At 49.6% G+C, this 57,671-nt stretch carries 57 protein-coding genes (2 of these 57 running past the window's edge); 31 read left to right on the top strand and 26 right to left on the bottom strand.

The window, feature by feature from the left end; all coding sequences use genetic code 11:
* Together D9742_RS08615 and D9742_RS08610 are read right to left on the bottom strand one after the other, a co-directional pair.
* Positions 1-320, bottom strand: partial view of a DUF488 domain-containing protein gene (locus D9742_RS08615; RefSeq protein ID WP_130236628.1) — the 5' portion only. 28 nt of this gene lie to the left of the window's left edge; only the first 320 of its 348 coding nucleotides appear in the window; the start codon lies at positions 318-320; its stop codon lies off the left edge, out of view.
* An 81-nt stretch (positions 321-401) separates the two neighbouring features.
* Positions 402-848, bottom strand: coding sequence for a DUF441 domain-containing protein (locus tag D9742_RS08610; protein WP_130208396.1), 447 nt, complete (start codon positions 846-848; stop codon positions 402-404).
* A 168-nt stretch (positions 849-1,016) separates the two neighbouring features.
* Here D9742_RS08610 and yoaI point away from each other — a divergent pair, with 168 nt between their 5' ends.
* The gene (gene yoaI, locus D9742_RS08605; RefSeq protein WP_130236627.1) at positions 1,017-1,121 is read left to right on the top strand and encodes a small membrane protein YoaI; all 105 of its coding nucleotides are present in this window, start codon (positions 1,017-1,019) and stop codon (positions 1,119-1,121) included.
* Here yoaI and yeaK read toward each other — a convergent pair whose 3' ends face one another.
* The 5 genes from yeaK to yeaG form a co-directional block, all read right to left on the bottom strand.
* A complete protein-coding gene (yeaK, locus tag D9742_RS08600; protein WP_130236626.1) occupies positions 1,122-1,625 on the bottom strand; it encodes a mischarged aminoacyl-tRNA deacylase in 504 nt (167 codons plus the stop codon).
* 42 nt (positions 1,626-1,667) lie between these two features.
* Entirely contained in the window at positions 1,668-3,158 is a 1,491-nt protein-coding gene (dgcJ, locus tag D9742_RS08595; protein WP_130236625.1) for a diguanylate cyclase DgcJ, read from the bottom strand.
* Between the two features lie 180 nt (positions 3,159-3,338).
* The gene (locus tag D9742_RS08590) at positions 3,339-4,814 is read right to left on the bottom strand and encodes a GGDEF domain-containing protein (protein ID WP_165382775.1); all 1,476 of its coding nucleotides are present in this window, start codon (positions 4,812-4,814) and stop codon (positions 3,339-3,341) included.
* 146 nt (positions 4,815-4,960) lie between these two features.
* Positions 4,961-6,244, bottom strand: a complete 1,284-nt coding sequence (locus D9742_RS08585; protein WP_064529212.1) for a YeaH/YhbH family protein — start codon at positions 6,242-6,244, stop codon at positions 4,961-4,963.
* Positions 6,245-6,355: 111 nt separating this feature from the next.
* A complete protein-coding gene (gene yeaG / locus D9742_RS08580) occupies positions 6,356-8,290 on the bottom strand; it encodes a protein kinase YeaG (protein WP_064529211.1) in 1,935 nt (644 codons plus the stop codon).
* Positions 8,291-8,725: 435 nt separating this feature from the next.
* On the opposite strand from yeaG, the gene mipA reads away from it, so the two are divergent.
* Together mipA and yeaE are read left to right on the top strand one after the other, a co-directional pair.
* A complete protein-coding gene (mipA, locus tag D9742_RS08575) occupies positions 8,726-9,472 on the top strand; it encodes a scaffolding protein MipA (protein WP_130236624.1) in 747 nt (248 codons plus the stop codon).
* An 89-nt stretch (positions 9,473-9,561) separates the two neighbouring features.
* Positions 9,562-10,416: a methylglyoxal reductase YeaE gene (gene yeaE, locus D9742_RS08570; protein WP_130236623.1), complete on the top strand. Its 855-nt coding sequence runs from the start codon at positions 9,562-9,564 to the stop codon at positions 10,414-10,416.
* A gap of 48 nt (positions 10,417-10,464) precedes the next feature.
* Here yeaE and D9742_RS08565 read toward each other — a convergent pair whose 3' ends face one another.
* A complete protein-coding gene (locus D9742_RS08565; protein ID WP_130236622.1) occupies positions 10,465-11,349 on the bottom strand; it encodes a D-hexose-6-phosphate mutarotase in 885 nt (294 codons plus the stop codon).
* A gap of 83 nt (positions 11,350-11,432) precedes the next feature.
* Positions 11,433-12,428 carry a glyceraldehyde-3-phosphate dehydrogenase gene (gene gapA, locus D9742_RS08560; protein WP_000153502.1) on the bottom strand — a complete coding sequence of 332 codons (996 nt, stop codon included), beginning with the start codon at positions 12,426-12,428 and terminating at the stop codon, positions 11,433-11,435.
* A 341-nt stretch (positions 12,429-12,769) separates the two neighbouring features.
* On the opposite strand from gapA, the gene msrB reads away from it, so the two are divergent.
* From msrB to D9742_RS08510, 10 genes are all read left to right on the top strand, one after another.
* The gene (gene msrB, locus D9742_RS08555; protein WP_130236621.1) at positions 12,770-13,183 is read left to right on the top strand and encodes a peptide-methionine (R)-S-oxide reductase MsrB; all 414 of its coding nucleotides are present in this window, start codon (positions 12,770-12,772) and stop codon (positions 13,181-13,183) included.
* A 41-nt stretch (positions 13,184-13,224) separates the two neighbouring features.
* The gene (locus D9742_RS08550) at positions 13,225-13,497 is read left to right on the top strand and encodes a YeaC family protein (RefSeq protein ID WP_130236620.1); all 273 of its coding nucleotides are present in this window, start codon (positions 13,225-13,227) and stop codon (positions 13,495-13,497) included.
* A 357-nt stretch (positions 13,498-13,854) separates the two neighbouring features.
* Positions 13,855-14,931, top strand: coding sequence for a zinc-binding dehydrogenase (locus tag D9742_RS08545; RefSeq protein ID WP_130236619.1), 1,077 nt, complete (start codon positions 13,855-13,857; stop codon positions 14,929-14,931).
* A gap of 26 nt (positions 14,932-14,957) precedes the next feature.
* Positions 14,958-16,337 (top strand): MFS transporter, encoded by a 1,380-nt coding sequence (locus tag D9742_RS08540; RefSeq protein WP_130236618.1) that lies wholly within the window; start codon positions 14,958-14,960, stop codon positions 16,335-16,337.
* Between the two features lie 15 nt (positions 16,338-16,352).
* Entirely contained in the window at positions 16,353-17,396 is a 1,044-nt protein-coding gene (locus D9742_RS08535) for an NAD(P)-dependent alcohol dehydrogenase (protein WP_130236617.1), read from the top strand.
* 20 nt (positions 17,397-17,416) lie between these two features.
* Positions 17,417-18,253: a ketose-bisphosphate aldolase gene (locus tag D9742_RS08530; RefSeq protein ID WP_130236616.1), complete on the top strand. Its 837-nt coding sequence runs from the start codon at positions 17,417-17,419 to the stop codon at positions 18,251-18,253.
* Between the two features lie 4 nt (positions 18,254-18,257).
* Entirely contained in the window at positions 18,258-19,205 is a 948-nt protein-coding gene (locus D9742_RS08525) for a sugar kinase (protein ID WP_130236615.1), read from the top strand.
* A 9-nt stretch (positions 19,206-19,214) separates the two neighbouring features.
* On the top strand, positions 19,215-20,195 hold the full coding sequence (gene ydjG / locus D9742_RS08520; RefSeq protein WP_130236614.1) for an NADH-dependent methylglyoxal reductase: 981 nt from the start codon (positions 19,215-19,217) through the stop codon (positions 20,193-20,195).
* A gap of 135 nt (positions 20,196-20,330) precedes the next feature.
* Positions 20,331-21,089 (top strand): DeoR/GlpR family DNA-binding transcription regulator, encoded by a 759-nt coding sequence (locus D9742_RS08515; RefSeq protein WP_130208366.1) that lies wholly within the window; start codon positions 20,331-20,333, stop codon positions 21,087-21,089.
* Positions 21,090-21,207: 118 nt separating this feature from the next.
* Entirely contained in the window at positions 21,208-22,566 is a 1,359-nt protein-coding gene (locus D9742_RS08510; RefSeq protein WP_130236613.1) for an MFS transporter, read from the top strand.
* Between the two features lie 102 nt (positions 22,567-22,668).
* Here the strand turns inward: D9742_RS08510 and pncA are convergent, their stop codons facing one another.
* The 4 genes from pncA to sppA form a co-directional block, all read right to left on the bottom strand.
* A complete protein-coding gene (gene pncA, locus D9742_RS08505; protein ID WP_130236612.1) occupies positions 22,669-23,310 on the bottom strand; it encodes a bifunctional nicotinamidase/pyrazinamidase in 642 nt (213 codons plus the stop codon).
* 10 nt (positions 23,311-23,320) lie between these two features.
* Positions 23,321-24,337 carry an asparaginase gene (gene ansA, locus D9742_RS08500; protein WP_130236611.1) on the bottom strand — a complete coding sequence of 339 codons (1,017 nt, stop codon included), beginning with the start codon at positions 24,335-24,337 and terminating at the stop codon, positions 23,321-23,323.
* Positions 24,338-24,468: 131 nt separating this feature from the next.
* Entirely contained in the window at positions 24,469-25,179 is a 711-nt protein-coding gene (locus tag D9742_RS08495) for an SIMPL domain-containing protein (protein WP_130236610.1), read from the bottom strand.
* Between the two features lie 115 nt (positions 25,180-25,294).
* Positions 25,295-27,151, bottom strand: coding sequence for a signal peptide peptidase SppA (gene sppA / locus D9742_RS08490; protein ID WP_130236609.1), 1,857 nt, complete (start codon positions 27,149-27,151; stop codon positions 25,295-25,297).
* Between the two features lie 161 nt (positions 27,152-27,312).
* On the opposite strand from sppA, the gene D9742_RS08485 reads away from it, so the two are divergent.
* The 3 genes from D9742_RS08485 to topB all read left to right on the top strand — a co-directional run bounded on the left by D9742_RS08485 (position 27,313) and on the right by topB (position 30,990).
* The gene (locus D9742_RS08485) at positions 27,313-27,864 is read left to right on the top strand and encodes an NAD(P)H nitroreductase (protein ID WP_130236608.1); all 552 of its coding nucleotides are present in this window, start codon (positions 27,313-27,315) and stop codon (positions 27,862-27,864) included.
* Positions 27,865-27,980: 116 nt separating this feature from the next.
* Positions 27,981-29,024: a selenide, water dikinase SelD gene (gene selD, locus D9742_RS08480; protein ID WP_130236607.1), complete on the top strand. Its 1,044-nt coding sequence runs from the start codon at positions 27,981-27,983 to the stop codon at positions 29,022-29,024.
* 4 nt (positions 29,025-29,028) lie between these two features.
* On the top strand, positions 29,029-30,990 hold the full coding sequence (gene topB / locus D9742_RS08475; RefSeq protein ID WP_130236606.1) for a DNA topoisomerase III: 1,962 nt from the start codon (positions 29,029-29,031) through the stop codon (positions 30,988-30,990).
* 95 nt (positions 30,991-31,085) lie between these two features.
* On the opposite strand, the gene gdhA is transcribed toward topB, so the two are convergent.
* Entirely contained in the window at positions 31,086-32,429 is a 1,344-nt protein-coding gene (gene gdhA, locus D9742_RS08470) for an NADP-specific glutamate dehydrogenase (RefSeq protein WP_130236605.1), read from the bottom strand.
* 317 nt (positions 32,430-32,746) lie between these two features.
* On the opposite strand from gdhA, the gene D9742_RS08465 reads away from it, so the two are divergent.
* A complete protein-coding gene (locus D9742_RS08465) occupies positions 32,747-33,019 on the top strand; it encodes a YnjH family protein (RefSeq protein WP_130236604.1) in 273 nt (90 codons plus the stop codon).
* Here D9742_RS08465 and D9742_RS08460 read toward each other — a convergent pair.
* A complete protein-coding gene (locus tag D9742_RS08460) occupies positions 32,979-33,392 on the bottom strand; it encodes a pyrimidine (deoxy)nucleoside triphosphate diphosphatase (RefSeq protein WP_130236603.1) in 414 nt (137 codons plus the stop codon). The genes D9742_RS08465 and D9742_RS08460 overlap by 41 nt on opposite strands.
* Before the next feature lie 87 nt (positions 33,393-33,479).
* Between D9742_RS08460 and D9742_RS08455 the strand changes: the two genes are divergently transcribed.
* A complete protein-coding gene (locus D9742_RS08455; protein WP_130236602.1) occupies positions 33,480-34,100 on the top strand; it encodes a CDP-alcohol phosphatidyltransferase family protein in 621 nt (206 codons plus the stop codon).
* An 8-nt stretch (positions 34,101-34,108) separates the two neighbouring features.
* Here D9742_RS08455 and ynjE read toward each other — a convergent pair whose 3' ends face one another.
* From ynjE to xthA, 9 genes are all read right to left on the bottom strand, one after another.
* The gene (gene ynjE, locus D9742_RS08450) at positions 34,109-35,416 is read right to left on the bottom strand and encodes a thiosulfate sulfurtransferase YnjE (protein WP_130236601.1); all 1,308 of its coding nucleotides are present in this window, start codon (positions 35,414-35,416) and stop codon (positions 34,109-34,111) included.
* A 66-nt stretch (positions 35,417-35,482) separates the two neighbouring features.
* Complete coding sequence (locus tag D9742_RS08445; protein WP_130236600.1) at positions 35,483-36,136, bottom strand: ATP-binding cassette domain-containing protein; 654 nt, start codon at positions 36,134-36,136, stop codon at positions 35,483-35,485.
* Positions 36,136-37,671, bottom strand: coding sequence for an ABC transporter permease (locus D9742_RS08440; protein WP_130236599.1), 1,536 nt, complete (start codon positions 37,669-37,671; stop codon positions 36,136-36,138). The genes D9742_RS08445 and D9742_RS08440 overlap by 1 nt, the downstream gene beginning before the upstream one ends.
* Positions 37,644-38,810, bottom strand: coding sequence for an ABC transporter substrate-binding protein (locus D9742_RS08435; RefSeq protein WP_130236984.1), 1,167 nt, complete (start codon positions 38,808-38,810; stop codon positions 37,644-37,646). The genes D9742_RS08440 and D9742_RS08435 overlap by 28 nt, the downstream gene beginning before the upstream one ends.
* Before the next feature lie 9 nt (positions 38,811-38,819).
* Complete coding sequence (locus D9742_RS08430; RefSeq protein ID WP_032280997.1) at positions 38,820-39,368, bottom strand: carboxymuconolactone decarboxylase family protein; 549 nt, start codon at positions 39,366-39,368, stop codon at positions 38,820-38,822.
* Complete coding sequence (locus D9742_RS08425) at positions 39,368-40,075, bottom strand: TVP38/TMEM64 family protein (RefSeq protein ID WP_130236598.1); 708 nt, start codon at positions 40,073-40,075, stop codon at positions 39,368-39,370. Before D9742_RS08425 ends, D9742_RS08430 begins: the two co-directional genes overlap by 1 nt.
* 15 nt (positions 40,076-40,090) lie before the next feature.
* A complete protein-coding gene (gene ydjY, locus D9742_RS08420) occupies positions 40,091-40,768 on the bottom strand; it encodes a lipoprotein YdjY (protein WP_130236597.1) in 678 nt (225 codons plus the stop codon).
* A 4-nt stretch (positions 40,769-40,772) separates the two neighbouring features.
* Positions 40,773-41,483: a TVP38/TMEM64 family protein gene (locus D9742_RS08415; protein WP_130236596.1), complete on the bottom strand. Its 711-nt coding sequence runs from the start codon at positions 41,481-41,483 to the stop codon at positions 40,773-40,775.
* Between the two features lie 167 nt (positions 41,484-41,650).
* Complete coding sequence (gene xthA, locus D9742_RS08410; protein ID WP_130218853.1) at positions 41,651-42,457, bottom strand: exodeoxyribonuclease III; 807 nt, start codon at positions 42,455-42,457, stop codon at positions 41,651-41,653.
* A 445-nt stretch (positions 42,458-42,902) separates the two neighbouring features.
* Between xthA and astC the strand changes: the two genes are divergently transcribed.
* The 7 genes from astC to ves all read left to right on the top strand — a co-directional run bounded on the left by astC (position 42,903) and on the right by ves (position 50,511).
* A complete protein-coding gene (astC, locus tag D9742_RS08405; RefSeq protein WP_130236595.1) occupies positions 42,903-44,123 on the top strand; it encodes a succinylornithine/acetylornithine transaminase in 1,221 nt (406 codons plus the stop codon).
* Positions 44,120-45,154, top strand: a complete 1,035-nt coding sequence (gene astA / locus D9742_RS08400) for an arginine N-succinyltransferase (protein WP_130236594.1) — start codon at positions 44,120-44,122, stop codon at positions 45,152-45,154. The genes astC and astA overlap by 4 nt, the downstream gene beginning before the upstream one ends.
* Positions 45,151-46,626, top strand: coding sequence for a succinylglutamate-semialdehyde dehydrogenase (gene astD, locus D9742_RS08395; RefSeq protein WP_130236593.1), 1,476 nt, complete (start codon positions 45,151-45,153; stop codon positions 46,624-46,626). Before astA ends, astD begins: the two co-directional genes overlap by 4 nt.
* Positions 46,626-47,969, top strand: a complete 1,344-nt coding sequence (gene astB, locus D9742_RS08390; RefSeq protein ID WP_130236983.1) for an N-succinylarginine dihydrolase — start codon at positions 46,626-46,628, stop codon at positions 47,967-47,969. The genes astD and astB overlap by 1 nt, the downstream gene beginning before the upstream one ends.
* Positions 47,962-48,930, top strand: coding sequence for a succinylglutamate desuccinylase (astE, locus tag D9742_RS08385; RefSeq protein WP_130236592.1), 969 nt, complete (start codon positions 47,962-47,964; stop codon positions 48,928-48,930). Before astB ends, astE begins: the two co-directional genes overlap by 8 nt.
* Before the next feature lie 328 nt (positions 48,931-49,258).
* Positions 49,259-49,744, top strand: a complete 486-nt coding sequence (spy, locus tag D9742_RS08380) for an ATP-independent periplasmic protein-refolding chaperone Spy (RefSeq protein WP_064529172.1) — start codon at positions 49,259-49,261, stop codon at positions 49,742-49,744.
* 191 nt (positions 49,745-49,935) lie between these two features.
* Positions 49,936-50,511, top strand: coding sequence for an environmental stress-induced protein Ves (gene ves, locus D9742_RS08375; RefSeq protein ID WP_130218867.1), 576 nt, complete (start codon positions 49,936-49,938; stop codon positions 50,509-50,511).
* Here ves and cho read toward each other — a convergent pair.
* Both cho and nadE read right to left on the bottom strand, forming a co-directional pair.
* A complete protein-coding gene (gene cho, locus D9742_RS08370; protein ID WP_130236591.1) occupies positions 50,471-51,358 on the bottom strand; it encodes an excinuclease Cho in 888 nt (295 codons plus the stop codon). The two genes, ves and cho, sit on opposite strands and share 41 nt — an antisense overlap.
* Positions 51,359-51,592: 234 nt before the next feature.
* On the bottom strand, positions 51,593-52,420 hold the full coding sequence (gene nadE / locus D9742_RS08365) for an ammonia-dependent NAD(+) synthetase (RefSeq protein WP_064529168.1): 828 nt from the start codon (positions 52,418-52,420) through the stop codon (positions 51,593-51,595).
* Between the two features lie 200 nt (positions 52,421-52,620).
* Between nadE and osmE the strand changes: the two genes are divergently transcribed.
* The 6 genes from osmE to celF form a co-directional block, all read left to right on the top strand.
* Positions 52,621-52,959 (top strand): osmotically-inducible lipoprotein OsmE, encoded by a 339-nt coding sequence (osmE, locus tag D9742_RS08360; protein ID WP_064529167.1) that lies wholly within the window; start codon positions 52,621-52,623, stop codon positions 52,957-52,959.
* A 298-nt stretch (positions 52,960-53,257) separates the two neighbouring features.
* Positions 53,258-53,578 carry a PTS N,N'-diacetylchitobiose transporter subunit IIB gene (gene chbB, locus D9742_RS08350; protein ID WP_000412160.1) on the top strand — a complete coding sequence of 107 codons (321 nt, stop codon included), beginning with the start codon at positions 53,258-53,260 and terminating at the stop codon, positions 53,576-53,578.
* Positions 53,579-53,659: 81 nt separating this feature from the next.
* Positions 53,660-55,018 (top strand): PTS N,N'-diacetylchitobiose transporter subunit IIC, encoded by a 1,359-nt coding sequence (chbC, locus tag D9742_RS08345; RefSeq protein ID WP_130236590.1) that lies wholly within the window; start codon positions 53,660-53,662, stop codon positions 55,016-55,018.
* Positions 55,019-55,068: 50 nt separating this feature from the next.
* A complete protein-coding gene (gene chbA / locus D9742_RS08340; RefSeq protein ID WP_114006669.1) occupies positions 55,069-55,419 on the top strand; it encodes a PTS N,N'-diacetylchitobiose transporter subunit IIA in 351 nt (116 codons plus the stop codon).
* Positions 55,420-55,426: 7 nt separating this feature from the next.
* Positions 55,427-56,269, top strand: a complete 843-nt coding sequence (gene chbR / locus D9742_RS08335; RefSeq protein ID WP_205712870.1) for a transcriptional regulator ChbR — start codon at positions 55,427-55,429, stop codon at positions 56,267-56,269.
* Between the two features lie 119 nt (positions 56,270-56,388).
* Positions 56,389-57,671, top strand: the 5' portion of a protein-coding gene (gene celF / locus D9742_RS08330; RefSeq protein ID WP_114006667.1) for a 6-phospho-beta-glucosidase. Its footprint extends 70 nt past the window's final position; 1,283 of the gene's 1,353 nt are visible here — the first part of the coding sequence; it begins with the start codon at positions 56,389-56,391; its stop codon lies beyond the right edge, outside the window.

Here is a 57,671-nt window from a genome sequence, read left to right as displayed (position 1 = left end):
ACCAGAGCATGGTTTTGCGTGGTATTTTTGGCCGAATAGAGTAGGGTTAGTGTCTGCTGGCGGGCAATATCCGCCAGTCGTTTCCCTTCTTTCTCATGTTGCGCCAGTTCTGCAAGATATTGCTTGCGAAAGGTTTCAAAATCGATCACTTCGCCGTGAAAGGATTTGCGTAGTTCCGTTGAAGGCGTGATGGTTTTGTTCCATTCATCAAGAGCTAAATCTGTTTTCTTGATACCACGCGGCCAGAGACGATCGACCAGTATGCGATAACCATCGCTTTGTTCAGCCGGATCATAGACGCGCTTACACTGAATATTCATCGTGTTTGTTCTCCCTTTCACGCAACATTGTCAGGCCACTATAGCACTTTGTTTTTATGGTTATGGCGGCTGCGGCAAAAACTACTGCTTACCAATAATCAGCGAAACCAGGCCAGCCGCAATAAGCGGGCCGACGGGCACACCGCGAAAAAGCGCTACGCCTAAAACCGTACCCATCAGCAAACCGGCTACCAGTTGTGGCTGACTACCCATTAACGTGACGCCGCGTCCGCCAAGCCAGGAAACAATCACGCCTACGGCAATCGCGACTAATGATTTCCAGTTCAGAAACGAGTGAACAAGTGTTGATGGTGGCAGCGTCCCGCTGGCGATTGGCGCCATAACACCGATGGTGAGAATAATTATCCCGATACTCAACCCTTGTTTTTCAATCCAGGGGAAAAAGGTGCTCAAGGGTGTGACGCGGACAATGATCAACACCAGAATTGAAACGGCGACAGTGGTGTTGTGGCTGACAAAGCCCAGCGCAGCTAATCCGAGGAGGATTAACAAAGTGACATCAAACATTGTGGTTTCCTTGCCAAAAAATAATTACCCCCGTACTTTACGCTTGCTGAGGGCAGGAATCAGACATTAATTACACTTTTTGTATAAAAAATAGGGAGAATTGTCATCAAACTGCCATTTGCGTACGCTAACAATAACGTGAAAACAGTCATCTCCAGGGGTAAAACCATGAACGATCAAATGTTCATTGAGACACTGATTATCACGTCATCGTTTTTTGCCATTGCGGTTGTACTGGTACTGTCAGTTTTACTACTTGAACGGACAGCCTAGTTATGCAGTACGGCGGAAATGGATCAGCTCTGGTTGCGCAATGCGTAAATAATCTGCGGTGTTAAGAATAACTGATTTATCCAGCATGCCCGCGTTGAAGGCAATTTCATCGAATCGTTCGAAGAGTAGTGGGTCGGCGACCAGTTTGAGCTTGGGGTGGAAGCTGAAAGGTGGGATGGCGCCAAAAACGCAGCCCGTGAGTTCATCGACCTCCGCCGGGCTGGCAAGCGAGGCGCGTAACCCGCCAATGTGGCTGGCGAGTTGGCTCAGATCGGCCTGTTGATCAGCAGGAAGTATCGCTAATACATGTTGATTAACGCCATTACCTTTGACTTTACACACCAGCGCCTTGGCGCCCTGACCCAAAGCGGTGCCGCGAATTTCTGACACCGCTTCACATTTGCCCACCGCTTCGTGGGTGACGATGCGGAAGTTAGCACCTTCTTGTGATAATAAAGCGATTAAGCGCTGATGCGTCACGCTTCCTTTAGCCATTTCAGTCATTTCACGCTCCTGGGATTATAACTAAACAACCACAGAAGATTATCATGAACTGCTGTTTTTGTTCTGTTTATTGATATACAGACGCTCATCGGAAGCTTTATAAGCATCATGTATCGTATCGTTTTCTTTCATCGCGTAAATGCCGGAAGAGAAGCCGATCTCTTTCTGCGGCGCGATATGTTGCAGGCGTTTTTCGATACGTTCAGGCAATTGCGCAGCAATTTGTGGCGTCGAATCGACCAGGATGATGCAAAATTCATCACCGCCGAGACGGATAGCATAATCGCTTTTACGAATCGACTGTTTAATCGCCTGTGCCAATAAAGTAATCGCTAAATCACCTTCCTGATGGCCCTGGGTGTCGTTAATTTGCTTTAACTTGTCCATGTCAATAGCAATAAACATGACTGCAGAACCTGCCTGAACCAGGCGCTGCAAGCGTTGCTGCAACTCAGGAGTCAATATCTTGCGGTTATACAACCCGGTCATCGCATCGCTAATATTTTCGCGAGTCACGTTTTGGTACAAGCGGAAGTGCATGCGCACCATATTCAGTAATATCAATGCCGTCAGCAGCCAGAAGACAACGCTTTTCCATGAAGATGTAATAAAGTAAAGAATATCAATGGATAATGTGACGCGAATTCCGCCAGGTAAGTCATGGACGTAACTGACATACTGAAACAGATTGTCTTCACTCTGGTTGATAATAATGTCCCGACCCGAATCTAGATCGGTAAGCGTAACATTGAGAAAACGCCAGAGGAGAGGGCGGTCATGAGTGTAAAAGATATTCCGCAGGTTGTTTTTATTGATATCCAGCAGCACTATCCCTTTAAGTTGACCAGAGAGATAAACCGGCGTCAGCAGGCTCATTACATTCTGTTTAGTACGCTGATCCTGGTAAATGCTCGATAATACGGTGCGACCGGTAAACACTTTTTCAATGTCTTTACGGTCAATGCCAATGCTTCCTGATTGCAAAAACGACCAGTTATTCATGGCGAAGTATTCAACATTGACCGGTTCATAAAAATAGACATAGCGGTCATTGAGATCGAGATAATAGTGAAATTTCTCTTCGGCCATCCCAAGACCGGAACCATATTCATCTTGATGGCGATTGCCCTCCACCGCTTGATCAAATGCGGGTAATAGCGCGGCCGCTTCCACAATAGTGTCACAGTCATCGGATGCGCTCTGTAATGTCCCGCGTAAGCCTGGATAAGTATGGGCTGTCAGGTTTAATCCATGTGTATTATTGGCTGACTCAAAAGCCTCGCAGATGGCTTGTCGCTCTTCTGGCGACACATCTGGCTGTTTTGCAGCAAGTGCGCGCATGACATGTGCGGCAATACTCTGATTTTGATACTTATCGTAGAGAAAGGAGGAATCCGCTTTCTGGACGATAAAGCGCAAATAGGCGCTCATCGCTCTGTCGCTGGCGACAAGTTCAAAAATAAGGAAGGAAGATGTCAGCACGATGACACTTGCGGCGATAAAATGCCGGAGCATTCTATGGTGCAATTTCATGATAAATGGCACTCCTTCGGTTAGTGAAATGAGAAAACCAGTTAAAGTTCGATTGCGGCCTGGCACAGGGGCGCTAATTATACTCATCTCTGTGCCGTTGGGGAGGAGAAATTTAGTGGTATCAGATATTAATTGTATGCAAAAGCCACGCAAAAAGCATGGCTGTGAATATTTTTGCACTTAAAGACGATGAATAATCACTTTGTTGCCCCCCTCGTTTTTCGCTTCACGTAATGCTTTATCTGCTTCTGTCATGACAAGCGAAAGATTGTGCGTATCTCCGGTGGAAAAAACACTGCCGATACTGATAGTCATTGGTTCAGGAACATCATACCTGTTACTAAAGCCGGTCAGGAGTTCGACATTTTTACGTATACGTTCAGCAATGATTTTTGCCTGGGCAGCATTGAGTTCGGTAAATAGCAGTCCAAATACTTCCCCCTCAAGACGGGCTAAAATGTCATCGGGGCGGATACTTTGCTGGATAATATCGACAATTGAAACCAGCACTTTATCGCCCACATGATGCCCCCATTGGTCATTGATGCGTTTGAACTGGTTAATATCTACCAGCATGATACAAAAATCCTTCACAACAGGTTGCGACAATAATGACTCTACGCTGTTGAAAAAGTAACGGCGATTATAAATATTGGTCAACACATCATGAACCGCCAGTTTGCTGGAGAGTTGCAGTTCCTGAAAAATGTTATAAATCAGAAAAGCCACAACAAACAGTTTGCTGGAAACTTCAATGCCACGACTGATGTACCAGATGGTGTAATTGTATTCATCCAGAGTCAGCAGAAGTAAGTTACAGCAGAGCGATGCCAGGCATAATAATGCCATTGACGGCCAAAGTTCGCTTGCTAAGCGTGTGCGCATGATAATAAAGAACAGTAAACATGCCCACAGACAAACCAAAATTTTTGTGTAGTTAATTCCCCAGCTCGCAGAATGGCGATCCGGACAGTAATCTACGACATATAAGGAATAGTCAGGATTATAACTGCTCAGGTTGTGTGCCAGTAAGGGAAACAACATGAAAGGTATGAGCGCCAACAACAGGATGCAGGTTTTTTTCTTGTTATTCGTAAGAATACTGTTTCGGCCATAACAAAAGAGAGCTAACGCTGTTAAGCAAATGAAACTTAGCTGGCGAAACAGATATAATATGGAAACATCATTTGATTTAGTCTGAATCAGTGCGCTGTCACTGATAGGTTTATGAATAATAACAATGGTTTCAATTAAATAGAAAATACCACTTAAAAATGCAAGGCTTAAAATGAGTGTTGGAAATATTTCACGGTTAGTGAAATATTTCATTAGCATGAAAAGAAAAATGACGGTGTTAAGGAAAAACAAAGCCACAACAACCATCAAGTAATTCATCTGAGGGATGAGTTTTACATTGGTGTTTTCGTTATATAAGGTGGTGATACAAAATAAAATCAGTGTCAGCAGCAAACTGAAAATAAAAAAGCTTTGTGCTTTTAGTTTTTGTGTACACATAGAAATCATAAAAAAGAGAGCAATGTGAGTGCTGGATTTTATTGATGCTCGAGATATATGGTTTTGACCAGGATCAATTTTCACCGTTAATAAAAAATAATTAAAGAATAACCCCGGAAAAATACGTGTTAACCGAATCATTTTACCGAATGATTGTTTTCTGGAACTAAATTGTGTAAAGGTGGCGCTGCCATATTTAAAGCAATTGTAAGCTAACGTATGTAATAAATTGAATAATTTACAGTAAGCTAAAAATCAGCCAGGGTATAATGACCTGGCTGATAGTACTAGTCTTTAGCAGTTGCGTTTTGCTTATGAAACAGTTCACGAAATACCGGATAAATATCATCCTGATCGCGGATATGCTGCATCGCAAAGTTTTCGAAAGTAGATTGCAGATGCTCATATTCTCGCCACAATGTCTGATGAGCTCGACGGGTAATTTCGATATAGCTGTAATAACGAACAACCGGCAGTAATTTCTTCGCCAGAATCTCATGGCAAAGCGGAGAATCATCAGCCCAGTTGTCGCCGTCCGATGCTTGCGCAGCATAGATATTCCACTGCGCCGGGTTATAACGCTCTTTTACCACATCATCCATCAGTTTCAGCGCGCTGGAAACAATGGTGCCGCCCGTTTCCTGTGAGTAGAAAAACTCATGTTCATCAACTTCTTTTGCCTGGGTATGATGGCGAATGTAAACGACTTCCACGTTCTTGTATGTTCTGCTCAGGAACAGATACAGAAGTATGTAAAAACGTTTGGCCATATCTTTGGTGGATTGATCCATCGAGCCAGAAACGTCCATCAGGCAGAACATTACTGCCTGGCTGGAGGGGTCGGGTCGTTTCTCGTAATTTTTGTAGCGTAAATCGAAAGTGTCGATGAAAGGAACACGTTCAATTTTAGCTCGCAGTTCGGCAATTTCTTTGCGCAAGCGTTCCTCTTCCAGCAGTTGCGCAGGTTCAGTGTTGCTGATTATCGCTAAATCTTCTTCCAGAGCGTGCAGCTCCCGCCGCTTGCCCGCGGTCATCGCGGTACGTCGCGCCAGTGAATTTTGCAATGAACGTACCACGCTAATGTTGGCCGGAACGCCATTAGCGGTATAACCCGCACGATGCGTTTTAAATTCGGTCAACTGGCGTTGCTGGTTTTGTTTCAGATTTGGTAAGGCCAAATCTTCAAACAGCAGATCGAGATACTCATCTTTCGAAATCTGAAAGACGAATTCATCCTGACCTTCACCGTCCTGGCTGGCCTGGCCCTGACCGCTACCAGAACCGCCGCCGCCCCCTTGAGGCCGCTCAATACGGTCGTTCTGTACAAAATGGTCGTTGCCCGGATGAACGCGATGGCGCAAGCCGCCACGCCCCTGATGAAACATTGGTTCGCTGATATCTTCCGTTGGAATGGAAACGGACTCGCCGCTGTCGACATCGGTCACCGAACGCTTATTAATGGCCTCGGAGATCGACTGTTTAATTTGCGCTTTATAACGGCGTAAAAAACGCTGGCGATTCACCATGCTTTTATTTTTGCCGTTCAGACGCCGGTCAATAAACCAGGTCATATGCCCCCCGTACTGCATTTGCCAACTGTATGCTACGCCTGTGTTGCAGCCTGTCTGGCCCACGGTTCGCTGTCGTTGTAGGCCCGGTGCATGCGCACCGGGCCGTTGTTGTTAAGACGATTTACGTACGCGCAAATACCATTCGCACAGTAAACGCACCTGTTTACGGGTGTAGCCTTTTTCCATCATACGGTCGACAAAATCGTCGTGTTTCTTCTGCTCGTCGGTTGAGGTTTTGGCGTTGAACGAAATGACCGGCAACAACTCTTCGGTATTGGAGAACATTTTCTTCTCAATGACCGTGCGCAGTTTTTCGTAACTGGTCCAGTTCGGATTGCGTCCGCTATTATTCGCTCTGGCACGCAGTACAAAGTTGACGATCTCGTTACGGAAATCTTTAGGATTACTGATCCCCGCCGGTTTTTCGATTTTCTCCAGCTCGGCGTTCAACGACTCGCGATCAAACAGCTGACCAGTATCCGGGTCGCGATACTCCTGGTCCTGAATCCAGAAATCTGCATAAGTGACATAACGGTCGAAAATGTTCTGCCCATATTCAGAATAGGATTCAAGGTAGGCTGTCTGGATCTCTTTGCCGATAAACTCGGCATATTTCGGGATCAGATAACCTTTCAGGAACTCCAGGTAGCGTTCGGCCTGCTCTTGCGGGAATTGCTCGCGTTCAATTTGCTGTTCAAGAACGTAGAACAGATGAACCGGGTTAGCCGCCACTTCCACGTGATCGAAGTTGAACACGCGCGAGAGGATCTTAAACGCGAAACGCGTAGACAGACCGTTCATCCCTTCATCGACGCCCGCGTAATCACGATATTCCTGATATGACTTGGCTTTCGGATCGGTATCTTTCAGGCTTTCGCCATCATAAACGCGCATCTTCGAATAAATGCTGGAGTTTTCTGGCTCTTTCAGGCGCGAAAGAATTGAAAAACGTGACAATGTTTCCAGCGTGCCAGGTGCGCATGGCGCGTGAGTCAATTCACTATGATTAAGTAATTTCTCGTAGATTTTGATCTCTTCGGAAATACGTAAGCAATATGGCACCTTCACGATATAGACACGGTCCAGGAAGGCTTCGTTGTTTTTATTGTTACGGAAAGTCACCCATTCAGATTCGTTTGAGTGCGCGAGAATAATCCCGTTGAACGGCAGGGCTGAGATACCTTCCGTCCCGTTGTAGTTGCCTTCCTGGGTTGCGGTCAACAGCGGATGCAGCACTTTAATCGGTGCTTTGAACATCTCCACAAATTCCATGATCCCCTGATTGGCACGGCACAGCGCACCGGAATAGCCGTAGGCATCCGGATCGTTCTGGGCGTGGTGTTCGAGTTTACGAATATCCACTTTCCCCACCAGCGCGGAAATATCCTGGTTGTTCTCATCGCCCGGTTCCGTTTTGGCAATGGCAATCTGTTGCAGAATAGACGGCCACACTTTGACCACGCGGAATTTAGTGATGTCGCCCCCAAATTCATGCAGGCGTTTTGCCGCCCACGGCGACATAATAGTGCCAAGGTAGCGACGTGGAATGCCGTACTCTTTTTCAAGGATCTGCGCATCTTCTTGTGGATTGAACAGACAGAACGGATGATCGTTAACCGGGCTTCGCTCACCGTTGGCGCTCAATACATAAATAGGCACGCGTTGCATTAATGATTTCAGTCGTTCAGCAAGTGACGACTTACCCCCACCCACAGGACCCAGCAGATACAGGATTTGTTTCTTCTCTTCCAGCCCCTGAGCCGCGTGTTTCAGATAAGAGACAATCTGTTCAATCGCGTCTTCCATGCCGTAAAATTCTTCAAATGCCGGATAACGTGCGATGACCCGGTTAGAAAAGAGTCGAGAAAGTCTGGGCTCCTGGGCTGTATCGACCATGACAGGCTCACCAATAGCCATCAATAGCCGCTCTGCCGCGTTGGCATAAGCACTGCGATCTTGCCGACAAATGGTAAGAAACTCCTGCAGTGTGAACTCTTCGTCCTTGGCAGCTTCATATCGCTGGCGATAGTGATCGAATATATTCATGGTATGCCGTCCTTTCGTTTTTTAGCACAGGTTAAGAGCCGTTCATATGAATAGTAGAGGCTCCCGGAAGAGGTAAACTGAACGACGTCTCTTGCTAAAACACAGCAACTCTCATGCCATCCTGCCGACTGTGAGAACAACGTGCCCGGTGATACACCTTCAAAATTAAGCGTAGATGGCAATTGGAAAACTTGCCTGCACGGCTTTCTGAATTTCAATGGCATATCAACAACTCATCCATAAAAATTGCATAACTAATGTAAAGAATAATGCCGCCATTAACGCAGAATTCATTCAGCTGTAAGCGCCGCGTCATCAGCGTCAGGAAAATTAAACAGTTACCTTTTGAAATGAAAACGCAAAAAGTTTGGGTTTCGTTGTATTGACGGGTAAACTTTGTCGCCCGCTAAACATTTGTTTAAGGAATGATTAATTGTGACCAAACTCAAACTTCTGGCACTTGGAGTGCTTATCGCAACGTCTGCAGGCGTAGCACACGCTGAAGGTAATTTTTCCCTGGGCGCAGGCGTAGGTGTCGTTGAACACCCTTATAAAGATTACGATACCGATGTTTACCCAGTACCGGTAATCAACTATGAAGGCGATAACTTCTGGTTCCGTGGCTTAGGCGGTGGTTACTACCTGTGGAATGACGCGACGGATAAACTTTCGGTTACCGCTTACTGGTCGCCGCTCTACTTCAAAGCCAAAGACAGTGGCGATCACCAAATGCGTCACCTGGATGACCGTAAGAGCACTATGATGGCTGGTCTGTCTTACGCTCACTTTACCCAGTATGGTTACCTGCGTACCACTCTGGCTGGTGACACCCTGGATAACAGCAACGGCATTGTCTGGGATACTGCCTGGTTATATCGTTACACTAATGGTGGTCTGACTCTGACTCCAGGTATTGGTGTACAGTGGAGCAGCGAAAACCAGAACGAGTACTACTATGGCGTATCGCGTAAAGAGTCCGCTCGCAGCGGTCTGCGTGGCTATAACCCGAATGACAGCTGGAGCCCGTATCTGGAGCTGAGCGCCAGCTACAACTTCCTCGGCGACTGGAACGTTTACGGCACCGCGCGCTATACCCGCCTGTCTGACGAAGTTACCGACAGCCCGATGGTTGATAAATCCTGGACTGGTCTGATTTCTGCCGGGATCACCTACAAATTCTGATAATGCACCTTTCCAGGACATTTTGTGCATAAAAACAGGGCGTAATGCCCTGTTTTGCATTACGGTGGTGCAAAAACTGGGAGGAAGCGATGCAACAGAAAACGATTCAATTTAGTGGTGATGTCTCACTGCCAGCCGTAGGGCAGGGAACATGGTATATGGGCGAAGAGGTCAGCCAGCGTAAAACCGAAGTTGATGCACTGCGTGCGGGCATTGATCTTGGTTTAACTCTCATTGATACCGCCGAAATGTATGCCGATGGCGGTGCCGAAAAGGTGGTTGGTGAAGCATTATCCGGCCTGCGTGATAAGGTTTTCCTCGTTTCCAAAGTCTATCCGTGGAATGCCGGCGGGCAAAAAGCCATTAACGCTTGCGAAGCCAGTTTACGTCGTCTCAATACCGATTATCTCGATCTCTACTTATTGCACTGGTCTGGCAGTTTCGCTTTTGAAGAGACTGTTGCGGCAATGGAAAAACTGATCGCCCAGGGCAAAATTCGTCGCTGGGGCGTTTCTAATCTTGATTATGCCGACATGCAGGAACTCTGGCAGGTGCCAGGGGGAAATCAGTGCGCTACCAATCAGGTGCTTTATCATCTCGGTTCGCGCGGTATTGAATATGATCTGCTACCCTGGTGTCAGCAACAACATATGCCAGTGATGGCATACAGTCCGTTGGCGCAGGCCGGGCGCTTACGTAATGGCTTGCTAAAAAACGCAGTGGTCAACGAAATTGCTCATGCTCACAATGTCACTGCGGCGCAAGTTCTGCTGGCGTGGGTGATCAGCCATCAGGGCGTGATGGCTATTCCGAAAGCGGCAACTGTCGCACATGTCCAACAAAATGCGGCAGTGTTGGAATTGACGCTTTCAGGGGAAGAGTTGACGATGCTGGACAAAGCGTACCCCGCACCAAAAGGAAAAACTGCGCTGGATATGGTGTGATTTGCTGCAAGGCCGGATGCATGCATCCGGCACAGTAACTAACGCAAATTAACGTTTGGCAACGCGAATGGATTGCGCCAGATGCGAAGGTTTCTCTTTGGTGACTTTTTGAGTTTCTGAGGCGTAAGCTGTTTCTACACAAACAAATGTTTTGTAGCCATCATCCGGCATATCGCCCATGCTGACTGAAAGCGCCGGTCCAGGGTTCCAGCCAACGACGTTCAGATGATGCTGGTGGCCTACGGTGATAATACGATTTAACGCCGCGTCATTAATAACACTGCAATCCTGGGCATTCAGATACACGCGGTCGGTACGATCCGGGAAAGTCTGGACCCCGTCAGTTAGTGCACCTTCTTTTGCATCATTCACTTTATCAATGTAGCGATCGCCCAGACCACTGACGCTCACCCCGGCAATATCGCCAACATTAAAGTAGGTATGCAGGGCAGAGGTGGTTTCAAATTCGCCATGTGATTCAAGATCGATTTCACAGGTTTTACCAACGCGGAAATGCGCTAATAGCGTAAAGTCGTGTGGCCAGTATTTTTTCGTCTCTTCGCTTTGTGTCAGTTCGAAAGTCAGCGCCACGCCATTGGCATCTTCACTATGTGATTTCAGCGTCCACGGCAGATTACGGGCAAAACCGTGAGCAGGTAGACCTTGTTGTGCTGCCGGACCAAACCACGGCCAGCAAACCGGCACGCCGCCGCGAATGGCGACACCATTTTTAAACGGGGTATTGTTGCTCAACCACAGAACTTCTTCCTCACCCGCAGGTTTCCACGAGAGAAGATGAGCGCCCTGTAATGCAAAAGAGGCTTTTACCTGGGGATGATCGACCACAATAAGGTCCAGTTCATCCAGTTTACGACGGGAGAGGACAGGGGTAATTTGTTCGATGACCGGAAGGGCAAAAATTTTCTTAATCATGACGCAGTCCTTTAACTTCATTTCATCAGGTAAAAAAAAGAGCGACCGAAGTCGCTCTTTATAGATCACAGTGTCATCTCAACTTATTTGGAGATGTGAGCGATCAGGTCCAGAACTTTGTTGGAGTAACCGGTTTCGTTGTCGTACCAGGATACCAGTTTCACGAAGTTGTCGTTCAGAGCGATACCAGCTTTAGCATCGAATACGGAAGTGCAAACTTCGCCGTTGAAATCGGTAGATACTACGTCATCTTCGGTGTAGCCCAGAACGCCTTTCATTTCGCCTTCAGCAGCAGCTTTAACGGCAGCTTTGATCTGCTCGTAAGTTGCAGCTTTTTCCAGACGAACGGTCAGGTCAACTACGGATACGTTCGGGGTCGGAACGCGGAACGCCATACCAGTCAGTTTGCCATTCAGTTCTGGCAGTACTTTACCTACAGCTTTAGCAGCACCGGTAGAGGACGGGATGATGTTCTGAGAAGCGCCACGGCCGCCGCGCCAGTCTTTGTGAGACGGGCCGTCAACGGTTTTCTGAGTAGCGGTGGTAGCGTGAACGGTGGTCATCAGACCTTCGATGATGCCGAAGTTATCGTTGATAACTTTAGCCAGCGGAGCCAGGCAGTTGGTGGTGCAGGAAGCGTTGGAAACGATGTCCTGGCCAGCATATTTGTCGAAGTTAGCGCCTTTAACGAACATCGGAGTGTTGTCTTTAGACGGACCAGTCATAACCACTTTTTTCGCACCAGCGGTGATGTGTTTACGAGCAGTTTCGTCAGTCAGGAACAGACCTGTTGCTTCAGCGACAACGTCAACACCAACTTCGTCCCATTTCAGGTTAGCCGGATCACGTTCAGCGGTAACACGGATTTTTTTACCGTTAACGATCAGATGACCGTCTTTCACTTCAACGGTGCCGTCGAAACGACCGTGAGTGGAGTCATATTTCAGCATGTATGCCATGTAATCAGCGTCTAACAGGTCGTTGATTGCAACGATCTCGATGTCAGAACGTTTCTGAGCAGCACGGAAAACAATGCGACCGATACGGCCAAAACCGTTGATACCTACTTTGATAGTCATATATTCCACCAGCTATTTGTTAGTGAATAAAAGGTTGCCTGTAAAATTACAAAAACCTTACGCAGCGTCAAGCGGAATCGTGTCAATCATTGCGACAAATCAATCCTCTGCCTAAGCATTACGCGACTGACTTGCCTCACTCTTCCTTTGTGCCTGAAACCACATGAGGGCGGCGCCGAGAATTTTAAAGGGCAATTATGATAAAAATGTGATTTTCATCACGATTTAGGCGCTGCCATTTCGCTGAGATCAAGTTTAGGACAAATTTTTGCCAGTTGGTGTTAATGTTTTGTTAGAATTGGTCGCGTAATGTGAGCGTTATTAAAGTGAGATGTGAGCAAATGGCTAACAAACCTTCGGCAGACGAACTGAAAAACAAATTGTCCGAGATGCAGTTTTACGTGACACAGAATCACGGGACGGAGCCGCCATTTACTGGCCGTTTACTGCACAATAAGCGTGACGGCGTTTACCATTGTTTGATCTGCGATGCCCCTCTGTTTCACTCCCAGTCTAAATATGATTCAGGTTGTGGCTGGCCGAGCTTCTACGAACCAGTGAGTGAAGAATCAATTCGTTATATCAAAGACTTGTCACATGGAATGCAGCGTATCGAGATTCGTTGCGGTAACTGTGATGCCCATCTGGGACATGTCTTTCCTGATGGCCCGCAGCCAACAGGCGAACGTTACTGTGTTAACTCAGCCTCTCTACGTTTCACTGATGGTGAAAATGGCGAAGAAACCAACGGCTGAAAAAACGATTCAGCAACTTATTCCACAGGAGCGGAAAAATCATGAATCTTGACGAAATGATCAACAGCATGACGCCTGAGGTTTATCAGCGTTTATCGACCGCTGTTGAACTGGGAAAATGGCCAGATGGCGTTGCGCTGACCGAACAACAAAAAGAGAACTGCCTGCAACTGGTCATGCTTTGGCAAGCCCGAAACAATACCGACGCGCAGCATATGACCATCGACACCAACGGTCTGATGGTGATGAAGAGCAAGCAGCAGCTGAAAGAAGATTTTGGTATTACGGCGAAGCCAATTGCTATGTTCAAGTGATGGAGTTATCCCCTTTACAGGTAATTAATAAAGGGGATTGTCTGAAATTAAGTGTCCCCCTCGTCGATTTCGTTTGTAGCTTTAAACCTTTGCGGATCTTCACGTCTGTATTAACACCCTACATTTTTCATTCCTGATTCCGTTCTTTTATTAAGCAGGGATCACTGCTTAATTTTCCTCTTTTGCGTTCCGCCTTCCATCAATCTGTAACCCATTCTCAGGTTTTCTGCGTATTTGTGATCTAAGTTGTAAAACGCAGATCATTATCTGTGTTTTAAAGATTTAATGTTGACCTCAAAAATTATGTGGGTAAGTATGATGGTCATCTAAGCAAAACAAAACACAGAGGATGACGCAATGAAAGCACTGGCTCGGTTTGGCAAGGCCTTTGGTGGCTATAAGATGGTTGATGTCCCACGGCCCGTTTGTGGCCCGGAAGATGTGGTGATTGAAATTAAAGCCGCAGCTATCTGTGGCGCAGACATGAAGCACTACAACGTCGATAGCGGTTCAGATGAATTTAACTCGATTCGTGGCCATGAGTTTGCAGGCCGAATTGCGCAGGTTGGTGAAAAAGTCAAAGACTGGAAAGTGGGGCAGCGCGTCGTATCTGATAATAGTGGTCATGTTTGCGGCGTTTGTCCTGCCTGTGAACAAGGTGATTTTCTGTGTTGTACAGAAAAAGTGAATCTTGGTCTGGATAACAATACCTGGGGCGGTGGCTTTTCCAAATATTGTCTGGTGCCTGGCGAAATCCTCAAAATTCATCGTCATGCGCTGTGGGAAATCCCTGATGGTGTTGATTATGAAGATGCTGCCGTACTGGATCCTATCTGTAATGCCTACAAATCCATCGCTCAGCAATCAAAATTCCTGCCAGGTCAGGATGTGGTCGTCATCGGCACCGGTCCTCTTGGGCTGTTCTCTGTGCAGATGGCACGGATCATGGGGGCGGTAAATATCGTTGTCGTTGGCCTGCAAGAAGATGTGGCAGTTCGCTTCCCTGTGGCAAAAGAGTTAGGTGCGACGGCGGTGGTAAATGGTTCTACTGAGGATGTCGTTGCGCGTTGCCAGCAAATTTGTGGCAAAGACAATCTTGGGCTGGTGATTGAATGCTCCGGAGCCAATATTGCGCTGAAACAAGCCATCGAAATGCTGCGCCCGAATGGGGAAGTGGTGCGTGTTGGCATGGGCTTCAAACCTCTCGATTTCTCCATTAATGACATTACGGCCTGGAACAAAAGCATCATTGGGCATATGGCCTATGACTCCACTTCCTGGCGCAATGCCATCCGCCTGTTGGCCAGTGGTGCTATCAACGTCAAACCGATGATTACGCATCGTATCGGCCTGTCCCAATGGCGCGAAGGATTTGATGCGATGGTCGATAAAACCGCAATCAAAGTGATTATGACTTACGACTTTGATGAATAACTACTCTCCTGAAGGAACGTTATCGCATGGAACAGATAACAAAACCGCATTGCGGCGCCCGGCTGGATCGTTTGCCGAATTGTCGCTGGCATTCATCAATGTTTGCCGTCGTCGCTTTTGGCTTGCTTGTCTGCTGGAGTAATGCTGTAGGCGGCTTGATTCTCGCGCAGTTAAAAGCGTTGGGCTGGACAGATAACTCCACCACCGCCACATTCTCGGCAATTACGACCGCCGGAATGTTTCTCGGTGCGCTGGTAGGCGGCATTATCGGAGACAAAACCGGACGCAGAAACGCATTTATCCTCTATGAGGCCATTCATATTGTCTCTATGGTCATTGGCGCTTTCTCGCCGAACATGGATTTCCTGATTGCCTGCCGTTTTGTGATGGGCGTCGGGCTGGGAGCTTTACTGGTTACACTCTTTGCTGGTTTCACCGAATACATGCCGGGTAGAAATCGGGGAACGTGGTCCAGTCGGGTTTCTTTTATTGGCAACTGGTCATATCCGCTCTGTTCATTGATTGCGATGGGACTTACACCGCTAATTAGTGCCGAGTGGAACTGGCGGGTACAACTGTTCATCCCCGCAATATTGTCGCTTATCGCTACGGCGCTGGCCTGGCGCTACTTTCCTGAATCACCGCGCTGGCTGGAATCGCGCGGACGGTATCAGGAAGCAGAACAAGTCATGCGGAACATTGAAGAAGGTGTCATTCGCCAGACGGGGAAACCCTTACCGCCAGTGGTTATTGCTGATGACGGTAAAGCGCCACAAGCGGTGCCTTATTCTGCTCTACTGACGGGCGTATTACTCAAACGCGTTATTTTAGGTTCCTGTGTCCTTATTGCCATGAACGTTGTGCAGTACACGTTAATCAACTGGTTGCCAACGATTTTCATGACCCAGGGAATTAATTTAAAAGACTCCATTGTCTTAAATACGATGAGTATGTTTGGCGCGCCGTTTGGCATTTTTATCGCCATGTTGGTGATGGATAAAATTCCGCGTAAAGCAATGGGTGTTGGGCTATTAATTCTGATTGCAGTGCTCGGATATATCTATTCACTGCAAACCAGTATGTTGCTCATAACATTGATTGGTTTCTTCCTGATTACTTTCGTCTATATGTACGTTTGCTATGCCTCGGCAGTGTACGTCCCTGAGATCTGGCCGACAGAGGCCAAATTACGTGGCTCCGGTCTGGCGAATGCGGTAGGGCGAATCAGTGGTATTGCCGCACCTTATGCCGTTGCAGTGTTACTCAGCAGCTATGGTGTTACAGGGGTATTTGTCCTGCTTGGTGCTGTTTCAATTATTGTTGCCATTGCTATTGCCACCATTGGAATAGAAACCAAGGGTGTCTCGGTTGAAAGTCTAAGTATTGAAGCTGTGACTAATAAATAATTTTTAGGGGAAGAAATGAAAAATTCAAAAGCAATATTACAAGTACCTGGCACCATGAAAATTATTGCTGCAGATATACCCGTACCCAAAGAAGATGAAGTGCTAATTAAAGTGGAGTATGTCGGTATTTGCGGTTCGGATGTGCATGGATTTGAATCAGGACCGTTTATTCCGCCAAAAGACCCAAATCAGGAAATTGGCCTGGGTCATGAATGTGCGGGGACGGTAGTTGCAGTGGGAAGCCGCGTGCGCAAATTTAAACCAGGGGATCGGGTAAATATCGAGCCTGGCGTTCCTTGTGGTCACTGTCGTTACTGCCTGGAAGGTAAATACAACATTTGTCCGGATGTCGATTTTATGGCGACGCAACCGAATTACCGTGGTGCATTAACGCACTATCTGTGTCATCCGGAGAGCTTTACTTACAAACTGCCCGACAACATGGACACGATGGAAGGGGCGCTGGTAGAACCTGCCGCAGTCGGGATGCATGCCGCGATACTGGCAGAGGTTAAACCAGGTAAGAAGATAATTATTCTGGGAGCGGGTTGTATTGGTTTGATGACGTTGCAAGCTTGCAAATGCATGGGAGCAACGGAAATTGCCGTCGTTGATGTGCTGGAAAAACGTCTGACAATGGCGGAACAACTCGGCGCGACAGTGGTTATTAACGGCGCAAAAGAAGACACTATTGCACGCTGCCAGCAATTTACCGAAGACATGGGCGCAGATATTGTTTTCGAAACAGCCGGTTCTGCGGTAACGGTAAAGCAGGCCCCTTATCTGGTGATGCGCGGTGGAAAAATTATGATTGTCGGCACTGTACCCGGCGATTCGGCAATCAATTTCCTCAAAATCAATCGTGAAGTCACCATCCAGACGGTATTCCGCTATGCCAATCGTTATCCGGTCACGATTGAAGCTATTTCATCAGGACGATTCGATGTGAAATCGATGGTAACGCATATTTACGATTACCAGGATGTGCAACAGGCATTTGAAGAGTCGGTTAACAACAAACGCGACATTATTAAAGGCGTTATTAAACTTAGCGATTAATTAATTCGGGAGAACGGAACATGCTAGCAGATATCAGATTTTGGGAAAATGATGCCACCAATAAACATTATGCTATTGCCCATTTTAATGTATGGAATGCCGAAATGTTAATGGGGGTTATCGATGCAGCAGAAGAAGCAAAATCACCGGTTATTATTTCTTTTGGTACGGGATTTGTCGGGAATACCTCATTCGAAGATTTCTCGCATATGATGGTATCAATGGCACAAAAAGCAACGGTGCCGGTAATTACCCACTGGGATCATGGAAGGAGTATGGAAATTATCCATAACGCCTGGACTCATGGAATGAACTCCTTAATGCGCGATGCATCTGCGTTTGATTTCGAAGAAAATATCCGTCTGACCAAAGAGGCCGTTGATTTCTTCCATCCGCTGGGTATTCCGGTAGAGGCGGAGTTAGGCCATGTGGGTAATGAAACGGTTTATGAAGAAGCACTGGCTGGCTATCACTATACTGACCCTGACCAGGCGGCGGAATTTGTTGAGCGCACTGGCTGTGACTCACTGGCAGTGGCTATCGGGAATCAGCATGGCGTTTATACCTCCGAGCCGCAATTGAACTTTGACGTTGTAAAACGTGTACGCGAAGCCGTTTCTGTTCCCCTGGTATTGCATGGAGCATCAGGGATCAGTGATGCTGATATTAAAACTGCGATTTCATTGGGTATAGCGAAAATCAATATTCATACTGAACTGTGCCAGGCCGCAATGGTAGCAGTGAAAGAAAATCAGGATCAGCCTTTCTTGCACCTCGAGCGAGAAGTCCGTAAAGCAGTTAAAGAAAGAGCATTAGAAAAAATCAAATTATTTGGTTCAGACGGCAAGGCGGAATGATGCAATGGACAATCTTGAAGTTATATGTATAGGTGGCGCTATCGTTGATATTCCATTACAGCCGGTCAGTAAAAAAATTTTTGACGTAGATTCTTATCCGCTTGAAAGAATAGCAATGACCACGGGAGGAGACGCAATCAATGAAGCAACGATTATTTCTCGCCTGGGGCATCGCACGGCATTAATGAGCCGCGTCGGCGAAGATGTCGCAGGGCAATTTATCCTGGAGCACTGTCGCAAAGAGAAAATTGATATTCAGAGTCTGAAGCAAGATGTGAATATTGATACATCTATTAATGTAGGTCTGGTTACAGCGGACGGCGAGCGAACATTTGTCACTAATCGCAACGGCAGTTTGTGGAAATTGAATATTAATGATGTCGACTTTGCGCGATTCTCTCAGGCAAAGTTATTATCGCTAGCCAGTATATTCAATAGCCCACTGTTAGATGGCAAAGCCTTAAAAGAAATTTTTACGCAAGCGAAAGCCCGGCAGATGATCATTTGTGCCGATATGATCAAGCCACGCCTGAATGAAACACTGGATGATATTCGCGAAGCTTTGGGTTTTGTCGATTATCTGTTTCCTAATTTTTCCGAGGCAAAATTACTCACCGGAAAAGAGACGTTGGACGAAATTGCTGACTGCTTTCTTGCGTGCGGCGTAAAAACGGTGGTGATTAAGACGGGTAAAGACGGCTGCTTTATCAAGCGTGGTGACATGACGATGAAGGTACCAGCGGTAGCGGGAATTACGGCCATCGACACCATTGGCGCGGGCGATAACTTTGCTTCAGGTTTTATTGCAGCACTGCTGGAAGGTAAAGAACTGCGTGAATGTGCGCGCTTTGCCAATGCAACGGCGGCTATATCGGTATTGAGTGTTGGTGCTACCACCGGCGTGAAAAACAGAAAGCTGGTCGAACAATTGCTGGAAGAATACGAAGGGTAATGAAGGCAAATGAGAATGATACCTTTAGGCACAACGGATATAACGGTTTCACGGATGGGGTTGGGGACATGGGCTATTGGCGGTGGTCCTGCATGGAATGGCGATCTCGATCGGCAAATTTGTATTGATACGATTATTGAAGCCCATCGTTGCGGCATTAACCTGATTGATACTGCGCCAGGATATAACTTTGGCAATAGTGAAGTTATTGTCGGTCAGGCGTTAAAACAATTGCCCCGCGAACAAATTGTTGTCGAAACGAAATGCGGTATTGTCTGGGAACGAGAAGGCAGTTTATTCAACAAAGTCGGCGATCGGCAGTTGTACAAAAACCTCTCTCCTGAATCTATCCGCGAAGAAGTCGATGCCAGCCTGCAACGTCTCGGCATTGACTACATCGATATCTATATGACGCACTGGCAGTCGGTGCCGCCTTATTTTACGCCGATTGCGGAAACTGTAGCAGTACTTAATGAACTGAAGGCTGAGGGGAAGATTCGTTCGATTGGTGCTGCAAATGTTGAAGCTGACCATATACGCGAATATCTGCAATATGGTGAGCTGGATATTATTCAGGCGAAATACAGCATTCTCGACCGGGCAATGGAAAACGAACTGCTGCCGCTATGTCGTGATAATGGCATTGTGGTTCAGGTCTATTCACCGTTAGAACAGGGGCTGCTGACAGGCACCATCACTCGTGATTATATTCCAGGCGGCGCGCGGGCAAATAAAGTTTGGTTCCAGCGTGAAAACATGCTCAAAGTGATTGATATGCTTGAACAGTGGCGGCCACTTTGTGCGCGTTATCAGTGCACAATTCCCACTCTGGCGCTGGCGTGGATATTAAAACAGAGTGATTTAATCTCCATTCTTAGTGGAGCAACTGCGCCGGAGCAGGTACGTGAAAATGTGGCTGCGCTGGCAATCAACTTATCAGATGCCGACACATTATTGATGAGGGAAATGGCAGAAGCCCTGGAGCGTTAAAGTAAAATACGGTTCACCTCTGTTTCTGTGTAATCGATGATTTAAATCTGTGATTCAGACAGGTTATTTTGAAAGTAAACATCGCTTATGCGATAATCGCGCTAACGTGATGTAAAAAGAGACAGGGGTGTAATCGTGGCGGCAAAAGACAGGATTCAGGCAATTAAACAGATGGTTGCCAACGATAAAAAAGTAACGGTTTCGAATTTGAGCTCGATTTTTCAGGTAACCGAAGAAACCATTCGCCGCGATCTCGAGAAGCTGGAAGATGAAGGTTTTTTGACCCGAACTTACGGGGGCGCAGTTCTGAACACAGCGATGCTGACGGAAAATATCCATTTCTATAAGCGAGCTTCGTCGTTTTATGAAGAGAAGCAGCTTATTGCTCGCAAGGCGCTGCCGTTTATCGACAATAAAACCACCATGGCGGCAGATTCCAGTAGTACCGTCATGGAACTGCTCAAACTGTTGCAGGACCGTAATGACCTGACATTACTAACCAACTCGGCGGAAGCCATTCATGTTCTGGCTCAGTCAGAAATTAAAGTTGTGTCAACCGGTGGGGAACTGAACAAAAACACGCTTTCCCTGCAAGGACGAATCACTAAAGAGATCATCAGTCGTTATCATGTCGATATTATGGTAATGAGTTGTAAAGGTCTTGATATTAACAGTGGCGCGCTGGACTCGAACGAAGCGGAAGCTGAGATCAAAAAGACAATGATCCGCCAGGCGACAGAAGTTGCGTTATTAGTCGATCACTCCAAGTTTGATCGCAAAGCTTTTGTCCAGTTAGCTGACTTTAGCCATATTAATTACATAATAACTGATAAATCACCGGGTGCAGAATGGGAAGAATTTTGCAAAGACAATAATATCCAGCTTGTGTGGTAATTTAAACACACGTTGTCAGTATTATTTGTTCCAGCGCCTGTGAAATAAAATGATGATAAAAATGCGGCAAGTGAGTTTGCCGCAATTGCTACCTTTTTAGCAAAATTCGAGGCACCAAATGGAACAATATGATCAAATTGGCGCAAGACTGGACCGCCTGCCTTTGGCCCGGTTTCATTATCGTATATTTGGCATAATCAGCTTTAGTCTGTTATTAACTGGTTTTTTAAGTTATTCAGGTAATGTTGTTTTAGCAAAGCTGGTAAGCAATGGATGGTCAAATAATTTCCTCAATGCTGCTTTTACGTCGGCATTAATGTTTGGTTATTTCATCGGTTCGCTTGCCGGTGGATTCATTGGTGATTACTGTGGACGGCGTCGGGCATTTCGCATAAATCTTCTTATTGTTGGTATCGCGGCGACAGGCGCTGCTTTCGTCCCTGATATGTACTGGCTAATCTTCTTTCGCTTCCTGATGGGGACAGGAATGGGGGCGCTGATTATGGTTGGCTATGCGTCGTTTACTGAATTTATTCCCGCTCTGGTTCGTGGAAAATGGTCCGCGCGACTCTCATTTGTCGGCAACTGGTCGCCCATGTTGTCAGCGGCGATTGGCGTTGTCGTTATCGCTTTCTTCAGTTGGCGCATAATGTTTCTGCTGGGCGGTGTTGGGATAATATTAGCATGGTTACTTTCTGGTAAATATTTTATTGAGTCGCCTCGTTGGCTGGCGGGTATTGGACAATTACCGGGAGCCGAAAGGCAACTTCGTGAAGTAGAGCAGCAAATCGAAAAAGAGAAGGGTATTCATCTACCACCACTTGCTTTGAGACAAAGCAAAAGTCAGAGTAATGAAATTAATGCTACTTTTTGGTTGCTATTTAAAGGCGAGATGTTGCGGCGCACGTTAGTCGCGATTACGGTTTTAATTGCGATGAACATTTCGCTTTATACTATCACCGTATGGATACCTACCATATTTGTTAACTCCGGTATTGATGTTGATAAGTCGATATTAATGACTGCTGTTATTATGATTGGCGCTCCGGTTGGAATATTTATTGCTGCATTAGTTATTGATCACTTTCCTCGCCGATTATTTGGCTCGTCTTTGCTTATAATTATTGCCGTGTTGGGGTATATATATTCTATACAAACTACAGAATGGGCCATTTTAGGTTATGGTCTGGTGATGATCTTCTTTCTTTATATGTATGTTTGTTTCGCGTCTGCGGTGTATATCCCGGAACTTTGGCCAACCCATTTACGCCTGCGCGGCTCGGGTTTTGTTAATGCCGTCGGGCGAATTGTTGCGGTCTTCACTCCCTATGGCGTTGCGGCATTATTAACACATTACGGGTCAATCACGGTCTTTATGGTGCTTGGTGTGATGTTAGTGCTGTGTGCGCTGGTCCTCTCCATTTTTGGCATCGAAACGCGGAAGGTATCGCTGGAACGAATTTCTGGTGTGAATTGAATCTTCGTTGATTGCGCCAATTGCCAGATGCAACGTTGACGTGTTTTATCTGGCCTACGATGTAATTAAGGAATTGTAGGCCATTGATATCTCTGACTAATATTATCCCTGCGTCTCTTCCCAGTCTGTCAGTGTGTACAATGTTGCCCCAGCAACAGACATCTCCATAAACGCGTGCGCACTGTCCTGTGGCTGGATATTCACACCGCGACAGCCATCGGTAATCACGTTCACGCGATAACCTAATTGCAACGCGTCCAGGACGGTAAACTTCACGCAATAGTCCGTAGCCAGCCCCATAATGATCAATTCATCGATTTCATGGTCGCGCAACCAGCCATCGAGCTCGGTTTTCTGCCGCCGCCCGTTATCAAAAAAGGCACTGTAACTGTCGACTAAAGAATTTTCACCTTTGTGAAACACGGCATCAATCGACTTTTGCGCCAGCAGAGGGTGCAACGCCGCGCCTTCGCTGTGTTGAACACAGTGATCGGGCCAGAAGGTTTGCGGTAGACCGTCGAGCTGACCCTGTGTATAAGGCTCTACACCGTGCTGGCTGGCGAAACTGCCGTGATTAACTGGATGCCAGTCCTGACTGGCGACGACCGCTTCACCACGCGCTTTGCACCAGTTTATCAGGGCATTAGCAACATCAACCGTGCTATCACCTTCGGCAACAGCCAGCGCGCCGCCAGCGCAGAAATCATTTTGTAAATCGACCAGTAACAGAGCGCGTTGGGGCATTACAGTCTCCTTAATCATCCGGCGTCAGTTCGCCGCGCAGGTTTTGGCTCATAGCCTTGCGAATGGTTTCGGTATCCAGTCCCTGGCTGAGCAGGTAGTGCAGTTTGGTTAGCGTGGCTTCTACGGTCATATCCGCACCGCCAATCACGCCGGCATGGGCGAGGGCGTTACCGGTGGCATAACCGCCCATATTCACTTTCCCGGACATGCATTGTGTCAGGTTAACAACCACAATTCCGCGATCGCTGGCTTCTTGTAATTCTTGCAGGAATGCTTTGTTTTGCGGCGCATTACCCACGCCATAAGAGCGCAGAATCAACGCCTTAACCGGTTGCCGCAAGAAGTTGCGCACGACGTCAGCAGAAATCCCCGGATAAATCGTCACTACGCCGATCGGCTGTGGTGTGATCCGATGAACGATCAGCTCACCTGTGCCGTGCGGGGCGGGGGGCGTATTTAAACGGCGAATATGGATACCGGCTTCCAGTAACGGGGGAAGATTTGGTGACGCGAAGGCATCAAAACCATCGGCATGGGCTTTGGTGGTGCGGTTGCCGCGATACAGGCGATTATTAAAAAAGAGTGTGACTTCGTTGATGGGATAATTCGCCGCAACATACAACGCATTCAGCAAATTGATTTGTCCGTCAGAGCGTAACTCGGCCAATGGGATTTGTGACCCTGTCACAATAACCGGTTTACCGAGATTCTCCAGCATGAACGACAGCGCAGAGGCGGTATACGCCATCGTATCGGTGCCGTGCAGAATGACAAAACCATCGTACTCGTCATAGTGTGCTTTAATATCTTCAGCAATATGCTGCCAGTCCTCTGGCGTCATATCTGAAGAATCCATCAGCGGTGTGTATTCATGAATGGTGAAATCCGGCATCTCCGGGCGATGGAATTCCGGCATCAGCGCCAGCTGGCGTTGTAGATGACCTGACACCGGAATATAACCCTGCTCGGAACGCTGCATCCCGATGGTCCCGCCCGTGTAGGCAACGTAAATTGATTTCTTTTGCATGATATTGATATAAATGATATCGAAAGAGCAAAAGTATATACGTGAGGGGCCGCGAGCGCACCTGGATACTCTGTGGATATGAGAAAAGTCCGGCGGAACAGAGGGAGTGGCATCCCGCCGGGGACAAGTGATTAATCCTGCAACTCATAGGTTACGGTCGTGACTACACGCACCGTTTTGTTAATCGCCGAGGGATCATCTTCGTCACTGCCACTGGCGAAGATCTGGAACACGCCTTGTGACGCATCGCTAATGGACCCCACCTGACTACCTGAATCTGTCGCAAACTGTAATGCTGCGTTGCGTGCGTCCTTCGTTGCGGCAGCAATCATCTCCGCGCGAAGTGCGCCAATACCATTAAAACGATAGGCAATTTTGCTATCAGCGATAGCGCCATCTGTGGCGACTTGTAGGTCGTTTAATTTAGCGACGACTTTTTCGACGGCAGCAACGTTATGCGTTTTTATCGTAACAGACCCGTCGGCGTTATAACGTGGCATCGTCGGATCATCTTTGAGGTAAAAGGCATCCGTTCGCTTACTTGTCCATTGACCCACGTTTATCTCTTTGTCGTTAATTCCCTGGGCGTGGAATTCGGCAACAATCTTTTTCTGCGCTTCTTCAAGTTTTGGGAAAAGTTCGCCAGGAACATTACCCTTAAAGTTGATAGCAATTGTTAATTCAGCCGTATCTGCGCGAACTTCTTTTTCTGAAAGCCCCCGCACGTTCACATAACGGTTATTGGTTTTTAAATGTTTAACACCATCACCTACGAAGTATCCGCAGGCGCTGATCCCCAGTCCGAGGACGATAGCGGCAATTAAAGAAGGTGCCTTATTCACTGATGACTCCTTATCAGGTGCAAAATGAGCAAGGCAATGTAGTGGAGAGAGGGAGTGAAAGACAGTCCGGTTCAGGAGTGTGGCCGACAGCATATCGGCCACATATTTGCAGGAATTAACGCACGTTGGCGCAGGTCAGGCAAAACGCGTAACGGTTTTGCGGGTCGTTAAAGGCTGCCAGCTTGTCGCTTTCGCTTTTAACGGTTGAAGCGACCGAGGCCAGCGGCGCAGGCAGCATGGCCTGGAGCGCATCTGGCAACATTGCCCGGACAGAACCTGACATGTTGTCCATCACCTTGTCGAATAAGGTCGGCTCATCGACGTAATATTCCAGATGCCATTGTTTCAGTTTTGCCAGTTCAGCCGCTTTGGCAACTGCATCATCGAAATCACCGAGACTATCGACAAGCCCATTTGCTTTTGCATCCTGACCGGTCCAGACATGGCCCTGGGCGATTTTATCAATCTGCTCCGGCGTCGAATGACGCGCATCAGCAACCAGCGTGATAAAGCGTTTATAGCCGTTCTCAATGCTCAACTGCATCATCTGCTGCGCTTCTGGTGGCAGTGCCTTAGTGATGGAAACATCTGCCAGCGGTGAAGTTGAAACGCCATCGGTGTGTACACCAATCGAATCCAGACTATTTTCTACAGTGGTGATCACGCCGAAGATACCGATAGAACCGGTCAGGGTGCTGGGGTTAGCCACAATGTAATTAGCAGGCGTAGAAATCCAGTAACCACCAGATGCCGCCATGCCACCCATCGATACAACCACAGGCTTACCCGCGGCCCGGGCTGCTGCCAGTTCAGCGCGAATTACTTCAGATGCTGTAACGCTGCCGCCTGGGCTATTAACACGCAGAACAATCGCTTTCACTTTCGGGTCAAGGCGAGCGTCACGGATTTGTGCCGCAGTCGTATCGCCACCAACATTCCCCTGAGTTTCTTCGCCATCCATAATCGCGCCATTAGCGAAGACGACCCCGATGCTGTCGCCGGTATCTGCCGGAGTTTTCAGTGCGTAATCGTAATAACTGATGGCGCGATAATTTTTATCAGCCTTGCTCCAGCCAAACTCTTTGGTCAGGGCTTTTTCAATTTCGGCATTCGTTGCCAGCGCGTCGACCAGTTTGTTTTCCAGCGCGTACTTCGCAGTATCGCCACCCGTTTTGGTTAAGCCAGCCAGTAGCCCTTGCGCCCCAGGGAATACCTGCTGGGCAGGGATCTGGCGGTTAGCGGCAACGGTATTGAGATAGTTTTGCCACAGTTCGCCAATCCAACGGCTATCGGCTTCGCGAGCTGCCGGGGACATATCATCACGAATAAACGGCTCAACGGCAGATTTATAAGTCCCCACGCGGAACACATGTGTAGAAACTTTTAGCTTATCCAGCAATGATTTGTAGTACAGGCCGTTGGTGGCAAAACCGTGCAGATCAACCACGCCTTGCGGAGACAGCCAAATTTTGTTGGCGAAACTGGCGAGATAATATTGCCCCTGGCTGTAGTTCTCGCCAATGGCATAAACCGGTTTACCGCTGTCACGAAACTCTTTCAGGGCTTTGCCGATGTACTGCATAGACGGTTGGTCACCGCCTGCAAAGTCTTTCAGATCCATCACGATACCGGTGATGTTCCGGTCATCTTTAGCCTGACGAATCGTGTTCACGATATCAAACAGCGAGTTTTCCTGCAGACGATCGGAACTGGCGCCAAGCAGTTGGCGGCTTAACTTACTAAACCGCTGCGAACTGTCGGGCTTATCGACGATCACGCCGGAAATATCGAGCAGTAATGCGCCACGACCGGCGGTTTCTTTGGTATCGCTACTACTGACCTGCATCCAGATCCCCACGCCAACCAGCACGAGGAAAATAAAGAACAGGTTAAGTACCATTTCACGGACAAAATTGAGCAGACGCCACGTCCATTTAAAAAATCCGGCAATAAATCGCCAAAGGGTTCGCATGTATTCTCCCAGACTAAAGGTCACACCTGTTACAGGTGCAATAGATGTAGTTATCGTAATGACCCAACCGGCACTTGTCAGCAGGAATCGCGGACTGTGCTGTAACAAAATCCACTCTCGTGTTAATTTTGTGAATAAACATCATGACAGGAGTTAATCAAATGGATGCACTCGAACTATTGATCAACCGCCGTAGCGCTTCTCGTCTGGCTGAACCTGCTCCGACGGGCGAACAACTGCAAAATATCCTGCGTGCCGGAATGCGTGCGCCGGATCATAAGTCTATGCAACCGTGGCATTTTTTTGTGATTGAAGGGGAAGGGCGCGAACGTTTCAGTGCCGTTCTGCAACAGGGCGCAATTGCCGCAGGTAGCGATGATAAAGCTATCGACAAAGCCCGTAATGCCCCGTTCCGTGCGCCACTTATCATCACCGTGGTGGCGAAATGTGAAGAAAATCATAAAGTCCCGCGTTGGGAACAGGAGATGTCAGCGGGTTGCGCGGTGATGGCGATGCAAATGGCGGCGGTTGCCCAGGGCTTTGGCGGCATCTGGCGTAGTGGTGGGTTAACCGAAAGTCCGGTGGTGCGCGAGGCGTTCGGTTGTCGGGAGCAGGATAAAATTGTCGGCTTTCTTTATCTCGGCACACCGCAATTGAAAGCATCAACGTCGATTAACGTTCCGGATCCGGCGCCGTTTGTCACTTATTTTTGATAATTTTCGCAAAACTGTCTGGATTATGAGCAAAGGCGCAGGAATTCAGACACTCTCACTTATCACTTCACGGAATGAAGGTTACCATACCCGGATTGCATTGACAGGAGATGTCCATGAGCGAGAACTCGATTCGTTTGACCCAATACAGCCACGGAGCTGGTTGCGGCTGTAAAATTTCCCCAAAAGTGTTGGAAACCATTCTGCACAGCGAGCAGGCGAAGTTTGTAGATCCGAATTTGCTCGTGGGTAACGAAACCCGCGACGATGCGGCAGTATACGATCTGGGCAATGGCACCAGTGTCATCAGCACCACCGATTTCTTCATGCCGATCGTAGATAATCCTTTCGATTTTGGCCGCATTGCCGCGACTAATGCCATCAGCGATATCTTCGCGATGGGTGGCAAACCGATTATGGCCATTGCGATCCTCGGCTGGCCGATTAACAAACTTTCCCCGGAAATTGCCCGCGAAGTGACCGAAGGTGGCCGCTATGCGTGCCGTCAGGCGGGGATTGCCCTGGCAGGCGGTCACTCCATCGACGCGCCGGAACCCATTTTTGGTCTGGCGGTGACGGGGATCGTACCGACTGAACGAGTGAAGAAAAACAGCACCGCACAAGCCGGATGTAAACTGTTCCTGACCAAACCGCTGGGGATTGGCGTTCTCACCACGGCGGAGAAAAAATCACTGCTCAAGCCAGAACATCAGGGGCTGGCAACGGAAGTTATGTGCAGGATGAATATCGCAGGTGCGTCATTTGCCAACATTGAAGGCGTAAAAGCGATGACCGACGTCACCGGTTTTGGTCTGCTGGGCCATTTGAGCGAAATGTGCCAGGGGGCAGGCGTGCAGGCTCGCGTCGACTATGAAGCGATCCCGAAACTGCCGGGCGTGGAAGAGTACATTAAGCTGGGCGCTGTGCCGGGCGGCACCGAACGCAACTTTGCCAGCTACGGTCATTTGATGGGCGAAATGCCGCGTGAAGTGCGGGATCTGTTGTGCGATCCGCAAACTTCCGGTGGCCTGCTGCTGGCGGTTATGCCGGAAGCAGAAAATGAAGTCAAAGCTACCGCAGCCGAGTCTGGCATTGAACTGACGGCGATTGGCGAGCTGGTGCCAGCGCGTGGCGGTCGTGCCATGGTTGAGATCCGTTAATTCAATGCGGTTGTTTATAGCCGAAAAACCGAGTCTGGCACGCGCTATTGCTGATGTCCTGCCCAAACCGCACCGTAAAGGCGATGGCTTTATCGAGTGCGGCAATGGTCAGGTGGTGACCTGGTGTATCGGTCACCTGCTTGAGCAGGCGCAGCCAGACGTCTACGACAGCCGCTATGCGCGCTGGAATCTGGCGGATTTGCCGATTGTCCCGGAAAAGTGGCAACTGCAACCGCGTCCCTCCGTAACCAAACAACTTAACGTCATCAAACGTTTTCTGCATGAAGCCAGCGAAGTGATCCACGCTGGTGACCCGGATCGTGAAGGGCAATTACTGGTGGATGAAGTGCTGGACTACCTGCAACTGGCACCAGAAAAGCGCCAGCAAGTTCAGCGTTGCTTGATCAACGACCTGAACCCGCAGGCGGTTGAGCGGGCGATTGATCGTCTTCGATCCAACAGCGAGTTTGTACCGCTGTGCGTTTCTGCACTGGCGCGAGCGCGTGCCGACTGGCTGTACGGTATCAATATGACTCGTGCGTATACCATTCTTGGTCGCAATGCTGGTTATCAGGGCGTCCTTTCCGTTGGACGCGTACAGACTCCCGTACTTGGGCTGGTGGTGCGGCGCGACGAAGAAATAGAAAACTTCGTGGCGAAAGATTTCTTTGAAGTCAAAGCGCACATCGTGACGCCTGCCGATGAACGATTTACCGCCATCTGGCAGCCGAGTGAAGCGTGCGAGCCGTACCAGGATGAAGAAGGGCGCTTATTGCATCGCCCGCTGGCGGAGCATGTGGTTAACCGTATCAGTGGTCAACCGGCGATCGTCACCAGCTATAACGATAAACGGGAATCAGAATCTGCGCCGCTGCCATTTTCGCTCTCCGCATTGCAGATTGAAGCCGCAAAACGTTTTGGGCTTAGTGCGCAGAACGTGCTTGATATCTGCCAGAAGCTATACGAAACGCACAAGCTGATCACTTATCCACGTTCCGACTGCCGCTACCTACCGGAGGAGCATTTTGCCGGACGTCATGCGGTAATGAATGCCATCAGCGTTCATGCTCCGGGGCTATTGCCGCAGCCGGTGGTTGACCCGAATTTACGCAACCGCTGCTGGGATGACAAAAAGGTGGATGCTCACCACGCCATCATCCCGACCGCGCGTAGTTCTGCCATCAATCTGACGGAGAACGAATCGAAGGTCTATAACCTGATTGCTCGGCAATACCTGATGCAGTTCTGCCCGGATGCAGTGTTCCGCAAGTGTGTCATCGAGCTGGAAATAGCCAAAGGCAAATTTGTCGCTAAAGCCCGTTTTCTTGCTGAAGCAGGCTGGCGCACGCTGTTAGGCAGCAAAGAGCGTGATGAAGAAAACGACGGTACGCCGCTGCCTGTGGTGGCGAAAGGCGATGAGTTATTGTGCGAAAAAGGTGAAGTGGTAGAGCGGCAAACGCAGCCGCCGCGTCATTTCACTGATGCAACACTGCTTTCGGCGATGACCGGGATCGCTCGCTTTGTGCAGGACAAAGATCTGAAAAAGATCCTCCGTGCGACCGATGGTCTGGGGACTGAAGCAACGCGTGCCGGGATTATTGAACTGTTGTTCAAGCGCGGTTTCCTGAGCAAAAAAGGGCGCTATATTCACTCCACCGACGCCGGAAAAGCGTTATTTCATTCGCTGCCAGAAATGGCCACGCGACCGGACATGACCGCGCACTGGGAATCGGTGCTTACGCAAATCAGCGAAAAGCAGTGTCGCTACCAGGACTTTATGCAGCCGCTGGTGGGGACGCTATATCAGTTGATTGACCAGGCGAAACGTACGCCGGTGCGACAGTTTCGCGGCATAGTCGCTCCGGGCAGTGGCGGTAGTGGTGATAAGAAAAAGGCTGCTCCACGCAAACGTAGCGCGAAAAAAAGCCCGCCATCAGAAGACGCGGGCAATGGAGTGATAACATAAAGGCCTGAATCCCAATTCACTGATACAGCACCTTTCGTAAGCCGGATAAGGCGTTCATGCCGCATCCGGCAGATGCCTGATGCGGCGCTAATGACTTAAATCACACCCTGCGCCAGCATCGCATCGGCAACCTTCACAAAACCGGCAATGTTCGCGCCCTGCACGTAGTTGGTTTGCTCACCTTCACCACCATGCTCAACACAGGCATGGTGGATATCCAGCATGATGTGATGCAAACGTGCGTCAACTTTCTCGGCTTTCCAGCCCAGGCGCGCAGCGTTTTGCGCCATTTCCAGGCCCGATGTTGCTACACCGCCAGCGTTGGCCGCTTTGCCCGGTGCAAACAGTACGCCTGCCTGCTGGAACAGTTCAGTCGCTTCGATGGTGGTCGGCATATTTGCCCCTTCGGCTACCGCTTTAACGCCGTTGGCGATAAGCTGATGCGCAGCGTCAACATCCAGTTCGTTCTGGGTGGCGCAAGGCAGGGCGATATCAACCGGCACAGACCACGGCTGTTTCCCTTCGAGATAGACCAGACCAAATTCTTTGGCGTAATCTGCCACTCGACCATCGCGGCTGGCTTTGATTTCGATAAGACGTGCCAGTTTCTCTTTGGTAAATCCGCTTTCGTCAACTACAGTGCCACTGGAGTCTGACGCAGTAATCACCCGAGCACCGAATTCCATCGCTTTTTCGATAGCGTACTGGGCCACGTTGCCGGAGCCAGAAACGGAAACGCGCATTCCTTCAAAGCCCATACCGTGGCGTTTTAGCATCGCTTCTGTGAAATAAACCAGACCGTAGCCGGTAGCTTCCGGGCGAATAAGACTGCCGCCAAAAGAAAGCCCCTTACCGGTGAAGACGCAGGCGGTATTGTTGGAGAGCTTTTTCATCATCCCCGCCATAAAGCCGACTTCACGACCACCAACGCCGATATCGCCCGCTGGAACGTCGGTATCCGCGCCCAGGTGGCGATACAGTTCAGTCATCAGCGCCTGGCAGAAACGCATCACTTCACCTTCGCTTTTCCCTTTCGGATCGAAATCGCTGCCGCCTTTACCACCGCCCATCGGCAGGGTAGTCAGGGCATTTTTAAAGGTTTGTTCGAAGCCAAGGAATTTGAGAATGGAAAGGTTTACGGACGGGTGGAAACGCATACCGCCTTTGTACGGGCCTATGGCGGAACTGAACTGGACGCGCCATGCACGGTTGACCTGCACCTGATTGCGATCGTCAACCCATACCACGCGAAACTGGATCACGCGCTCCGGTTCAACCAGGCGTTCCAGTAACGACATCTGGCGATATTTCGGATTTTGTTCAAGAAAAGGCCAGAGAGTGGTCATTACTTCGCGAACGGCTTGCGCGAACTCGGTTTGATTCGGGTCGCGCTTTTGTACATGGTTGAGGAATGACTCCAGAGAATATGTCTGATCCATAGATATAAAACCCTTATATATTAAGACGATTGTGCGTATGTTGTTTGTGTTAGGTGTTTTTGCAGTTTTCGACTATACCATCAAGAATGTGACGGTAAGCAAGAAAAAAATGACACAGGAAAGCAAATTAATAATGTGTTGAATTTATAAACGTCACCTAATGTCTGGGGTGTCTTATCAGACCTACAAAAATGGATGCACTCTCAAGAGTGACAGGCGGATAAGACGTTCAGGCCGCATCCGACAACCTGACGCTTAAGTTTTGCCGTCAGCCTACCGATATCAGTACAGAGGCAACGAAATATAAGGAGTTTCCAGTGAGTCGAGCATTGTTCGCCGTAGCGTTGGTATTCCCGTTCTTTGCGCTGGCTAATCAGCATTATCGTCCAGATGTGGAAGTGAATGTGCCGCCGGAAGTGTTTAGTTCTGGCGGTCAGTCGGCGCAGCCCTGTAGCCAGTGCTGCGTTTATCAGGATCAAAACTATTCCGAAGGGGCAGTGATTAAAGCAGAGGGAATACTGTTGCAATGCCAGCGGGATGATAAAACCATTAGCACCAATCCGTTGGTCTGGCGGCGCGTAAAGCCATAAATGCCTGTAAAAGGGGAATGTCAGCAGGGGCTAGCGGATATTGCATTGCCTCCTCTGGTGCACACCAGACAAGCGCCTGATGCGCATATGCCTGTAACGCACCGTGGAACTCAGGTACGTGCCAGGCATGAAGATTGATAATCCGCCCTGAAACTTCCCGCTGGTGGCTGGCAACATATTTCCCGATCGTGGCTTCGATATCGAGCTCTTCACGCAGCTCGCGTATCAGCGCCTGCGGCTGGCTTTCTCCTGGTTCGACTTTACCGCCAGCAAATTCCCATAATCCCGCTTGATCGCTATGCGCAGGGCGTTGTGCGATTAAAATTTTGCCATCCCGTTCGATAATGGCGGCAACAACATCAATCATTTTCATAAATTACACACGGTCGAATACAGGAAAAATGTCATAATATCCGCAGTGTTGCCCGAGCTGAAGGGTTTTATTTCTTAAGGAGTACCCGTGTTAGACCGCCATCTTCATCCCCGAATTAAACCATTGATGCATCAGTGCGTGCGGGTTCTGGATAAACCTGGCATCACGCCAGATGGTTTAACGTTAGTGGGGTTTGCTATCGGCGTGTTGGCATTGCCGTTTCTGGCACTGGGATGGTATCTGGCGGCGCTGATTGCCATTTTACTAAACAGGTTGCTTGATGGTCTGGACGGTGCACTGGCGCGGCGTCGAGGGCTCACCGACGCGGGGGGCTTTCTCGATATTTCGTTGGATTTTCTTTTTTACGCACTGGTGCCGTTCGGGTTTATTCTCGCCGCACCGGAACAAAATGCGCTGGCGGGCAGCTGGCTGCTATTTGCGTTTATTGGCACGGGAAGCAGTTTTCTCGCATTTGCTGCGCTGGCGGCGAAACATCAGATTGAAAACCCCGGTTATGCGCATAAATCGTTTTACTATCTGGGCGGGTTGACTGAAGGCAGCGAGACGATTTTGCTGTTTGTATTAAGTTGCCTCTTTCCGGCGTATTTCCCGTGGTTTGCGTGGATATTTGGTGCGCTTTGTTGGATGACGACATTTACGCGGATTTGGAGTGGGTATCTGACGCTGAAGTCGCTCCAGCGTCAGTAATTGCATCGTTATTTGCTACTGTCCGGACCGCGATCACCGGTCGCTATGGGGTTTTTCGGATCGCTGCTCCATTCATACCAGCCGCCGTCGTAAACGGAGACATTTTTCCAGCCCATTGCGCGCGCATACATAAAGGTTTCTGAGGCGCGCCAGCCGGTGCCGCAGTAGAACGAGACTTGTTGCTCCGGCAGGATGTTCCATTCTTTCCACATGGCCGCGACGTCATCCGCAGTGCGCATAGTGCCGTCTGGGTTATGGAAATCTTCCATATGCGTTGAATCGCTGCCCGCATGGCCCCAACGTGCGCCCGGAATGTCACCTTTTGGCTTGATGTAGTCATAGCCGCTGGTGGTGCCGATAAATTCCGCCCAGGAACGTACGCTGACCAGCGAGGCATCCTGGCGATGCAGCAGCCCGCGCGCCTGTTCCATATCCAGCATCAGTTGCGGTTGCGCCGGGATCTTCACGCCGAAATCCGGTTCCGGTTTTACTTTCGGTGGAGTCCCGCGCTCAACGGGCAGGCCCGCGTCGGACCAGGTTTGCCAGCCGCCATCCAGCAGTCGCACATCTTTCACGCCAGCGTAGAGCATAATTTGCGCCACGCGCGCTGCGGCGTAAACGTCACGCCCATACAGAATTACCGTGGTGTCATGACGAATGCCGTGCTTCGCCAGCATTGCTTTAATTTGTTCGTCAGAGACTTTATTCCACAGTGGTTCGCTCTCGACTTCATTAGTATTGATGTAATCGGCGCCAGGAATATGGCTGAGAAGATAAAGTTTCGGAGCGCCCCATGCTGCTTCGATCACTTTCCAGTTAACTGCAGGCTTCGCCGTAACTTCTTTACCTTGTTGCAGGTCATGCAGCCATTGTGGATATACCAGTTGTTCAAAGTGAGGCAGTTTTTGCAGTCGGGAAGGTTCGCTTAGCGCATCACTCAAGATAGAGATATGCGTAAAGCCTGCTTTTTGTAGTCGCGTTTTAACGGCATCGACATCTTTGTTATTACCGTACAGCGCCACCGGAGCATCGGCTTTCAGGTTATGTTGCTTGATCCACTCGTTGAGCTGTTCGGTGCTCATTTTGTCGAGCCAGCTTGCAGAAAGGTTTAAGGCGGCAGGTTCATGGCCAGAAGGGCCATTTAAGGTTTGTGGCCAGCCGTTATAAAACGCGCTGGGGCGAGTATCTATCGCTTTGCCATTTTGTTGTTGAAGCTGGTCAAGTGTAAGAGGCTTCGCCAGTTCAGCGGCCCACGAAGAAGCGCAAGCCAGCCCTAAAGCCATTGCCAGCGCGGTCATTTGAGAAACACGTTTCATCGAAAATCCCGACATTGTAGTTTTGAGTGCGCCATTCTGAACTGACACATTGGGAAAAACTTTGCGTTATCGCAGTTTGTTGTAATTTTCTGACCACTGCGTCATATCCAGAACGGAACTATCGGCAGGAACATCCTGGAGATCGTGCGTTACCTGAACGACGGGAATTGCCAGTTCGCGAACTTCATTGAATACCCACTGACGAAAATTATCGCGCAGAGCCACGTCAAGACGGCTGAACGGTTCATCAAGCAATAATGCCTTGGGCTGGGCGAGAAGGGCACGCAGCAGGGCCACGCGTGCGCGCTGACCGCCTGATAATGTCGCAGGGTCCTGGTGATAAGTTTCAGCCAGTCCCGCTCGCTCAAGCGCGTCTTTCACGGCATTGCGCCTGGCCGTCCCCTTGAGCGACGCCGGTAGCGCCAAAAGCAAATTTTGTCCGACGCTGAACTGGTCAAATAACAGCGCATCCTGGAAAAGAATACCAATCTGACGCCGGGCTGTGGGCAGGGTATCGATACGTTGATCATTGAGCCATAGCTCGCCTGTACAAGAAAATTGCCCGGCCAGCGCACCAATCATCCATGAAAACAGAGAAGACTTACCACAGCCTGAGGGCCCCATTAACGTGACAACGTCACCTTTATTGACTGTAAAGTTAACGTCTTCCAGTAAACAGGTATCAGGCAAACGCAGCGAAACATCTTTCACGCAGAGCATTAGCGGAGTCCTTGTCTGATAAAACCTACCCATTTCGCAAGCAGGGCGGTCAGGGCAAAAATAATAAGCGGTAATAGCAGTTGCCATAAAGCCTGGGCGGCGAGAATACCGTTGCTGCCGCCGCTGCTTAATGCCACCGCTTCGGTGGTTAGCGTCGGGAAACGTCCGGTTCCCAGCCACAGCGTTGGCATATATTGCGCAATACTCACTGAAAATCCGACAGCGAAGGCAACCAGCGCAGGGCGCAGCATTAGCGGGCATTTCACGTAAAAGTAGATTTTGGCCCGTGACCAACCCAGCGTTTGCGCAATCAATATTAATCGTGAATCGATGCGCCGCCAGGCCGGTTGCAGGATGAACAGCATCCACGGCATCACCCACAGCAGATGCCCCCAGACCACCGCCGTCCAGCTCCCATCCAGGTTCAGCCATAGCGCCAGCGTGTACTGGCCCGCCACCAGCTGCAGTGCCGGTAATAAAATGGGCAACCATAGCCACAACTGGCGACGCTGTGGCCCCCATTCCAGCCACAGCAGTAACAGGAGCAAAGCGATGAATGTCGCCACCAGCCCCATTGTCAGGCTGTTGATGAGCGCTTCACTATTGATCGTCGACTGATCCGCGAGGATCGCCAGCAGAACCACACACAGCACACCGGTCAAGGGTAAAAAACTCGCCAGCGTAATGCCTGACAATAAAGGCGTGGCAGGCTTACGAACGCCATCTACGCGGGGAATAGTACGCCGCCAGCTACGCCATAGCAGATAGCCCAGCAAAACGTAGGCGGCGAGTAACAACATCAGCAGCAGGCTGGCGAGTGCGCCTTTCGTTTGTTGATCGGCGTCGCCCTGAGTTAACCACTGCCAGCTAATTACTGCCAGCGTCGGTGGATTACCTGGCCCAAGAATAATCGCCACATCCACGACCGACAGCGACCAGGCAACAATCGCCAGCATCGCCATTGCCAGCGCAGGCGCGACGGAGGGCAACAGCAGCCAGTTCAGGCATTGCCAGCGGCTGTAGCCCAGCGAATCCAGCACGATGACTTGCTGTAAAAGCCGTTTTTCACTCAATACCGCTGCTAAGATCCACAGCAGAAATGCGCTTTCTTTCACCGCCAGCGTGAAGCCCAGCCCAATACCCAATTTGTCCATTGGCGGAGTGAAATACGGGAAATAGTCATAAAGCAGCCCTCCGTCAGCAAAGAGCAGAAGGGCGCTGGTGGCAAAAGCCACATGGGGAATGGCAAGCAGCCACGGCAGACGGGCGCACATACGCTGCCATTTCGGCCCAGGCCACAGCGCCACAATCACCAACAGGGCAATCAACAACGCCCCGACCGCCGCGATGGTTGTCGACACCAGCGTTGCCAGTAATGCCTGCGGTAATTGTGGATCGGCAAATAACGCCTGCCAGTGTGTCAACGACAAAGCAGGTGTTATCAGCGTAAAAGCAGATGGAATCAGCGGCGCGTAAATCACCGCCACCATCGCCCACAGCAGAAAAATTAATGCGTACCGTAACGGCGTAGCCATTCTTGTTCCAGCGCATTTACCCAACCAGCATGCGGTTCAGCCAGTACCGGCGGCAGATCCTGCGGCATTCTTGATTGCAATGTTTCACGTTGCCCGGCAGGCAGTTTTTGCGGATCGAGAACGGAAGGATCTCCCCAGACAGCAGGGTCTGCTTTACGCAGTTGTGCTTCAGGTGACAACAGGAAGTTGGCGACGACCTTCGCCGCAGCACTGGCATTAGCGTTGGCAGGAATGGTGACGAAATGCACGTTGCCAATCATTCCCTCGCTAAAGCCAAAGCTGTAACTACTGGCTGGCAAATCACCGCTGGCTATTTTTTGCTGCGCATGAGCAGGATTAAAGGTCAGCGACAGGCGCAATGTGCCGGATTTCAGCAGGGCATCCATTCGCGCGGGCGAGGGGGGGAAATCTTTTCCTTCGCGCCACAAATACGGATGCAGCGCATCAAGATATTGCCACAAGGGCGCAGTGACACGGGCGAAAGTCGCATCTTCCGGCGCTTTTTTTAATGCTGCGGGATCGGGCGTCAGCATAATCAGCAACTGTTCAAGAAACGCCGTGCCGGTAAAGTCCGGTGGGCGCGGATAGGTAACCGTACCAGGGTTGGCTTTGGCAAATTCCAGCAAGGATTGTGGCGTTTTCGGTGGCTGTGGCGTCTGATCGCGTCGGGCGATAAACGTTAATTGCGCGCCGCCCCAGGGCGATTCCGCGCCTTGCGTCGGTACAGAAAAATCTTCTCTGACAGGCTGTTGCGTGTCGACATAGCGCCAGTTGGGTAGCGTTTCCGCCCAGTCGGTTTGCAGTAAATTAGCCTCTTTTAAGGTACGGAAGTTTTCGCCGTTTACCCATAACAGATCCACCGAGCCGCCCGTTTTGCGTCCAGCAGTAGCTTCTGTCTGAATGCGTTTCACCGCGTCCGCGGCATCGGCCAGTCGGACGATCTTCAGGTTTATATCGTAATGCGTTTTCATCTCACCGCTAACCCAGTCGAGATAGCGGTTAATCGCGGTGTCGCCGCCCCAGGCGTTAAACCAGACGGTTTCCCCTTTGGCTTCGTTTTTAATTTCCTGCCAGTCGCTGGCATGCGTTGTCAAAGAAAACAGCGATAACATTCCCAGCAACCACACATAATGGCGCATCATCTCTCCTTAAGAACGTTTTTCAGGAAGTCGGCACAGCCCCTGGGCAGGAATGTCCATGGCAGAATTAAAACGAGCCGACAGGTTTTGTAAGCCGATCAAAGCCGTAAGCTCGGTGAGCGCCTGAGCGTCAAAATGTGTAGCCAGTCGGGTGCGCAGGGCATCATCCACAGTTGGCGGCGTAACGCTGGCGGCTTCGGCATATTCCAGCGCCAGCCGCTCTTCGTCACTGAAGAGCGGGCTTTGTCGCCAGTCAGCCACTGCCAGCAATTTATCGGTGCTGCCGGTACGCTCGGCGACTTTCATACTGGTGATATCCACGCAAAACTCACACAGACACATTTGCGCAATACGCGCGCTGACAAGCGATCGCACCACTGGATCGAGCGGTGAGCGTTTGCGCTCCAGCCAACCGACAAACATCGACACCAGATAAAAGATAAACGGGATCCGCCCCCACCAGCGAATTGGACTTAGCACTTCACCGTAATGACGACGATGCAGCCACGCCTGCGGGCGTAAAATTAAAGGAATTTTGCTAAGCGGTGGTAACCCCATCAGGCATTCCTCTTCTGGCGTTCAAGCCATATTTTTTTCGCCATAAAAATCACCACGGTCAGGGCAAACAGAATAAACAGTCCGGTGACAAACCAGAATGTACCGCCCGTTAACATGCTACCCGCCCAGGAATAGACAATGGTCGCCGGTAACTGACCGAGCCCGGTGGCGATAAAAAACTGGCGAAAACGTATTGAAGTCAAACCGGCAGCATAGCTGATTGGATCGAAAGGGACAAAAGGCAATAACCGACATACCAGAATGGTGTGTTTGCCGTAGCGGGTAAAAAAGCCGTCCATGCTGTCGAGTACCGTTTTGCCTGTTAACTTTTCCACCACTTCACGGCCCATTATTCTGGCGATAAAGAAGCACAGCGCCGCGCCAGCCATAGAACTGGTCCACGACAGCACGCCGCCCCAGAATGCGCCAAAAAGTGATGCGTTAGCAAAAGTAATCAAGAATGCGGGTAGCGGCGCGGCAATGGCCTGCAAAATCATCAAAAAGAATGAGACGACAGCCGCCTGCGTGCCGTAAGACTGAATAAAACGTTCAATACCCTGTTGGTCCACAGCGGCAAACGCCGCAACGCTGTGATTGATAAAATCATGGACGCCCGGAAGCAGCGCCCATGCAAGCAGCGTAGCGAACAACAGGATGATGATGGTGGCACGGTAGTACCAGATTTTACGCGGTTGCATCTTCATCATCCTTAATCAAGGTTGTTATTCGGCGATTTTAAAGGTAACCGTTGCCAGCGTGTTATCGGCCGGGAGAACCGACGCATTACCTTTGAATTTCACTTCGCTGCGTTTTTCGACTGCACCATAAGTGTATGTCGCATTGCTGACGATACCGACTGGGCAGCTATCCAGACATACCAGGCAGCCCGTTTTTTTCTCTTCCGCCGCCGCTAAGTTACCGCCGAAGCGCATATCCAGTTTTTTACCGTTACTATCGACAATCACGTCATCGAAGGAATACGCTTTTGCCACTCCCTGCCAGCTAACTGAAATATCCAGTTTGCTGCCTGCGACGTGAGTCGTTTCTTTATTATCCATTGTCATGTTTTCGCCCGGCGTACCACCGGCTTGTTTCAGGGCTTCATAAAATGCTTTCGGCGTGGCATAACCCATAAACAGCGATTTATGTCCGTTGGAACCATCTTTAAACACAATGCCATGACGGGTATCGTCGGTGAGGAAACGACCATTAATTTGCACCAGCATGGTTACCGTATGGTTATTGGCATCGACACGCAGTGGCTGGCTATCCGAAAGCCCGTCGTATTCCACTTTTGCCGCCGTATTCTCTTTTTGATCGCAGCCACTAAGCCCCGCAACGGCCAGTAAACACAGTGCAGCCAGTCCTTTTTTCCATGACACTGAATAATGTTGCAACATCGTTCTATCCTTCATTTTTAGGGTGAGTGAGTGGGCTGTGGCGCGAAGCAGACAGATCCACATGTTTGTGACGAGCGTAGAGTTTGGCGAGCTGGACGAGAATAAACAGCGCCAGGCCAGCCAGACAGAGTTGTAAAATAAAGCGCAGCGTAATGCCTTCATTGGCGAGATCGCTTGCCATCACGGTATAAATAACAATGCCGGGCAGGGTAGTGAGTGCTGAAATAAGGGTATAAGGCCAGAAGGCGATGGCGGTTAATCCGTAAGCGTAATTTTGAATGTTGTAAGGAAACAGCGGGATTAAGCGGGTCAGAATAAGGAAATCGATACCGTTACGCGTAATGCCTTTTTCAATGGCCTGAAAAGTGTGACTATGGCCGACGTATTTCAGCAGTAAATCACGCCCCAGAAAGCGCGCCAGCAGGAATGAGCACGACGAGGCCAGCGTAGCGGCAATTAATGATAGTAGTGTCCCTAAGAGCGGACCAAAAACTACTCCACCGGCGATCACCAGCACGCTACCCGGTAGCAGAAAGAGGGTGGCGATGATGAATAACAGAATATAGAGGCTATAACCGAAAAATCCGCTCTGGCGAATGAGTGTCTGTAAGTGGGGCAAATCGGTGAGCAGATCGAATAAACCGAAAGTATGGATAGCGTAAATTATCAGCGCAAAAAACAGACAGGCAAAAATAAATTTACGCTCAGCGTTCATCGTGGAGTTTCCTATATCAAACTTGATAATAGAGAAGTGGTCAGACAACTAAAAAACGCAGTGACGGTATAACAAAGGACGGCGGGCAACAAATTATTACTGACTGTTTGTTGATTTTTCTCAAGGTTAATTCTCCTGACCCAGTGCGAGCCAGGAGAATGGAGAAATTAGCGGCGGAAGGTAGCCCAGACAGGTGCGTGATCTGACGGTTTTTCCATACTGCGGATTTCATAGTCGATGCCGGTCTCTACGCAGCATTCGGCCAGTGGCTGGCTGGCAAGCAGTAGGTCGATACGTAGACCACGGTTATCGTCAAAACCTTTTGAGCGGTAATCAAACCATGAGAAACGATCTGCTGTTTGCGGATTCGCATGGCGGAAGGTATCGACCAACCCCCAGCTAATCAATCTGTCCATCCATTCGCGTTCTTCCGGCAGGAAAGAACATTTTCCGGTACGCAGCCAGCGTTTGCGGTTCTCTTCGCCAATGCCGATATCCAGGTCGGTGGGGCTGATATTCATATCGCCCATAATTAGCACTGGATTATCACGTTTGAGTTCGGTTTCCAGGTAGTTTTGCAGGTTCTGGTAAAACTGCGCTTTAGCCGGGAATTTTATGGGGTGGTCGCGGCTTTCACCCTGCGGGAAGTAGCCGTTGATCACGGTAACATTACCCAGCGGCGAAGGAATTTCCGCCATAATTATCCGCCGTTGTGCCTCTTCGCCGTCGCCCGGGAAGCCGCGACGCACGGCAATCGGCGTCTCTTTGGTCAACAGCGCCACGCCGTAATGGCCTTTCTGCCCGTGATAAAACACGTTGTAACCGAGCTTTGCCACATCTTCGAGCGGAAACATATCATCATGAACTTTTGTCTCCTGCAGGCCAATCACATCAGGCTGGTGCTTGTCGACGATAGCTTCAAGCTGGTGTGGTCTGGCGCGCAGGCCGTTGATATTAAAAGAGACAAATTTCATAGTCGCTGCCATTTATTCTGATAATGAGTGCGTGGATGTTAGCAGAAATTCGTCTGACTTACTGCCTGTTGTTAAGTGATTTGATCGATGGTTGTTAATGATGTCAACGATGGCGCAGAAAATGCCCGCTTATGGTGCGAGTGGCGTCAGAATGGTGCAGTAATTTCCAGTAAATTTCGTCAATGATCACAATTCCAGAATTATATTTTACTTTTGCATAACATTGCGTTTTTTATTCTTTTTATTCATCCGCATCGCAAACGTATTCACTTTATATGCACTTTCAGTGCATATCATTCGGTTGTAACTCCTTGATTTTCAGTTAACCACCGCCGTTTATGCACTTTTATCACTGGCTGGCACGAACCCTGCAATCTACATTTACAGCGCAAACATTACTTATTATTAACATATAAATAACCATTTATTTACTGTGGGGGTCGCTATGTCTCAGCCAATTACGCGTGAAAACTTTGATGAATGGATGATACCTGTTTACGCTCCGGCACAGTTCATTCCGGTACGTGGCGAAGGTTCGCGCTTGTGGGATCAGCAGGGGAAAGAGTATATCGACTTCGCAGGTGGCATTGCGGTGAATGCGCTGGGCCATGCGCATCCCGAACTGCGCGAGGCGCTGAACGAACAGGCGAGTAAGTTCTGGCATACCGGTAACGGTTACACCAATGAACCTGTACTGCGGCTGGCGAAAAAGCTCATTGATGCGACCTTTGCGGACCGGGTGTTCTTTTGTAACTCCGGCGCGGAGGCTAACGAAGCGGCACTGAAACTGGCGCGTAAATTCGCCCACGACCGCTACGGCAGCCATAAGAGCGGCATTGTGGCGTTCAAAAATGCGTTTCACGGGCGCACGTTATTCACCGTTAGTGCGGGCGGGCAGCCAGCCTATTCGCAGGATTTTGCACCACTGCCACCGGATATCCGTCATGCTGCGTATAACGATCTCAATTCTGCCAGTGCGCTGATTGACGACGCTACCTGTGCGGTGATTGTCGAGCCCATCCAGGGTGAAGGCGGTGTGGTGCCAGCCAGCAACGCGTTTTTACAAGGTCTGCGTGAATTGTGTGATCGCCACAATGCATTGCTGATTTTTGATGAAGTACAAACTGGCGTTGGGCGCACAGGGGAACTGTATGCCTATATGCACTACGGCGTGACGCCCGATCTGTTAACTACCGCCAAAGCGCTGGGCGGCGGTTTCCCGGTCGGTGCCTTGTTGGCAACCGAAGAGTGCGCCAGCGTGATGACTGTTGGCACTCATGGCACCACCTATGGCGGCAATCCGCTGGCCTCGGCGGTGGCAGGCAAAGTGCTGGAACTTATCAACACGCCAGAGATGCTTAACGGTGTTAAGCAGCGTCACGACTGGTTTGTTGAGCGTCTTAATACCATTAATCACCGCTACGGTTTGTTCAGTGAAGTTCGCGGCCTAGGTCTTTTGATTGGCTGTGTACTGAATGCCGATTACGCCGGGAAAGCGAAACAGATCTCTCAGGAAGCGGCGAAAGCAGGTGTGATGGTGCTGATTGCTGGCGGTAATGTGGTGCGTTTTGCGCCGGCACTAAATGTCAGCGAAGAAGAGGTCACTACTGGCCTGGATCGTTTTGCTGTGGCCTGTGAACGCTTTGTGAGCGGAGGTTCATCATGATGGTTATCCGTCCCGTTGAACGCACCGATGTCGCTGCGTTAATGCAGCTTGCCAGCAAAACGGGCGGCGGCCTGACGTCGCTTCCCGCCAATGAAGCCACGCTTTCGGCGCGTATCGAAAGGGCAATCAAAACCTGGCAGGGCGAACTGCCCAAAAGCGAGCAGGGCTATGTGTTCGTGCTCGAAGACAGCGAGACAGGCACCGTGGCGGGTATTTGCGCCATTGAGGTGGCGGTTGGATTGAACGATCCCTGGTATAACTATCGCGTCGGCACACTGGTCCACGCTTCAAAAGAGCTGAATGTCTATAACGCATTGCCGACACTATTTCTCAGTAACGATCACACCGGCAGCAGCGAGCTGTGCACATTGTTTCTCGACCCGGACTGGCGCAAAGAGGGCAACGGCTATTTGTTGTCGAAATCGCGCTTTATGTTTATGGCGGCCTTTCGCGACAAATTTAACGACAAAGTGGTCGCCGAAATGCGCGGGGTGATTGACGAACACGGCTATTCACCGTTCTGGCAAAGCCTCGGCAAGCGTTTCTTTTCGATGGATTTTAGCCGCGCCGATTTTCTCTGCGGCACCGGGCAAAAGGCGTTTATCGCAGAACTGATGCCAAAACATCCTATTTATACCCACTTTTTATCTCAGGAAGCGCAGGACGTTATTGGTCAGGTACATCCGCAAACTGCGCCCGCGCGGGCAGTGTTGGAAAAAGAGGGCTTTCGCTACCGCAACTATATCGACATCTTCGACGGCGGGCCGACGCTGGAGTGTGACATTGACCGCGTTCGTGCCATCCGCAAAAGTCGGCGGGTGGAAGTGTGCGAAGGACAACCTGCACAGGGCGATTTTCCGGCCTGCCTGGTTGCCAATGAAAATTATCACCATTTCCGCGTGTTGCTGGTGCGTGCCGATCCGGCGACCGAGCGTTTGATTTTAACCGCCGCACAACTGGATGCCCTTAAATGCCACGCCGGGGATCGCGTTCGTCTGGTGCGCCTGTGCGCAGAGGAGAAAACCGCATGACTTTATGGATTAACGGTGACTGGGTGACGGGTCAGGGCGCACTGCGCGTGAAGCGTAATCCGGTAACTGGCGAAGTGTTATGGCAGGGCAATGATGCTGAGGCTGCTCAGGTAGAGTTAGCTTGTCGGGCTGCTCGTGCGGCGTTTCCGCGCTGGGCGCGGCTCTCCTTTGGCGATCGTCAGGTAAGAGTTGAACGATTTGCCGCACTGCTGGAAAGCAACAAAGCCGAATTAACGGCGATTATTGCCAGAGAAACCGGCAAGCCGCGCTGGGAAGCAGCAACCGAAGTGACGGCGATGATCAATAAGATCGCTATATCTATCAAGGCTTATCACGTTCGCACAGGAGAGCAGCGCAGTGAAATGCCGGATGGAGCGGCGAGTTTGCGCCATCGTCCACACGGCGTGCTAGCGGTGTTTGGACCGTACAATTTCCCCGGTCATCTGCCTAACGGGCATATCGTTCCGGCGCTGCTGGCTGGCAACACGGTAATCTTTAAACCCAGCGAACTGACACCCTGGAGCGGCGAGGCAGTCATGCGTTTATGGCAGCAGGCTGGCTTGCCGTCGGGCGTGCTGAACCTGGTCCAGGGCGGGCGCGAAACCGGTCAGGCACTCAGTGCACTGGAGGATCTCGACGGTTTGCTGTTTACCGGTAGCGCCAATACTGGCTACCAGTTACATCGCCAGCTTTCCGGTCAGCCGGAAAAAATACTCGCCCTCGAAATGGGCGGCAATAACCCGCTGATTATTGATGACGTGGTGGATATCGACGCCGCTGTCCATTTGACTATCCAGTCGGCATTTGTCACTGCCGGGCAACGCTGTACCTGCGCCCGCCGTTTATTGGTGAAAAGCGGGGCGCAGGGCGATGCGTTTCTTGCTCGCCTGGTTGCTGTCAGCCAGCGGTTAACGCCGGGGAACTGGGATGACGAGCCTCAGCCGTTTATTGGCGGGCTGATTTCTGAACAGGCCGCACAGCAGGTGGTTACTGCCTGGCAGGAACTGGAAGCATTGGGCGGGCAAACGCTGCTTGCACCACGTTTGCTACAAGCGGGAACATCGCTGCTGACGCCGGGGATCGTTGAAATGACGGGCGTTTCAGGCGTGCAGGATGAAGAAGTGTTTGGGCCGCTACTTCGCGTATGGCGTTATGACACCTTTGATGGCGCGATAAAGATGGCAAATAACACCCGTTTTGGCCTCTCTTGTGGACTGGTTTCCCCAAAACGAGAAAAGTTCGAGCAACTATTACTGGAAGCGCGGGCAGGGATTGTTAACTGGAACAAACCGCTTACCGGAGCCGCCAGTACCGCGCCATTCGGCGGCGTTGGCGCTTCCGGTAACCATCGCCCCAGCGCCTGGTATGCGGCGGATTATTGTGCCTGGCCGATGGCTAGCCTGGAGTCAGACTCGTTAACGTTGCCTGCGACGCTTAACCCCGGGCTGGATTTCTCCGAGGAGGTGGTGTGATGAACGCCTGGGAAGTCAATTTCGATGGACTGGTAGGGCTGACGCACCATTACGCTGGCCTGTCGTTTGGTAATGAAGCCTCCACCAGTCATCGTTTTCAGGTATCGAATCCACGACTGGCGGCGAAGCAGGGCTTACTGAAAATGAAAGCCCTTGCCGATGCGGGATTTCCCCAGGCGGTTATCCCGCCGCACGAGCGTCCGTTTATTCCGGTTTTGCGTCAACTGGGATTCAGCGGCAGCGATGAACAAGTGCTGGAAAAGGTTGCCCGCCAGGCACCGCACTGGCTTTCCAGCGTCAGTTCAGCTTCGCCAATGTGGGTAGCCAATGCGGCCACGGTCGCGCCATCCGCCGATACGCTGGATGGCAAAGTGCATTTCACGGTCGCCAACCTGAACAATAAATTTCACCGTTCGCTGGAAGCGCCGATTACCGAATCGCTGTTAAACGCCATTTTTAACGATAAAGAGAAATTCACCATCCATTCAGCGTTGCCACAGGTTGCGTTGCTCGGTGACGAAGGGGCGGCAAACCACAATCGACTCGGCGGTCATTACGGCGAACCCGGTATGCAGATTTTTGTTTACGGGCGAGAAGAGGGTAACGGTACGCGGCCTTCCCGCTATCCGGCGCGGCAGACCCGCGAAGCCAGTGAGGCAGTAGCAAGGCTGAATCAGGTTAATCCACAGCAGGTGATTTTCGCCCAGCAAAACCCGGACGTTATCGACCAGGGCGTTTTTCATAATGACGTGATTGCCGTGAGCAACCGCCAGGTACTGTTTTGCCATCAGCAGGCATTTGCTCGCCAGGCGCAATTACTGGCAAACCTGCGTTCGCGGGTCAACGGCTTTATGGCGATAGAAGTCCCGGCGTCGCAGGTTTCCGTTCCGGATGCTGTCTCGACCTATCTGTTTAACAGCCAGTTGTTAGGTCGCGATGATGGTTCGATGATGCTGGTGCTGCCCCAGGAGTGTCGGGAACACGCCGGAGTATGGCGTTATCTCAATGAACTCCTTGCTGCGGATAACCCGATAAGCTCACTAAAATTTTTTGATTTACGCGAAAGCATGGCGAACGGCGGAGGCCCGGCGTGCCTGCGTTTACGGGTGGTGCTGACGGCAGAAGAGCGGCAGGCGGTCAATCCGGCGGTGATGATGAATGATACGCTGTTTAATGCGCTTAATGACTGGGTGGATCGTTACTACCGCGATCGTCTTACTGCTGCCGATCTGGCCGACCCGCAATTGCTGCGCGAAGGGCGGGAAGCGCTGGATGTGTTGACTCAATTACTGAATCTTGGTTCGGTTTACCCGTTCCAGCGCGAGGGAGGAGGTAATGGATAATTTTCTCACCCTGACATTAGAGGGTAAAAAACCTGCCATCACCGAGAGAGAAATCAACGGTATTCGCTGGCGCTGGTTGGGGGATGGCGTGCTGGAACTGACGCCATTAACCCCACCGCAAGGCGCGTTGGTAATTTCGGCGGGGATCCACGGAAATGAAACAGCACCTGTAGAAATGCTGGACGCCTTACTTGGCGCAATTTATCACGGTGAAATTAAGTTACGTTGGCGCCTGTTGGCAATCCTTGGAAATCCCTCTGCGCTGAAGCAAGGAAAGCGCTATTGCCATAGCGATATGAACCGAATGTTCGGTGGACGCTGGCAGCAATTTGCTGAAAGCGGCGAAACCTGCCGCGCCCGCGAGCTGGAACAGTGCCTGGAAGATTTTTATCAGCAGGGCAAAGAGTCTGTTCGCTGGCACCTTGATCTGCATACTGCCATCCGCGGTTCGTACCACCAGCGGTTTGGCGTTTTACCGCAACGAGAAATTCCCTGGGACGAAAGTTTTCTGACATGGCTGGGCACGGCAGGGCTGGAGGCATTGGTGTTTCATCAGACGCCAGGCGGCACGTTTAGCCATTTCAGCTGCAAACATTTTGGCGCACTGGCGTGTACGCTGGAGCTAGGCAAAGCACTGCCGTTTGGGCAAAACGAGCTTCGTCAGTTTGTGCCAACCACCAATGCAATCGCTGCGCTGTTAGCGGGGGCGAGTGTCGGTATCGAGAGAAAACAGCCCCTGCGTTACCGGGTGGTTTCGCAGATTACCCGTCATTCTGCTGCCTTCGAATTGCATATGGCGAGCGAGACGCTGAATTTCACGCCATTTAAGAAAGGGACGTTATTGGCGCAGGATGGTGAGGAACGTTTTACCGTGACTCATGAGATTGAATATGTGTTATTCCCCAATCCATTGGTGGCGTTAGGATTACGCGCGGGATTAATGCTGGAAAAAATAACCTAGCACTTGCCCGCAGAAAGGTTTCTGCGGGTATTTAATAACAGCTTTCGGAATAATACGGATTAATCCTGGTTGTTTGCTTTATTTATCGCCATTTCTCAGGTATAGTCCTTCATAATTTCTGCAAAATCATTGTGTTGTAATATTTATTCATCAATTTCCTTCAATTTTTCTTTTTTTCTCCATAATTGGCGAAAAAGTGTTTTTTACACTTTCATTGATTTACCGTTGCTCTGATTAATTGACGCTAAACTCAGTAAAGTTAATCTCGTCAACACGGCACGCTACTAAAGAAAGCCGTAATAAATAACTGAAAGGAAGGATATAGAATATGCGTAAATTAACTGCACTGTTTGTTGCCTCTACCCTGGCTCTTGGCGCGGCTAACCTGGCCCACGCCGCTGACACCACTACCGCAGCACCGGCTGACGCGAAGCCGATGATGCACCATAAAGGCAAGTTCGGTCCGCATCATGACATGATGTTCAAAGACCTGAACCTGACCGACGCGCAGAAACAGCAGATTCGTGAAATCATGAAAGGCCAGCGTGACCAGATGAAACGTCCGCCGCTGGAAGAACGCCGCGCGATGCATGACATCATCGCCAGCGATACTTTCGACAAAGCAAAAGCTGAAGCGCAGATTGCCAAAATGGAAGAACAGCGCAAAGCTAACATGCTGGCGCACATGGAAACCCAGAACAAGATTTACAACATCCTGACGCCGGAGCAGAAAAAGCAATTTAATGCTAATTTTGAGAAGCGTCTGACAGAACGTCCAGCGGCAAAAGGTAAAATGCCTGCAACTGCTGAATAATCTTTCAGCCAAAAAACTTAAGACCGCCGGTCTTGTCCACTACCTTGCAGTAAGGCGGTGGACAGGATCGGCGGTTTTCTTTTATGTGCCTGTCATTTTTGCAAAAACACTAAGGTAAATCACACGAGTTGCCGATAACAATCCACGGTTGCCTGAGCGATAACAATGAAAAGAGCATGCCCGGAGCGAATATGGAATACTTTGATATGCGTAAAATGTCGGTAAACCTGTGGCGAAACGCTGCCGGTGAAACTCGAGAGATCTGTAGTTTTCCCCCTGCGAAACGTGATTTTTACTGGCGTGCCAGCATTGCGTCCATTGCGGCCAATGGCGAATTTTCTTTATTTCCTGGGATGGAAAGAAGTGTGACGCTGCTGGAAGGCGGTGAGATGCTTCTTGAAAGCGCAGACCGTTTTAGCCATACCTTAAAGCCGTTACAGCCTTTTGCTTTTGCGGCGGACCAGGTAGTAAAAGCGAAACTGACGGAAGGGCAGATGTCGATGGATTTCAACATTATGACGCGCCTGGATGCCTGTAAGGCGAAAGTCAGAATTGCCGATCGCACGTTCACTACTTTTGGTTCACGCGGTGGGGTGGTGTTTGTGATTAGCGGGGCATGGCAACTGGGCGAAAAATTGTTAACTACCGACCAGGGCGCGTGTTGGTACGATGGCAAACACACCCTGCGGCTTTTGCAACCGCAAGGCAAACTGCTGTTCAGTGAAATTAACTGGCTTGCAGGCCATTCTCCGGATCAAGTTCAGTAATTTCATAACGACCGGAAAGTAGCGGTTTACAAAGAATTTTATAACCATCGTGATCGAATCCGGCGGGTGTACGGATCAACGTTGCCGCCTCTTCCAGCGAATTAACCGCCCCCAGCCACAGCCAGTTATGAATAATATGGTATTGGGTCATTTCCGGATGCTGTTCTTTCAACGCCACCGCACCTTGCCACGGCCAGCAGATCACCCGCAAACGTTCCAGTGACTGGAGCAGACGGTGAGCATGATCTTCATGGCTCTCCTTTCCACAGCACGCTCCGGCGCAACGTTTTAGCGGCGACCGAAAGCAAGCACGACCGCGACTTAACGGTTCCAGCCCGAGCAGGCCATAACAGAGCTTTTGTTCATCGGCGATTGTCTGTAATGCCTTTAATGCCGAGCGGCGATTGGCAAACAGGCCAAACAAGTTTGGGGCTCGTGAAAAATCCACCTCTTTGGCGTACACCACATCTACGCGTTTTTCGTTCAGTTGCAGGGCGCAGAGCTGACGATTGCGGCGCAACCGTTTATTAAACAACGGTTGTTGCTCCTTGATTAGTCGCGCTTCAAGGAGCAGGGCGCCGATTTCGCCTGCGGTACATATCCAGCTAATGCGTCGGGATTGACGCAGCATGGCCGCTTCATCCGGGGTACGTAAATGGGAAAGGACGCGGTTGCGGATGTTAACGCTTTTGCCGATATAGAGCGGCATAGTGTCACTTTCGCCATGAAACAGATACACACCGGGTCGGGTGGGTAAGTCAGTAAGAAATGAACGTAAATGTTCGGGATATTCGTAAATTGCCGCCGCTTCAAATTCGAGCCGCGGGGAAGTTAAACGCCGTACCACTGTTTACTCCAGATGCTGGTTATCTATCCAGTGTAACAGGCGGGAAACGATTAAAAAAGAGGCGGGTCGATGACAAAGGAAACACCGCCTGATGCGCTACGCTTATCAGGCCTACTCGCCTCCTGCAATATATTGAATTTGCAAAGTTTTGTAGGCCGAATTAGGCGTTCACACCGCATCCGGCATGAATAAAGCGTTCGGTGTCGACAATCTCAGGCGGGGAGGCCGCACTGTTTATTTTTTCCAGAAATCATCGAAAACAGTAATGGGTGGGCGGCGTTTATGCTCAGTTTTCAGATACCAGTTCTCAATCGTTCTGGCGACCTGTTCCGGGACATTTTTCCCTTCCAGATAGTCATCGATATTTTCATACGTTACGCCAAGCGCGACTTCATCCGGCAGTGACGGGCGGTCATCTTCCAGGTCGGCTGTTGGCGCCTTCTTATAGAGATGTTCAGGGCAACCTAACGCTGCCAGTAACTGTTTACCCTGACGTTTGTTCAGACGATACAGTGGGTTAATGTCTGTGCCACCATCACCATATTTAGTGAAGAATCCAGTAATGGCTTCTGCCGCATGATCGGTGCCAACTACGACGCCGTTAGTCATGCCCGCAATGCTGTATTGTGCTTTCATCCGCTCACGCGCTTTTTCATTGCCACGCACAAAATCGCTCAGTTCAATACCCGCTTCCCGCAATGCCTGTTCGCTGGCGAGTACCGCGCCCTTGATATTGACGGTTAATACGCGATCCGGCTGAATAAAGGCAATGGCGTCCTGGCAATCTTGTTCGTCGGCCTGAACACCGTAGGGCAGACGCACGGCGATAAATTGCAGTGATTCGTTACCGGTTTCCTGGCGCAGTTCATTAATGGCCATCTGACACAGTTTACCGGCAAGGGTAGAGTCCTGACCGCCGCTAATGCCGAGTACCAGTGATTTAATGAATGGGTAGGTTTGCAGATAGCTTTTCAGAAAATCGACGCTGCGACGAATTTCCTCTTCAGCATTAATCTGCGGTTTTGCGCCCAGCGCCTTTATTATTTGTTGCTGCAATGTCATTGAACCCCTCCAGACAGAAAAATAAAACTTCCTTAAAGCTAACCCGTTGCTACAGAAACGACAAGCGACAGCAGGTTGAATGGTGGTTAAAACGTCATACAGGAATCCTCTGAAAGCGAAACCGTTTCGCTCTCAGGCTTGAAAAAGCCCCCGATGTATTCCAGGCTTATCTAACACGCTGATAAACAAGAGGACGGAATATGAACAAGAATATGGCAGGAATTCTGGGTGCAGCGGCGGTATTAACCATGCTGGCAGGTTGTACGGCGTATGATCGTACCAAAGACCAGTTTGTACAGCCTGTGGTGAAAGACGTCAAAAAAGGCATGAGCCGGGCGCAGGTTGCACAAATTGCGGGTAAACCTTCGTCTGAAGTGAGCATGATCCATGCTCGTGGTACTTGCCAGACCTACATTCTGGGTCAACGTGATGGTAAAGCAGAAACCTATTTTGTCGCGTTAGATGATACCGGGCATGTGATCAACACTGGCTATCAGACCTGTGCCGAATACGACACTGATCCGCAGGCTGCGAAGTAATTCCTTCATCTGAAAGCTTAAGTCATACGAAAACCGGCCATTGTGCCGGTTTTTTTATGGGCGTGTTCTTATTTGTTGGCGCGAATTATTTAACCGAAATGTGAAGGTGGTCATAACAGCAGGTCAATGAGAGACAATTTGTATAGTCAAAGAAATACTATTGCTCAGGTCAATACCGTATACTCTTTTCAGCCACCAAAAAAAGTCATGTTGGTTTCGCAAGTTACCCAGAGCATGGAAGCAGGTGAAGGCTTGCGGAGTGTCTGGCTGACAGATAATCGTTGATGAGGGCAGTTTTATGGAAAAGAAACACATTTATCTGTTTTGTTCTGCGGGCATGTCTACCTCTTTACTGGTATCAAAAATGCGCGCTCAGGCAGAAAAATATGAAGTTCCGGTCATTATTGAAGCATTTCCAGAAACGCTGGCTGGTGAAAAAGGGCTGAATGCCGATGTCGTGTTATTGGGGCCGCAGATTGCTTATATGTTGCCCGAAATTCAGCGTTTGTTACCCAACAAACCGGTGGAAGTAATTGACTCGCTGTTATATGGCAAAGTCGATGGTTTAGGCGTGCTTAAGGCTGCAGTTGCAGCAATTAAAAAAGCCGCAGCAAATTAATTTTTAAATTTTCCCGTCAAAGAGTTATTTCATAAATCTATACCGCAATATTTAAGTTGCGGTTTTTAAGGGTATTTTTCTATGAGTAATGTTATTGCATCGCTTGAAAAGGTACTCCTCCCTTTTGCAGTTAAAATAGGAAAGCAGCCGCACGTTAATGCAATCAAAAACGGTTTTATTCGCTTAATGCCGTTAACCCTCGCAGGGGCTATGTTTGTATTAATTAATAACGTTTTCCTTAGCTTTGGGGAGGGGTCATTTTTTTATTCCTTAGGTATTCGCCTCGATGCCTCTACCATTGAAACACTCAATGGTTTGAAAGGTATTGGCGGAAATGTTTATAACGGAACATTGGGGATTATGTCTTTAATGGCACCGTTCTTTATCGGCATGGCGCTGGCAGAAGAGCGTAAAGTCGATGCGCTGGCAGCGGGATTGTTATCCGTTGCGGCATTTATGACCGTCACGCCTTATAGCGTCGGCGAGGCTTATGCCGTCGGCGCTAATTGGTTAGGCGGCGCAAATATCATCTCCGGGATTATTATCGGCCTGGTGGTGGCAGAAATGTTTACTTTTATTGTCCGCCGCAACTGGGTGATTAAATTACCCGATAGCGTACCTGCGTCAGTATCGCGTTCTTTCTCTGCATTAATTCCCGGCTTTATTATTCTTTCAGTGATGGGGATTATTGCCTGGGCGCTGACGACCTGGGGTACAAACTTCCATCAGATCATTATGGACACTATCTCGACGCCGCTGGCATCGTTGGGTAGTGTGGTCGGCTGGGCGTATGTGATTTTTGTTCCACTGCTCTGGTTCTTCGGTATTCACGGCGCGCTGGCGCTGACCGCTCTGGACAACGGCATTATGACGCCGTGGGCGTTGGAAAACATCGCGACCTACCAGCAATATGGCTCAGTCGAAGCGGCGTTGGCAGCCGGCAAGACCTTCCATATCTGGGCCAAGCCGATGCTGGACTCATTTATTTTCCTCGGCGGCAGTGGCGCGACTTTGGGTCTTATTCTGGCAATCTTTATTGCTTCTCGCCGTGCTGATTATCGTCAGGTGGCAAAGCTGGCGCTACCGTCAGGCATCTTCCAGATTAACGAACCGATTCTGTTTGGTCTGCCGATTATTATGAATCCGGTGATGTTTATCCCGTTTGTGCTGGTACAACCGATTCTGGCGGCAATCACCCTTGCGGCATATTACATGGGCATTATTCCACCAGTGACCAACATTGCGCCGTGGACCATGCCAACCGGCTTGGGAGCCTTCTTTAACACCAATGGTAGCGTCGCTGCATTGCTGGTCGCACTCTTCAACCTCGGTATCGCCACGCTCATTTATCTGCCATTTGTTGTGGTGGCTAACAAAGCACAAAACGTGATTGATAAAGAAGAGAGCGAAGAAGATATCGCTAACGCCCTGAAATTTTAATCGATGCCGGTACGGGTAATCGTGCCGGTAAGAATAGAGAGGAACGATGTATGATGGATCTCGATAATATTCCCGATACGCAAACGGAAGCTGAAGAGCTGGAAGAAGTGGTGATGGGGCTTATCATCAACTCCGGACAAGCGCGCAGCCTGGCGTATGCGGCACTGAAACAGGCGAAGCAGGGCGATTTTGCCGCAGCAAAAGTGATGATGGATCAGTCACGAATGGCACTGAATGAAGCGCATCTGGTACAGACGAAACTGATTGAAGGCGACGCGGGCGAAGGTAAGATGAAAGTGAGTCTGGTGCTGGTCCACGCCCAGGATCATTTAATGACCTCAATGCTTGCACGTGAACTGATTAGCGAATTAATTGAGCTTCATGAAAAATTGAAGGCATAAGGAGTTGATGATGCAGCCAGTGATTAACGCGCCGGAAATTGCCACAGCCCGTGAACAACAACTGTTTAATGGCAAAAACTTCCATGTGTTTATCTACAACAAAACTGAGAGTATCAGTGGGCTGCATCAACACGACTATTATGAATTCACCCTGGTGTTAACTGGTCGTTATTACCAGGAGATAAACGGTAAACGCGTGTTGCTGGAGCGGGGCGATTTTGTCTTTATTCCCTTGGGATCGCACCATCAAAGTTTTTATGAATTTGGCGCCACGCGTATATTAAATGTCGGGATCAGCAAACGTTTTTTTGAGCAGCATTATCTGCCGTTGTTACCTTATTGCTTTGTCGCATCACAGGTATACCGGACCAATAACGCTTTTCTCACCTATGTGGAAACGGTCATCTCTTCACTGAATTTCCGTGAAACCGGGCTGGAAGAGTTTGTTGAGACAGTTACTTTTTATGTTATCAACCGATTACGTCATTACCGTGAAGAGCAGGTAATTGATGATGTGCCGCAGTGGCTGAAAAGCACGGTTGAAAAGATGCATGATAAAGAGCAGTTTAGTGAAAATGCTCTGGAAAATATGGTGATACTGTCGGCGAAATCGCAGGAATATTTGACACGAGCGACCCAGCGATATTATGGCAAAACACCAATGCAGATTATTAATGAAATTCGCATTAATTTTGCCAAAAAACAACTGGAAATGACCAATTATTCGGTAACAGATATTGCCTTTGAAGCCGGTTATAGTAGCCCAAGCTTGTTCATTAAAACGTTTAAAAAATTGACTTCGTTTACACCCAATAACTATCGTAAAAAATTAACTGAGTTTAATCAGTAGTCGTTGTATCAGAACACTAAATTTACATGCTTGCTCTGTATAACCTGGTGTTTTCGGGTTATTCCTGACTTAGTGGCAGGCACGACAAATATCAGTATTTCCTAATGAAGGGAGAAATTATGAGCCAGAAATTAAAAGTCGTCACTATTGGTGGCGGGAGCAGCTATACCCCGGAATTACTGGAAGGGTTTATTAAACGTTATCACGAATTGCCGGTAAGTGAATTATGGCTGGTGGACGTAGACGGTGGTAAAGCGAAGCTGGATATTATTTTCGATCTTTGCCAGCGGATGATTGATAACGCTGGTGTACCAATGAAGCTTTATAAAACGCTTGATCGCCGCGAAGCATTGAAAGATGCCGACTTTGTCACCACCCAGTTGCGCGTAGGTCAATTACCCGCACGCGAACTCGATGAACGTATTCCGTTAAGTCATGGTTATCTCGGCCAGGAAACCAACGGTGCAGGTGGCCTGTTTAAAGGTCTGCGTACTATTCCGGTGATTTTTGACATAGTCAAAGATGTTGAAGAGCTGTGCCCCAATGCCTGGGTGATTAACTTTACGAACCCTGCGGGAATGGTCACCGAAGCCGTTTATCGTCATACCGGATTTAAACGGTTTATCGGCGTGTGTAATATTCCGATTGGCATGAAGATGTTTATCAGCGATGTTTTAGCGTTAAATGAGAACGATGATTTATCTATCGATCTGTTCGGGCTAAACCACATGGTGTTTATTAAAGATGTGCTGGTAAATGGCAAATCTCGTTTTGCCGAATTGCTTGATGGTGTGGCCTCCGGGCAGTTAAAAGCGTCTGGTGTAAAAAATATTTTCGACCTGCCGTTTAGCGAAGGCTTAATTCGCTCACTGAATCTGCTACCGTGCTCGTATCTGCTTTATTACTTCAAGCAAAAAGAGATGCTGGCGATTGAAATGGGTGAGTATTATAAAGGCGGCGCCCGTGCACAGGTGGTACAGAAAGTCGAAAAACAACTCTTTGACCTGTATAAAAATCCGGACCTGAAAGTTAAGCCGAAAGAACTGGAACAGCGCGGCGGGGCTTATTACTCAGATGCAGCGTGCGAAGTAATCAACGCTATCTACAACGACAAGCAAGCGGAACATTACATTAATATTCCTCATCATGGGCATATTGATAATATTCCGGCAGACTGGGCGGTAGAAATGACCTGTACACTGGGGCGCGATGGTGCGACGCCACATCCGCGCATTACACACTTCGATGACAAGGTGATGGGCTTGATTCACACCATCAAAGGTTTTGAGATTGCCGCCAGCCACGCAGCTCTTAGCGGTGAATTTAACGATGTGTTACTGGCGCTCAACCTTAGCCCGCTGGTGCATTCGGATCGTGACGCGGAACTGCTGGCAAGAGAGAT

It is taken from the genome of Escherichia sp. E1V33, from assembly GCF_004211955.1.
Classification (GTDB): Bacteria; Pseudomonadota; Gammaproteobacteria; order Enterobacterales; family Enterobacteriaceae; genus Escherichia.
The sequence above is the reverse complement of the archived record's forward strand: the minus strand, read 5'-3'. Positions and strand labels throughout refer to the sequence as shown.

Excerpts from the sequence above, each read along its gene's own strand:
- chbB (WP_000412160.1), top strand. The coding sequence starts at position 53,258 with ATGGAAAAGAAACACATTTATCTGTTTTGTTCTGCGGGCATGTCTACC.
- D9742_RS08445 (WP_130236600.1), bottom strand. The coding sequence starts at position 36,136 with ATGCTCTGCGTGAAAGATGTTTCGCTGCGTTTGCCTGATACCTGTTTA.
- topB (WP_130236606.1), top strand. The coding sequence starts at position 29,029 with ATGCGGTTGTTTATAGCCGAAAAACCGAGTCTGGCACGCGCTATTGCT.
- D9742_RS08550 (WP_130236620.1), top strand. The coding sequence starts at position 13,225 with ATGAATCTTGACGAAATGATCAACAGCATGACGCCTGAGGTTTATCAG.
- pncA (WP_130236612.1), bottom strand. The coding sequence starts at position 23,310 with ATGCCCCAACGCGCTCTGTTACTGGTCGATTTACAAAATGATTTCTGC.
- gapA (WP_000153502.1), bottom strand. The coding sequence starts at position 12,428 with ATGACTATCAAAGTAGGTATCAACGGTTTTGGCCGTATCGGTCGCATT.
- msrB (WP_130236621.1), top strand. The coding sequence starts at position 12,770 with ATGGCTAACAAACCTTCGGCAGACGAACTGAAAAACAAATTGTCCGAG.
- chbR (WP_205712870.1), top strand. The coding sequence starts at position 55,427 with ATGATGCAGCCAGTGATTAACGCGCCGGAAATTGCCACAGCCCGTGAA.
- yoaI (WP_130236627.1), top strand. The coding sequence starts at position 1,017 with ATGAACGATCAAATGTTCATTGAGACACTGATTATCACGTCATCGTTT.
- D9742_RS08460 (WP_130236603.1), bottom strand. The coding sequence starts at position 33,392 with ATGAAAATGATTGATGTTGTTGCCGCCATTATCGAACGGGATGGCAAA.
- astB (WP_130236983.1), top strand. The coding sequence starts at position 46,626 with ATGAACGCCTGGGAAGTCAATTTCGATGGACTGGTAGGGCTGACGCAC.
- D9742_RS08545 (WP_130236619.1), top strand. The coding sequence starts at position 13,855 with ATGAAAGCACTGGCTCGGTTTGGCAAGGCCTTTGGTGGCTATAAGATG.
- chbC (WP_130236590.1), top strand. The coding sequence starts at position 53,660 with ATGAGTAATGTTATTGCATCGCTTGAAAAGGTACTCCTCCCTTTTGCA.
- astA (WP_130236594.1), top strand. The coding sequence starts at position 44,120 with ATGATGGTTATCCGTCCCGTTGAACGCACCGATGTCGCTGCGTTAATG.
- D9742_RS08540 (WP_130236618.1), top strand. The coding sequence starts at position 14,958 with ATGGAACAGATAACAAAACCGCATTGCGGCGCCCGGCTGGATCGTTTG.
- ydjG (WP_130236614.1), top strand. The coding sequence starts at position 19,215 with ATGAGAATGATACCTTTAGGCACAACGGATATAACGGTTTCACGGATG.
- D9742_RS08425 (WP_130236598.1), bottom strand. The coding sequence starts at position 40,075 with ATGATGAAGATGCAACCGCGTAAAATCTGGTACTACCGTGCCACCATC.
- dgcJ (WP_130236625.1), bottom strand. The coding sequence starts at position 3,158 with ATGAAATTGCACCATAGAATGCTCCGGCATTTTATCGCCGCAAGTGTC.
- D9742_RS08530 (WP_130236616.1), top strand. The coding sequence starts at position 17,417 with ATGCTAGCAGATATCAGATTTTGGGAAAATGATGCCACCAATAAACAT.
- ves (WP_130218867.1), top strand. The coding sequence starts at position 49,936 with ATGGAATACTTTGATATGCGTAAAATGTCGGTAAACCTGTGGCGAAAC.
- D9742_RS08525 (WP_130236615.1), top strand. The coding sequence starts at position 18,258 with ATGGACAATCTTGAAGTTATATGTATAGGTGGCGCTATCGTTGATATT.
- yeaK (WP_130236626.1), bottom strand. The coding sequence starts at position 1,625 with ATGACTGAAATGGCTAAAGGAAGCGTGACGCATCAGCGCTTAATCGCT.
- spy (WP_064529172.1), top strand. The coding sequence starts at position 49,259 with ATGCGTAAATTAACTGCACTGTTTGTTGCCTCTACCCTGGCTCTTGGC.
- ynjE (WP_130236601.1), bottom strand. The coding sequence starts at position 35,416 with ATGAAACGTGTTTCTCAAATGACCGCGCTGGCAATGGCTTTAGGGCTG.
- D9742_RS08590 (WP_165382775.1), bottom strand. The coding sequence starts at position 4,814 with ATGATTCGGTTAACACGTATTTTTCCGGGGTTATTCTTTAATTATTTT.
- D9742_RS08585 (WP_064529212.1), bottom strand. The coding sequence starts at position 6,244 with ATGACCTGGTTTATTGACCGGCGTCTGAACGGCAAAAATAAAAGCATG.
- D9742_RS08435 (WP_130236984.1), bottom strand. The coding sequence starts at position 38,810 with ATGCGCCATTATGTGTGGTTGCTGGGAATGTTATCGCTGTTTTCTTTG.
- yeaE (WP_130236623.1), top strand. The coding sequence starts at position 9,562 with ATGCAACAGAAAACGATTCAATTTAGTGGTGATGTCTCACTGCCAGCC.
- sppA (WP_130236609.1), bottom strand. The coding sequence starts at position 27,151 with ATGCGAACCCTTTGGCGATTTATTGCCGGATTTTTTAAATGGACGTGG.
- gdhA (WP_130236605.1), bottom strand. The coding sequence starts at position 32,429 with ATGGATCAGACATATTCTCTGGAGTCATTCCTCAACCATGTACAAAAG.
- D9742_RS08565 (WP_130236622.1), bottom strand. The coding sequence starts at position 11,349 with ATGATTAAGAAAATTTTTGCCCTTCCGGTCATCGAACAAATTACCCCT.
- D9742_RS08440 (WP_130236599.1), bottom strand. The coding sequence starts at position 37,671 with ATGGCTACGCCGTTACGGTACGCATTAATTTTTCTGCTGTGGGCGATG.
- D9742_RS08485 (WP_130236608.1), top strand. The coding sequence starts at position 27,313 with ATGGATGCACTCGAACTATTGATCAACCGCCGTAGCGCTTCTCGTCTG.
- D9742_RS08535 (WP_130236617.1), top strand. The coding sequence starts at position 16,353 with ATGAAAAATTCAAAAGCAATATTACAAGTACCTGGCACCATGAAAATT.
- D9742_RS08610 (WP_130208396.1), bottom strand. The coding sequence starts at position 848 with ATGTTTGATGTCACTTTGTTAATCCTCCTCGGATTAGCTGCGCTGGGC.
- astE (WP_130236592.1), top strand. The coding sequence starts at position 47,962 with ATGGATAATTTTCTCACCCTGACATTAGAGGGTAAAAAACCTGCCATC.
- xthA (WP_130218853.1), bottom strand. The coding sequence starts at position 42,457 with ATGAAATTTGTCTCTTTTAATATCAACGGCCTGCGCGCCAGACCACAC.
- D9742_RS08415 (WP_130236596.1), bottom strand. The coding sequence starts at position 41,483 with ATGAACGCTGAGCGTAAATTTATTTTTGCCTGTCTGTTTTTTGCGCTG.
- chbA (WP_114006669.1), top strand. The coding sequence starts at position 55,069 with ATGATGGATCTCGATAATATTCCCGATACGCAAACGGAAGCTGAAGAG.
- D9742_RS08510 (WP_130236613.1), top strand. The coding sequence starts at position 21,208 with ATGGAACAATATGATCAAATTGGCGCAAGACTGGACCGCCTGCCTTTG.
- astD (WP_130236593.1), top strand. The coding sequence starts at position 45,151 with ATGACTTTATGGATTAACGGTGACTGGGTGACGGGTCAGGGCGCACTG.
- astC (WP_130236595.1), top strand. The coding sequence starts at position 42,903 with ATGTCTCAGCCAATTACGCGTGAAAACTTTGATGAATGGATGATACCT.
- osmE (WP_064529167.1), top strand. The coding sequence starts at position 52,621 with ATGAACAAGAATATGGCAGGAATTCTGGGTGCAGCGGCGGTATTAACC.
- nadE (WP_064529168.1), bottom strand. The coding sequence starts at position 52,420 with ATGACATTGCAGCAACAAATAATAAAGGCGCTGGGCGCAAAACCGCAG.
- yeaG (WP_064529211.1), bottom strand. The coding sequence starts at position 8,290 with ATGAATATATTCGATCACTATCGCCAGCGATATGAAGCTGCCAAGGAC.
- ansA (WP_130236611.1), bottom strand. The coding sequence starts at position 24,337 with ATGCAAAAGAAATCAATTTACGTTGCCTACACGGGCGGGACCATCGGG.
- ydjY (WP_130236597.1), bottom strand. The coding sequence starts at position 40,768 with ATGTTGCAACATTATTCAGTGTCATGGAAAAAAGGACTGGCTGCACTG.
- D9742_RS08430 (WP_032280997.1), bottom strand. The coding sequence starts at position 39,368 with ATGGGGTTACCACCGCTTAGCAAAATTCCTTTAATTTTACGCCCGCAG.
- selD (WP_130236607.1), top strand. The coding sequence starts at position 27,981 with ATGAGCGAGAACTCGATTCGTTTGACCCAATACAGCCACGGAGCTGGT.